The organism is Mycolicibacterium holsaticum DSM 44478 = JCM 12374 (assembly GCF_019645835.1).
GTDB lineage: Bacteria > Actinomycetota > Actinomycetes > Mycobacteriales > Mycobacteriaceae > Mycobacterium > Mycobacterium holsaticum.
The window spans coordinates 5365687-5421828 of the sequence record NZ_CP080998.1 but is presented as its reverse complement, the minus strand read 5'-3'; the positions used below and the strand labels follow the sequence as shown (position 1 = coordinate 5421828).

Sequence of the window (56142 nt, the reverse complement as noted above, 5' to 3'; positions counted from 1 at the left end):
ATCGGCAAGGTGACCGAGGTGGAGCCGACCGAGACCGGTGCGCGGGCCACCATGAGCATCGACAGCCGCTACAAGATCCCCGTCGATGCGACGGCGAACGTGCACTCCGTGTCGGCGATCGGTGAGCAATACCTGGACCTGGTGTCCACCGGTGACCCGGGCCAGTACCTGCAGCCGGGCGCGACGATCACCGAGAGCACAGTGCCCAGCGAGGTCGGACCGGCGTTGGACGCGGCCAACAAGGGCCTGGCGGTGCTGCCGAAGGAGAAGATCGACGGCCTGCTCACCGAGACGTCGAAGGCCGTCGGCGGGCTGGGTCCGGCGCTGCAGCGGTTGGTCGACTCGACGACCAACCTCGCAGAGGGATTCCAGGAGAACCTGCCCCAGGTCAACGACATCATCGTCAACGCCGCCCCGATCCTGGACAGCCAGGTTCAGTCGGGCGACAACATCCAGCGGTGGTCGCGCAACCTCGACGTCATCGCGGCGCAGGCCGCCCAGGAGGATGCGGCGCTGCGCAGTGGCCTGCAGCAGGCACCGCCCACGCTGGACCAGGTGAGCACGGTGTTCAGCGGGGTGCAGGAGTCACTGCCTCAGACGCTGGCCAACTTGTCGGTGGTGATCGACATGCTCAAGCGCTACCACAAGGGGCTGGAGCAGACGCTGGTGATCCTGCCGCAGGGTGGAGCCGCCAGCCAGGCGGGCACGTTGTTCGAGGACCTGGGTCAGCTGCCGCTGGCGTTGTCCATCAACCAGCCGCCGCCGTGTCTGACCGGTTTTCTGCCCGCATCGGAATGGCGCTCGCCTGCCGACACCAGCATGGCGCCGCTGCCCAAGGGCACCTACTGCAAGATCCCGAAGGACTATCAGGGCAACGTCGTTCGCGGTGCACGCAACTATCCGTGTGTCGATGTGCCCGGCAAGCGCGCGGCGACACCGATGGAGTGCCGCAGCGACGAGCCCTATGTTCCGCTGGGCACCAACCCGTGGTACGGCGATCCGAACCAGATCCTGTCCTGCCCGGCTGCCGGTGCGCGCTGCGATCAGGGTGTCAACCCCGGCTTCGTCGTTCCGGCACCGTCGGTCAACAGCGGGCGCAACCCGCTGCCGGCCAGCGAGCTGCCTCCGGCGTTGTCGACGGCGCCGGTCAGCGACCCGCTGAGCCCCCCGGGGCAGGGCAGCGTCAGCTGCAGTGGACAGCAGCCCAACCCCTGCATCTACACTCCGGCACCAGGGCCACCCGGTTCCACGGCGGTGTACAGCCCGACCAGCGGGCAGGTGGTCGGACCCGATGGCGTCAGGTACAACGTCAGCAATTCGAGTAACCCAGGAGACGACGGATGGAAGGAGATGCTGGCTCCCGCCAGCTGAACCCCACCGATGCTGATGAAACGCCCGACGAAGCCCGTCCCGAGCCCGACGAGTCGTTAGCAGTATCCCCAGAAGACCAACCAACAGAACAGGCACCCGATCAGCGCCGCGCGCCCCGGCTGGGCCGCGGCTGGGCCGCCGGGATCTGCGCGGTGCTGTTTCTGCTCGCCGCGGCCGGCGGGGTCGGCGGCTATCTCGCGCTGAACGTGCACCGACAGAACGAGGCGACCGCACGCGCGGAGGCGGCCGCGCTGCAGGCCGCCAAGGATTGTGTGGCGGCCACCCACGCGCCCGACACCGCGGCGATGACGGCCGCGCAGACCAAGATCATCGAATGCTCGACGGGTGACTTCGCCGTGCAGGCGTCGCTGTACAGCGGGGTGCTGGTCGACGCCTACCAGGCCGCCAGCGTCCAGGTGCAGGTGTCCGATATGCGCGCGGCGGTGGAAAAGCACAACGACGACGGATCGTTCGACGTGCTGGTCGCCGTGCGGGTCAAGGTGACCAACTCCGACACCGCCGACCAGGAGCAGGGCTACCGGTTGCGCGTACAGATGGCACCCGACGAAGGCACCTACAAAGTCGCCCGGCTCGTCCAGGTCACGTCGTGACGTCACCGACCATGACGCTCGACACCGCTTCCGACGTGCCTGCCGCCGACGAGGCGGCGCCCTCTCCGCTGGCGTCGTGGCCGGCGCGGGCCGGCGCGTTCGCCGTGGACGTGCTGGTGGGGCTGGCCGTGGTCGCGACGCTGGCCTTGGTGGCGTGGACGGCTCCGCTGCGGGGGTGGTTGTGGTGGGTGTTCACCGCGGCGGCGGCCGTGGTGGTGCTGGTGATGGCGGTGAACCGACTGCTGCTGCCGACGATCAAGGGGTTCAGCCTGGGCCGCGCGCTGGTCGGCATCGCGGTGGTGACCCAGACCGGTGCCCCGGCGGGGCTGTGGCGGCTGTTGCTGCGCGACCTGGCGCATCTGCTGGATACGGCGGCGCTGTTCATCGGATGGTTGTGGCCGCTGTGGGATCGTCGCAAGCGCACGTTCGCCGATCTGCTGGTGCGCACCGAGGTGCACAAGGTGCAGTCCGGTCCGCGCGACGTGCGCCGGGTGACCGCGGTGGTGCTGATCGTGGCCGCGCTGTTGTGCACGGCGGCGGTCGCGGTGAGCTATCTGGTGGTGTACCGCCAGGACCGCGCCATCGAGAACGCGCAGGCGCAGATCACCGAGCAGGGCCCGCGCATCGTCGAACAGATGCTGACCTACAAGAAGGAAACCCTGCAGCAGGACTTCGCCCATGCGCAGTCGCTGACCACCGAGGGGTACCGCAAGCAGCTGATCGCGCAGCAACAGGCCGTGCAGGACGCCGGGGTGACCTCCAATGAGTACTGGGCGGTCAGCAGCGCGGTGGTACCCAACCCGCCGGTCACGCCCACCAGCGCGTCGATGCTGCTGGCGATGCAGGGCCAGCGTGGCGATGACCCCAACAACCTGAAGTTCATCACCGCGACCGTGCGGGTGAACTTCGAGAAGACCGACGGGCAGTGGCGCGTCGCCGATCTGACGGTGCTCAAGAAACCGCTGATGAATCCGCAGGGCCAATGAGTCCACGCCGCCGGATCGAGGGCGACGAGCCCGACTTCTTCGAGACACCCCGAACCCCGCGCCGGTGGGGGGTGCCGGTGATCGCGGTACTGGCGTCGCTGCTGATGGTCGCCGCGATCACGGTCGCCACGCTGATGCTGATCAAACAGGAGACCGAACGCCGGGTGGCGGTGAAAGACGCCATGGCGCTGGGTTATGTGCGCGAGTTCATGACCGAATACACCTCGTTGGACCCGTTCCACGCCAACGACTATGTGGAGCGGATCCTCGGCCAGGGCACCGGTGAATTCGCCTCGATGTTCAACGAGAAGAAGAACGCGATCCTGGTCCAGGTGGCGCGCCAGGAGCCGACCACCGGCACTGTGGTGGAGGCCGGGGTGCAGCGCTGGAACGACGACGGCAGCGCCGACGTGCTGGTCGCGACCACCGTCACCTCGAAGTCCCTGGACGGCAAGCAGACATACGAAAGCGGCAGTCGGTGGATTGCAACCGCTATTCAGGAGGGACAGCAGTGGAAGATCAGCCAGCTGATTCAGGTGATCTGACACCCGACGCGCAGGCCGAGGCGGCGCCGGCCGCGCGTCGGCGGCGCCGGTTCTCCCTGCGCCGGCGCGCCGAAACCGTTGAGCCCCAAGAAGTTTCCATCGTCGCCGACAGCGCTGAGCCGGAGCCTGCCAAGCCGGTGCCGCGGGGCAAGGCCACGCGCGGGACCAAAGCGGAGCCGACAGAGGTCGCAGAGGCTCAGGGGCCCACCGCGGAGGCGGAAACGCCGGAAGCCCCTGAGGCGCCCGAGCAGCCGGCAGACGAGCAGGTGCTCGTCGCGCATCGTCCGGCGGGCAGGCGGTTCGCGATCGCCGCGATCGCCGCCGGTGTGCTGTTCGTCGGCGCGGCGGGGTTCGCGGGCGCGATGGTGCAGCCGTACCTGACCGACCGCGCGAACGTCCAGATCAAGCTCGACGTCGCGCGCACGGCCGCCGAGGCGATCACCACGTTGTGGACGTACACCCCGGACAACATGGACAGCCTGCCGGACCGGTCCGCGGGCTTTTTGGGCGGGGACTTCGAGCACGAGTACCGCAAGTACATCGACGCGATCGTCGCGCCCAACAAGCAGGCCCAGGTCACCAACACCACCCAGGTGATGGGCGCCGCGGTGGAAACGCTCACCCCCGGCGAGGCGACCGCGATCGTCTACACCAACTCCGTGGCCACCAGCCCGGTCACCAAGAACATCCCGTCGCTGCGCTACCTGTCGTATCGGTTGACGATGAAGCGCGAAGACGCAAAATGGTTGATCACCCGCATGTCCACGGTGACGTCCCTGGATCTCACACCACAGCTGTAGCCGGAAGCGACCTCGGGTGGCCGTTCAATCGCCTGTCTCGCAGCGGCTGACGTACGTCGCGCTGTTTCTGCTCACGTTCGCGACCGGGCTGGTCGACGCGGTCAGCGTGCTGGTGCTGGGGCATGTCTTCGTCGCGAACATGACGGGCAACGTGATCTTCCTCGGCTTCTGGTTCGTGCCGGACTCAGGTGTGGACATGACCGCCGCGCTGGTCGCGTTCGTCGCGTTCGTGGCCGGCGCGGTGATCGGCGGTCGGTTGGCCCGACACCTCGACGCCGAGGTCCGCCGCTGGCTGGGCGTCACCCTGAGCCTGGAGGTGGTGACGCTGACGGTGCTGGCGATCCTGGCCGGCGCGGGTGTGCTCGACTACGAAAACGACACCAAGCTCATCCTGATCGCTGGTCTGGCCGTCGTGTTCGGCATCCAGAACGTCACCGCGCGCCAGTTCGGCGTGCAGGAACTGTCGACCACGGTGCTGACGTCGACGATCTCCGGGCTCGGCTTCGACAGCAGGTTGGCTGGCGGCACCGGCGACCGGGAAAAGCTGCGCTACGGCGTGGTTTTCACGATGTGCGGGGGCGCGGTCGTGGGTGCGACGCTGACCCGGGTCACGGTCGCGCCTGTCATCGCGCTGGCCGCGGCGTTCATCGCGGCCGGCGCCGCGGTCTTCTGGTTCGGACCCCGACGCTCGGCAAGCGGTTCGGCGGCGTGAGGAACGCCGTAGTCTGACGACTGCCCCTAGCAGCCGACTGAGGAGAACACATGCCCTCCGTACTGGTCACCGGCGCCTCCCGGGGAATCGGCAAGGCGATCACCGAGCATCTGGCCGCCCGGGGCTGGGACGTGATCGCCGGGGTCCGCAGCCACGCCGACGCCGAGGCGCTCACCGCAGTCGACCCGCAACGCATATCGGCGGTGATGCTCGACGTCACCAACGCCGAGCACATCGACGCGTTGGCGACCTCGCTGCCGGCCCGCCTGGATGCGGTGGTCAACAACGCGGGCATCGTCGTCGCCGGTGCGGCGGAGACCGTTCCCGTTGACGAATGGCGAAAGCAGTTGGAGGTCAACGTTATCGGCCAGGTCGCGGTGACCCAGGAGGTGCTGCCGCGGCTACGGAAGTCGCGGGGCAGGATCGTCTTCATCTCCAGCGTCAACGGGCGTATGTCGATGCCGCTGCTGGGTGCGTATTCGGCGAGCAAGTTCGCCCTGGAAGCCGTCGCCGATGCGTTACGCGTCGAGGTGAGCCCGTGGCATATCCCGGTGATCGTGGTCGAGCCCGCGCAGACCGACACCGACATGTGGCGCACGGCCGACGCCATGGTGGCCGACGTTGAGGCCGGTCTCACCCCGGAGCATCGTGAGCTGTACGCGAAACACCTTGCGGGCTTGAAGAAGCTGGTCCCGATCGCGCAGAAAGGCGCCGTTCCGTCGGCCAAGGTGACCGCCGTCGTCGAACGGGCACTCACCGCACGGCGCCCGCGGCCGCGCTACGTCGTCGGTGTCGGCCCGAAAATCCAGGTGGCAGTGATGACGACGCTCTCGGCGAGGATCCGCGACCGTGCGCAGCGGCGGGTGTTCGGCCTGCGGTAGGCATGTCGGCGTTCGTCAAACAGCACCCGGTGCCCGGGTGGACCGGGCACGGCTACTTCGGGCCGTAGCACCATCCGCTGCCCATGTCGTCGACGCTGTCCACACTTCACGACGGTGATCGACGGATACCGTTGCGGCGACCGCTGCGCGGCGCGTGGCCCGAGCGGATCGGGCTACACCAGCTCTATCCGTTGCTGGCCCACGTCGTGATCTTCGGCGGCGGATACGCGCGTCAGGCGGCCCAGGCTGCCGACGGCGCCCTAGCGCTTTGACACCGCATACCGCCGAGGCTTTGCCAGTTTCGCCGCACGACTCCGATGATCAGGGATAGCAGCCCGAACTGGAAGTTCGCCCTTCTTCACCAGAAACGCCCGTCCGCGAGATACCGTCTGATCGAAACGTGGCCAAGGGGGAGAGGACGGGTCATTGGCTGGCAGCCACCGCGCACACCGTAAGGCCGTTCAAAAGTTCGCTAGGAAGACCGTGGCATTCACTGCCGCCACGGCGACGGCGACCGCGCTGGTCGGGATGGCGCCTTCGCCTGAGTCCGACGGCCCGCGGACGACGGTCCACCACGTCGATACGGAACTGCTGGCGGCCGTCAACCGATGGCCGTCGCCGGGGCAGATCGCCGATGTCACCGCCGGGCTGGGCGCATTCGGATATGACATCACCCAGACCGTGGTCGACTTCGTCGCCCGGGCCGTGGTGGAGAACTTCAACCTCGGGGCGCTCGCCGGGGCCGGCGGCAAGGACTTCGGAAGCCTCGTCGCGGACGCGCTCGGTGACCCCGACGTCGTGCTGAACAACGTGCTGGGCAGGTTGGTGGGAGAGATACCCATCGACCTGTTGCCCGTGCTCAACGAGCTGGTCGGCGAGGATGTCACCGACACGATCCTGCTTCCCGTCCTGCGGGCCCTGGGCGTCACCGACGCGCAGGGCACCACGGACCTCGTGACCCTGCTGCGCCTCGTCGGCCTCGACTTCAGCGACCTGTTCAACCTCGGCGGCCTTGACATCTCGGGGGTGAACCTGGTCACCGCCAGCCCCGTATTCACCATGCTGAAGCTGCTCGGCGCTGATCTCGGGTGGGCGCCGTCGCTGCCGAACTCGGTCGCCCGCGACATCAACCGCACCGACTACCTCAGGGTGCCGTCCGCCGGCCTGTTCCTCACCCTGTTGAACGAACTCGGCAAAAAGCTGCCCGACGACCCATTGATCCCGCTGCTGAAAGTCGTGATCGTCGGCCTGGGTGACCTGTTGCCCGACATCGTAAATCTGCGTGTCCCAACGGCGGTCGGCATCGGGATGGGTGCGTTCGCGATCGCCACCGGCTACGACAAGGTGCTCGCCGACCTGGCCAACCAGCCCGGCGGGGCCAAATACGGCCGGATCGACCCGTTCTTGGGCAGCTTCACGGTGCTGCCGATGCTGCTCCTTTTCAACCCCGCCCGCCCCAACGGTGGGGCGATCGCGCGGTTCTATCCACTGTTTGATGCGCTCGGAATCGACACGGTCAACCCGCGGACAACAGCCACCAGCAGTGGCGGTTTGGCGCAGCTACCGCTCGGATTGTCGCTGGGTGGTGCGAACCTCATCCCGGTGCTGATCGACATCGGCGTGCAGTACCACCCGTTGTCGGACTTCGCGGCGTGGCCGAACCCGTTCTCGCTCGCCAACAACTTGATGGCGGGTCTGCTTCCGACCTACATGCTTCGCGGGCTGACCCTCGACACCGTGGCCGGTCAGATCAGGGGACAGCTGGGCGACACGGTCGACGTCGCCAACGGGGAGCTGGCGCTGAACCTGTACGTCACGCTGTCGTCGGTCACGCAGCCGCTGCTCGAACCCCTGTATCTGATCTCCGACGTCATCAGCATCCTGACGTTCGGGTTGTTGGCGGTTAACCCTGTGCTGGCGCTGGCCAACGCGCTCGCGCCCGCGGTCCAGGCGCTCAACAACTTGGGCTACACCGACGTGGTCCGCAACCCGGACGGCACCTACACCAGGACGCTGTCGGAGGGCGGCGTCCCGACACCGTTCTTGTCGTTCCCGTCGCATATCGATCCGCTGCAGGTGACGTTTGACATCGCGAACCTGTTGATCCGGGGTTTCCACAAGGAATTCTTCAGCGGCCACCCAACGCCGCCCCCTCCGAACGCGATCCTCAACCTGTTCGAAAACCTCACGGGTAAAGACCTTCCGGGTGGCTTGCCGTTGCGCGATCTGGGCGCCCAGTTGGGTGACGCAGTGGGCGACGTCCTAAACGACGTCGTGAGCGCCGCGAACCTGCCCGGCCTGGCGCAGCAGTCGACGTCCACGGACGAACCGACGGAATCGTCGCCCGGGGACGATCGCCTGTCGACATTGTCGACCGATGACGAAACCGATTTCGACACAAGGGATCCGGAGGACCCCGAGCCCGCTGAGGAGCTGGTCGACGAGGATGTCGACGAAGATCCGGAGGAAGGCGTCGAGCAGGAAGAGTCACTCGAGGAAGAAGAGGCTGCCGTGGACGACGAGGAGCCCGTCGACGCAGCCGACGTCGAGGCAGCCGGCGAAGACGAGTCCGACGACAGCACGGATCCGGCTGACAGCGCGGAGGATTCGGGCGTGTCGACCGGTCAAGAGTCGGACACCGCGGCCGCAGCTAGTTGAACGCCAGCCAACTCGGCAGCGCGCGCTCGCGCGAGTCGCACAGCACCTGGCGGGTGTCACACGAGCTCCGCGGGACGCCGGCGCCGGCCCACTCCTGCGTTGCTGAACACGCAGGCGATCTTCGGCAGCTAGCAGCCGCGCCGGCCAGCGGCTGCGGGCTAACAGCGCGCTGCGGCTCCGACACCGGCGTTTCCCCGGTGAATTTGCTCGGTTCGAACTCCTTTGCCATTGCCCACCTTGGATACGAGCTAAAGCATTTGCCCTCCGTTACCCTCAGCGGTCCGATCATGCTACGGTCTGGTCGATACCAAGCTGGGGGCCGAGAGGACAGCTCAATTGCCTGGCAGACATCGAACGCAACGCAGGAAAGCTCAAAAGTTTGCTAGAAAGGCAACCGCCTTCGGCGCCGTGACCGCGACGGCGAGCGCGCTGATCGGTATGACGCCCCCGCCCGACGCCACCGCAGCGACCGTGAACGTCAGGGCCGTCGATGCCGAACTCCTTGCGGCGGTCAACCAATGGCCGTCGCCCGACCAGATCCCCGATGCGACAGCGGGGCTCGGCGCGTTTGGTTACGACCTCACACAAACCGTCGTCGGCTTCGTCGCTCGGGCGGTGGTCGAGAACTTCAACCTGGCCGCGCTTGCCCGGGGCGCGGGCCTGGACCCCGACAGCCTCATCGAGGGGCTGCTGGGTGACCCGAACTTCCTGGTGGACAACGTTCTGGGCGGGCTCCTCGGCGAGATACCCATCGATCTGTCCCCGGTGCTCGATGAACTGGTCGGAGAGCTGGTCACCAACACGATTCTGGTTCCCGTCCTTCGCCTTCTCGGTATCACCGACGCCCAGGGCGTTACGGACCTGCTGAGCCTGCTGGGTTTGGTCGGTCTGGACCTCAGTGACCCGCTCAACCTCGGCAACCTCGATATCCCGGGGCTGAACGTCGTCACCGCCGGCCCAGCCTTCACGATGCTGAAGCTGCTCGGGGCCGACCTCGGCTGGGTGCCGTCGCTGCCCAACTCGGTTGTCCGCGACATCAACGGCACCGAATACCTCGAAGTCGGTGCCGTCGGCCTGCTCACCACGTTGCTCGACGAGCTGACCGAAACACTGCCTGGCAACCCGTTGATTCGACGCCTGGCGAACCTGATCAACGGTCTTGTGGGCGACGTTCTGCCCGACGCAGTGCACCTGCGGGTGCCGGTGTCGGTTGGCATCGGGATGGGAGCGTTCGCGATCGCCACCGGCTACGACAAGATGCTCGCCGACCTGGTCAACCAGCCCGGCGGAGCCGACTACGAGGGGCTGGACCCGGCGCTGGGCAGCATCACCGTGCTGCCGATGCTGCTGCTGCTCAACCCCGCCCGCCCCAACGGCGGGGCGCTTGCGCGGTTCTATCCGCTGTTCGGACTGTTCGGCATCGACACGATCAACCCGCAGACCGAGGTGACTAACAGCGGCGGTTTGGCCCAGCTGCCGCTCGGGCTGTCTCTCGGCGGCGCGAACCTCATCCCGGTCCTGATCGACATCGGTGTGCAGTACCACCCGTCGTCAGATTTCGCGGCGTGGCCGAACCCGTTCTCGCTGGCGAACAACCTGATGGCAGGACTGCTGCCGACGTACATGCTTCGGGGGCTGACGCTCGACACCGTGGCCGACCAGCTCACCGAGCAGGTCGACGATGCGCTGGAGAACGTCGTCGACGGGAAGCTGGCGCTGAACCTGTATGTCACGCTGCCCTCGGCCACGCAGCCGCTGCTCGAACCGCTCTATCTGGTCTCGGACATCATCAGCATCGCCACCTTGGGGCTGTTGGCCGGCAACCCCGTCGGCGCGTTCGCCAATGCCCTTGCCCCGGCGGTCGGGGCGCTCAACAACCTGGGCTACACCGACGTGGTCCGCAACCCGGACGGCACCTACACCAGGACCCTGACCGACGGCGGTGTTGCGACGCCGTTCCTGTCGTTCCCCTCCGGCATCAACCCGCTGCAGGTGCCGTTCGACATCGTCAACCTGCTGATCCGTGGATTCCAGAAGGAGTTCCTCAGCGGCAATCCGACACCGGCCACGCCGAACGCGATCCTCAACCTGCTCGACTACCTCACCGGTAAAGACCTTTTGGGCGACCTGCCGTTGGGTAACGTCGGCGGCCTACTGGAAGGCGTCGTCGGCAACCTGGCCGGCAACGCGAACCTGCCAGGTCTGACGCAGCAGGCGACGACGCAGTCCGCCCCGGCCGACGTGCCGCCCGAAGGTGCCCACAAGCTGGCCTCATCCGCCACCGGTGACGCCGTCGATACTGAAACATCTTCCGAGCCAACAGATTCCGAAGCCACCGAGGATATGGCCGACGACGGGACGGACGCTACTCAGGACGAAGCTGAAGCGCCCGACGGACCCGAGGAACTCGATGAACCCGAGGATGCGGCCTCCGAGGACGAGGAGTCGGTCGACGAGCAGTCCGGCGAGGACGCGGCCGATGAGCAGCAGTCGACGACGACGGGGCGTGCCGGGCCGGGTACCGGCGTTACGGGCAGCGACACCGATTCCACTGACAGCGCGGGTGATTCGGGTGACTCCGGCGGCGGCGCGTCAGACAACGCTGCCTGAGCCCGGTCAGTTGAACGCCAGCCAACTCGGCAGCGCGCGCTCGCGCGAGTCGCACAGCACCTGGCGGGTGTCACACGAGCCCCGCGGGACGCCGGCGCCGGCCCACATGCCGCCGGTGTCGCGGCGCAACACGATCGACGACGAACCGCCGCCGTCGAGCAGGACGGCGGTGTCGCTGCCCAGACCGCGGAACAGATCCTGGATCTGGTCGGGTGTGTAACTGCCACCCTGGAACACGTACATCTCGTCCTTGTCCTTGGAGTACGCGATCGCGGTGCGGGCCGCGCTCGGGCCACCGTCGTTGAGTTGGCTGGTATCGCCGGGCGACAACAGCCCGATGCCGGCGACCGCGACGAACCGGACACCCTTCTCGATCAGGCCTTCGATGACCGGTGATGCGGCGTCGTAGTCGTCGGGGCTCTTGGGTGGCACGACGAACGGCGTCCCGGCGACCGGCAGGATCATCGTGGACAGCGCCTTCCAGTGCTCGTTGCCGCCCGACAGGCCCTGCTTGCCGGCGTATGCGACCCGGCCGGTGACCACGGTGTTGGTCCGGCCGAGCCCGCGGGTGTTGTCGACGTAGGCGCCCAGCGGCGAACTGCACCCGGTGGACTTCCACGAACCGCCCTTCTGGCCGCGCACGTCGAAGAAGTTCGCGTTGATCGCGATCGTGGGTTGGCCCAGCGCCTGCCACGCCTGCAGCGGCGTGAAGATCTCCGATGCCTGCAACAGCCCTTCACCGGTGCGCGCGCGCGGATCCCGCTCGCACCGGGACTGGTATCCGCTGTGGGTATCGGCGAGCAGGCGCGGCGCGAGGCGTCCCGACGCCGCCTTGATGATCATCAGGTGCCCGCCGTTGGTCATCTCGTAGGCGTTGCCTGCGGCGTTGACCATCGGGGCCGGGTGCCCGCCGCCGAAGTTGTAGACGAGGTAGGACCCGCGGGTGTTGGCGATCGCGTCGGCGAGCAGTTCCCGTGCGCTCGCGGCATGTGCGGTGGGCACCCCGGCCATCGTCGACAGCGCGGCGCTCAGCACGCACGCCGCGGCCGTCGCCGCGAATCGCCGAAGGTTTGCCAACGGAGTCGACACAGTTGCCCTTTCTGGGAAAGCCCTACAACAAGACAACCGTAATCACAGAAGAAACACAGTCAACTTGCGTCACAGCTGCATCACAGTTGTGCATCGCCCTGCCGGAACGCATGTTTCAAACCGCAGAAGTGGGTATGGAGAAATGAGTAAGCCGCATGCGGCGGACTACTAGTGAGGAGCGGCAATGATCGGCACCATCATCAGCGCGATAATCGTCGGCGCGATTATCGGTGCGCTGGCCCGACTCGTAATGCCGGGTAAGCAGAACATCGGTGTGCTCATGACAATCGTCCTGGGTATCCTCGGATCGCTGATCGGCTCGTGGCTCTGCTACAGCCTGTTCGGCTACAGCAACGAAAACGGTGGCTGGCAAGTCATCCCGTTCATAGTCGGCGTGGTCGTCGCCGTAGTCCTCATCTGGATATACGTCGCGGTCACCCGAGGTCGGGGCGCAAAAACGCCGCGCGCCTGATCAACTCCCCGGCGGTGCCAGGCGATACACGGCATCCGCGTAGTCATCGGTGATGTACACCGCGCCGTCCGGTCCCGCCACTGCGGCGACCGGACGGCCCCATCGTGAGCCGTCGTCGCCCTGAAACCCGCCGACCAGCGTCTGCTGGTTGCCCAGATTCCCATCGCGCCAAGGAAAGAACGACACCTGCGGTGCCTGCGGTGGCCGCCGGTTCCATGACCCGTGCACGCCGACCAGCGCACCGCGTTCATAGGGCGCGGGCAGCACGCCCTCGGTGAAGCTCATGCCCAGCGGCGCCGCATGCGCGCCGATACTCTGTTCCACGGGCGGCAGCGCGGCGCAGTCGAGCTTGCTGCCGTCGGCGTTGGTCTGCACATCCCGGATGAACGGGAGGTTGGCCGGGCCGCCGTCGGAATTGCAGTACGGCCAACCCAGTTCACGTCCTCGGGTCAGCTTGGCGATCTGCTCGGGCGGGTGGTCGTTGACGTAATCCGGGTCGACCTCACCGGTCCCGGGGTCGGCGACGTTGTCGCGGCCGTTGACCGCCGTCCACAGCGAGCCGTCCGGCGCGACGGCCAGGCCGGTGCCGTTTCGCACGCCGGTCGCGAACGGTTCGGCCGGACCACCGTCGGGCGTGACCCGCATGATCGTGGCGCGCGGCGGGTCGGCATCGCGGTCTTCGGCGGAGATGTTGCCCGTCGATCCGATCGAGAAGTACACGTTGCCGTCGAGGCCCACAGCGACGCTTTTCAGCGCGTGCGCGTACGCCCCGCGTAGGTCGGGGCTTTCGGCGTCGGGCAGGTCGGCGGCGATGGTGCGCGGGTTGCGTGCGGCGCCATCGGCGTAGTCATAGGCGTCGATCTGGTCGCTTTCGGCGACGTAGAGGGCGTCCCCGGCGAAGGCCAGTCCGTGCGGTTGGTCGAGACCGTCGAGCAGCACCGTCTGGACCGGTTGGCCGTCGGTGGGGCGTAGCACCAGCACCTGCCCGGTGCTCGGCAGCGAGATCAGCAGCGCGCCGTCGGGTGTCCACGCCGCCAGCCTGGCCCGCGGAACCCGGGCCCACACCGATAACGTCCACCCCCGGGGGACCAGCGCCTGGCGCGGCTCGTCGAACGGTTCCTGGGCGAGGCCGGGGTCGACCTGGACGGTGGCGGGCACCAGATCGCCGGCGGGTTGGGCGGTCGGCTGCGCTCCGGTCGACTGCGGTGGCGGCGGCGCAGGGGTCGCCGAGCACGCGGCAACCACCGCCACGGCGCTCAGGCATGCGCCGAACCGGTTACGCCGCAGCCAATCCCGCATGCATCTCCCAGACGAGGATCTCGGCCGGTGCGGATGCGGTGACGCGCTGGCCACCTGAAGCGGTGAACCGTACGGCGTCGCCTTCACGGATCGGCCCGGCACCCTCCAGCGTGACCTCGCCGCGCGCGACGAACAGGTGAAGGTATTGCGCCACAGGCAATTCGATGCTCTCGCCGTTCTGCATCCGCGCACCGTGCAAGGCCGCGTGCTGGTTGTGGATCGTGATCGCGGCGTGGTCGGCGTGCTGCGGCACACCGGAGGCGATGGTGACCAGCCCCCCGCGCAACAGCTCGTCATCGATCTCGAGTTGCTGATAACCCGGGTCGATGCCGGATTCATCGGGAACCACCCACATCTGCACGAAATGCACTGGCTCGTTGTGGGTTCCGGAGCCGGTCAACGTCCAGGAGTCGTTCTTCTCGGAGTGCAGGATGCCGCGTCCCGCCGACATCCGTTGGGCCAGGCCGGGGTAGATGACGCCCGAGTTCCCGGTCGAGTCCTGGTGCACCAGCGACCCACGCAGCACCCAGGTCACGATCTCCATGTCGCGATGCGGATGGGTGTCAAAGCCGGTGCCGGGCTTGACGACGTCGTCGTTGTTCACCAGCAGCAGGCCGTGGTGGGTGTTCTCGGGTTCGTAGTGGCTGCCGAATGAGAACGAGTGCCGGGAGTCCAGCCAGTCGATCTTGGTCTGTGCGCGGTCGCCGGCTCGACGGATGTCGACGGTCATAGCCCTCACTCCTCGCCCAGTTGACGCCAGCCTAGGCGCTCGGCGACGCGAGGATCAACATGCCTGATGGACCCGGTATTCCAGGGCCGGCTACCAGTCCGATTCGTCGAACGTGATGACCCCGCGGATGTTCTTACCGTCGAGCATGTCCGCGTAGCCCTGGTTGATGTCCTCCAGGCGGTAGGTGTTGGTGATCATCTCGTCGATCTGGAGCAGCCCCGACTTGTACAACCCGACCAGCTTCGGGGTCTCGATGTGGCTGCTACCACCGCCGAAGATGTTGCCCTTCAACGTCTTCTGCAACATGGTGAACAGGAACAGGTTGAGCTTGACGTCGGCATCCATCATCGAACCCATCCCGGTCACCACGCAGGTACCGGTCTTGGTGGTCAGCGTCAGCGCCTCTTCGATGTACTCACCCTTCATGTCGCCGACGGCGATGATGGTCTTGTCGGCCATGACACCGTGGGTGAGGTCGATCAGCGGCGCGATCGCCTCGGCCATCGACGGGTAGACGTGGGTGGCGCCGAACTTGACGGCCTGATCGCGTTTCCACTCGTTGGGGTCGATCGCGACGACGTTGCGGGCCCCGGAGATCACCGCGCCCTGCAGCGCGCTCATGCCGATGCCACCGACCCCGACGATGACGACGGTCTCGCCCGGCTGCACTTCGGCGACGTTGGTGGCCGAGCCGAAACCCGTCGGCACCGCGCAGCCCATGATCGCGGCCGTCTCGAACGGCACATCCTTGTCGATCTTGACCACCGAGTCCTTGTGCACGGTCATGTACGGAGCGAACGTGCCCAGCAGGTTCATCGGCGACACCTCGGTGCCGCCGGCGTGGACGCGGCTGGTGCCGTCGGCGATGGCCTTGCCGCCGAGCAGCACGGCGCCCCGGTCACACAGTGAGCGGTAGCCCCTGCGGCACGGCGCGCACTCGCCGCAGGCCGGGATGAACGCGAGGATGACGTGGTCGCCTTCCTCGATGCCGGTGACGTTGCGGCCGACCTTGGTGACGACGCCGGCGCCCTCGTGCCCGCCGAGCGCGGGCAGCCCGATCGGGGTGGCGCCGGTCGTCAGGTGGTAGTCCGAGTGGCACATGCCCGCGGCGTGCACGCGGATCTGGACCTCGTCGTCGACGGGATCGCCGATCTCGATCTCATCGATGCGAAACGGCGAGTTGAGCTCCCACAGCAGAGCACCCTTGGTCTTCATGGAGGCTGACTATAGAACAGGTTCCAGAACGCCTGGCAATTGAGTCCGCTGCCTGCGGATATATCCACTCTTAGCAGTCGTCGGGCGGAGCTACCCCAGGTCATTCGCCGGCTGAAGCGACGCGGGCAGGCCCCACTTCTCGAACGTGGTGGCGTGAAACGCGACGACGTGCGTGATGCCGTCGGCGCCGACGGCGAGCACGTGCATCTGAAAGGGCTGGTGCACGCCGGTGTCCCGGTTGACCATGTACAGCGCGGCGGCGGGTTGACCGTTGGCGGTGGTCCGGATGAACCGCATATCGCCGGGCCCGTCGGCAGGGCAGTGCGTCTTCGATAGCAGCACGATCTCGCGGGGGCCCTGGTACCAGCCGTCGAACGGCGGCATCTCCCACACCGCCTCGGCGGTGAACAACTCGACCAGCTTGTCGATGTCGTAGCTCTCGAACGCCGCGATGTAGCGGGTCAGCAGATCCTGGGCCTCCGGCGAGTCCGGCGGCGCCAACACGTCGTCCTCGCTGGGGCCAACGGCGTCGAGTTGCGCGCGGGCCCGCTGCAGCAGGCTGTTGACCGCGGCCGTCGACGCGCCGATGGCCTCGGCGACCTCCGCGGCCCGCCACTGGAGCACCTCACGTAACACCAGCACCGCGCGTTGCCGCGGCGAGAGGTGTTGGAGCGCGGCCACGAACGCCAGCCGGACCGACTCGCGCGACCCCACGATGGTCGACGGGTCGGTGGCATCGTCGGGAAACGGCTCCAGCCACGGCACCTCGTCACGCGCGACGATGTCATCGACCGGATCCGAGCTGGGCGCGCCCAGTCCCGTCGGCAGCGGGCGGCGTTGGCGGCCTTCCAGCGCGGTCAGGCACGTGTTGGTGGCGATGCGGTACAGCCAGGTGCGCACCGACGATTTGCCCTGGAACCCCTGGTAGGACTTCCACGCCCGCAAGTAGGTTTCCTGCACCAGATCCTCGGCGTCGTGCACGGACCCGGTCATCCGGTAGCAGTGCGCGAGAAGTTCCCGGCGGTACTGCTGCGCGTCGGCAAGGAAGACATCCTCGGCGCTGCCGCCCGCACGTTCGTGGGCCAGAACGGTCACCTCCGCGAGCTTAATCACCGTCCCCGACAAGTGACGGCTCGACCGCTACTCTCCGGGGATGGTCACAACCCGCAGCGAACGAAACTTCGAAGGTGTCGGCGGGGTGCGCATCGTGTACGACGTGTGGACCCCCGACGGCCTACCCCGCGGTGTGGTGGTGATCTGCCACGGATACGCCGAGCACGCCCGCCGCTACGACTATGTCGCCCAACGCTTCGGCGAGGCCGGGCTGATCACCTACGCGCTGGATCTGCGCGGGCACGGACGCTCGGCCGGCAAACGTGTCTACCTGCGCAATATCGGCGAGTACACCGCGGATTTCCGCACCTTGGTCGGCATCGCGGCGCGCGATCACCCCGACCTGAGCCGGGTGGTGCTGGGCCACAGCATGGGCGGCGGGGTGGTGTTCGCCTACGGCGCCGAGCACCCCGACGAATACCGCGCGATGGTGCTGTCCGGGCCCGCCGTGTACGCACAGGACGCGGTGTCCTCGGTGATGATCACGGTGGCCAAGGTCCTCGGCGCCGTGCTGCCCGGGCTTCCGGTCGAGCGACTCGAGACCGAAGCGGTGTCCCGCGACCCCGAGGTGGTGGCGGCCTACCTGGCCGATCCGCTCGTGCACCACGGCAAGCTGCCCGCCGGCATCGCCAAGGCGCTGCTCAAGGTCGGCGAAACCATGCCGCAGCGCGCCGCCGCGCTGACCGCGCCGCTGCTGGTCGTGCACGGCGAGCACGACAAGCTGATCACGGTCGAGGGCAGCCGCCGCCTGCTCGAGCGCGTGGCCGCCACCGACGCCCACCTCAAGGTCTACCCCGGGCTCTACCACGAGGTGTTCAACGAGCCCGAACGTGCGCTGGTGCTCGACGACGTCACCGCGTGGATCGAGGCCAAGCTTTGAAAGCCGTTCTCGGCCTGATTCTTTCGCTGGTGCTGGTGTTGGCGGGCTGCTCGTCTGACGAGCCCCACCGGTGGGTCGATGACGAGGTCAGCTTCGCCGACGCGGGGCTGACCATCCACGGCACCTACCGGCACGCCGCCGACGCCGCAGCCGGGCCGGCCGCGCTGTTGATCTCCGAGAGCGGCAACACCGACCGCAACGGCGACAACGCCGTCGCCGGCCCGGTGGGCAACATGCGTCAGCTCGCCGAACTGCTGTCCGAACGGGGGGTGGCCAGCCTGCGCTACGACAAGATCGGCACCGGCCAGACCGGCCTGGGCCCGTACGCGCAACGCCCCACCGACGTCGTCAGCGCCGTCTACACCTCCGGCGCCAAGGCGGCGGTGCGGTACCTGGCCGCGCAGCCGGGCACCGACGAGGACCGCATCTCGGTGTATGCCCTCGGCGAGGGCACCATCCACGCGCTGGCACTGGCCACCGACACCAGCCCGGACGCGCCGAAGATCCACGCGCTCGGGCTGTTCCAGCCGCTGTCCGGGCGGTACCTGGACATCATCACCAACCGGGTACGGGCCAACGGCGACCCGGCCGCGCTCACCTCGTGGCTGGTCGCCGTCGAGCAGGTCCGCGCCACCGGCACCGTGCCGCAGGACCTGCCCGAGGGGCTCGGCGCGCTGCTGAACGCCGGCAACGTCAAGGCCGTCGTCGAGGCCGACAAGATCGATCCCGTGGCGTTGGCCGCGAAGGTGCCGGCGGGCACCCCCGTGCTGCTGACGTGTTCGGACGCCGACGGCCAGGCCCGGTGCGAGGACGAGAAACCGCTCATCGACGCGCTCGGCCACACCGCGCTGACCGTCGTCGAACTCACCGGCGTCAACCACGTGCTGCGCGACGACGCGAGCGACAACGTCGCCAACTACGCCAACCAGGAACCACTTTCTCCACAGGTTGTCGAGGCGCTGGATGGGTTTGTCGGCAAGTAGACCTAGATTTGGCTCATGAGCGACGACAAGATGCTGGCCCGAATCGCCGCCCTGCTGCGCCAGGCCGAGGGCACCGACAACCCGCACGAAGCCGACGCGTTCATGGCCGCGGCGCAGCGGTTGGCCACGGCGACGTCGATCGACCTGGCGGTGGCGCGCTCGCATTCCGACAGCCGCACCAAGGTGCAGACGCCGGTGCAGCGCACCATCACCATCGGCAACGCGGGCACCCGCGGGCTGCGCACCTACGTGCAGTTGTTCACGGTGATCGCCCACGCCAACGACGTCAAGTGCGACATCGCCTCCAACTCGACGTTCGTGTACGCCTACGGCTTTGCCGAGGACATCGACGCCAGCCACGCGCTGTACGCCAGCCTGGTGATGCAGATGGTCAAGGCGTCGCAGGCCTACATCGCCTCGGGTGCGCACCGCCCCACCCCGACCATCACCGCGCGGATCAACTTCCAGTTGGCGTTCGGCGCCCGCATCGGCCAGCGGTTGGCCCAGGCCCGCGAAGAGGCGCGCCGGGAGGCCACCAAGAGCCGCGACAGCCGACCCGGCACCGCTATCGCACTGCGGGACAAGGACATCGAACTCAGGGATTTCTACCGCGAGACGTCCCAGGCGCGGGGCACCTGGCGGGCCACCAGCGCGACGGCGGGTTACTCGTCAGCTGCACGACGCGCCGGTGACCGCGCGGGCAAGCGGGCCCGGCTCGGGCCCAGCCCGGAACTCGCAGGCGCCCGCTCCGCGTTGGCTGGCGGCCGGGGCCAGAGCGCCTCCGGGCAGAAGTGACGCCGCGAGACTCTCAGCGCGCCAAGGTTTATGCCGCAGAGGAATTCGTGCGCACCCTGTTCGACCGGGCCGGCGAGCACGGCAACCAGGTGGTGGAGTTCTTCGGCACCCAGCTGACGCTTCCGCCCGAGGGACGGTTCGCCTCGGTGCCGGCCGTACAGCGCTACATCGACGACGTGCTGGCGATGCCCGCGATCGGGCACCGCTGGCCCGGCACCCCGCCGTTGACGGTGCGTGCGCGACGCGGGTTGTCGGCCGCGCACTACGAACGCACCGCCGACTCCGCCGTCGTCGCGGTGCCCGAGCGGGGCAGCAACTGGGCCTTGCGTGAGCTCGTGGTGCTCCACGAGATCGCCCACCACCTCTGCGATGTCTCCCCGCCGCACGGCCCGCAGTTCGTCGCGACGTTGTGCGAACTCGCCGAGGTCGTGATGGGACCGGAGGTGGCCCATGTGCTGCGGGTGGTCTACGCCAAAGAGGGTGTGCGCTAAGACGTTCCGAACTCCGGCTGGGTCACGGTGAGCTCGGCGACGGCCGTGTCGATCCGCTCGCGGTCGGCCTCGATGGAGACGCTCGCGGCCGCCGCCGCGTTGTGCAAGGCCTCGTTGATCCGCTGCTGGACCTCTTCGACGTCCAGCCGCATCACACCGTCGGCGAGAGACACCGCCTTGAGCTGATGGTGACCGTCCAAGGTCACCTCGACAGTTCCGGATTCGTCTGTGGCCGTGAAGGTTTGGCTGTCCATCCGGCGGAGCTGCTCATCCATGATCGACTGCAACTGCTGCGCCTGCTGCAGCACAGCGGCGACTTGCGGATGCATCTCGTCGGTCACGGGTTGTCCTTGCTCTCCCTGCGTCGACGGTTACCGATGACGCCTTCCGTCCACGGCCGGTCCTCGGTGTACAGGTCCTCGTCGGGGGCCAGGTCGGGGTTGCGGCGCTTCTCCTTGCCGCCGGCGGCGCCCGCGGCGCCGTGCATGGGCGCCATCCCCATGCCCCCGCCGGCCATCGCCCCCGGCGTCGACGGACCCGGAGCCGCGCCGGCCGCAGCAGACGTCACGGGAACCGGTGCGGGAGCGACGGTCTCGGCCGTCACCGCAGGCGACAGCGGTTGCGATCCGACGCCCTTGCCGCCGCCTGCCCCGCCGCCACCGCCGGCTCCGGAGCCGCCGCCCGCGGCCGCGGCCGGTCGCAGGCCCGGGTCGGTCGGACGCTGCGGCGCACCCGTGGACGGGCTGCCGGGTGCGGCACTCGGCGCGCCACCTGCTGCGCCGCCCGACGGCGAGCCGCCCGATGGTGCGCCGCCACCCGAGGGCGCGCCGCCGCCGCGCTCAGCGCCGGGCGCGGACGTCGGCGCTGTGAGCGACTCACCCATCCGCTCGGCCATCGCCGCCGGATCACCGGTGGCCGCGTCGCCGCTGGCCCCCGATGCCCCGGTCGCGCCTCCTGCGCCCCCGGAATTGCCGCCCCGGCTCGCGCCCGGTGGGTCACCGATGCGGACCGGATCCACGGTCGCGTTCTTCGCATAATCCTCACGCACTTCGTCGGACAGGCGCTGCAGGTTCTGCAGTTCCTTGACGATGGCGTCCACGTCGGCGCCCGCGGCGGATCGCTGCGCCAACTGTGCCTCCAGCGCAACGTATCTGGCGAAGATCGGGATGTGCTGGTTGTTGGCGTTGAGGTGTGCGGCCGCTACCTTGGCGGCCGCCTGCGCGAGCCGCTGCCAGCCCGCGGACAGTTCGTGCAGCCAGTCGCTGAACGCGTTCATCCTGGCGTGGGCGGTGTCCGCGGCCTCACCTTCCCAGTCGGTGATGTTGCGCGGTGCCGCGTGGCTCTCCACGAACGTGGCTGCCAGACCCCACTGGACCTCGGCCGTGTGCAGCGAGGCGCCGTGATCACCGGCACTCAAATCGCCGTGGGTTCTCTTGACGTCGCGGTACCCGGCGGCGCTCGGTTGACGCGGCGCCCCAGGGCCGCTGGGCAGCGCGGGCAGCGACGTGGACGGTGCGGACAGCGCGATGTCCTCGATCGCGGCCTGGCGGGCCGGGTCGTCCAGCTTGCCCTGGTACGCCTCGTCGACCCGTTCGTAGGCCGCGGCGGCGTTGTCCAGCATCTCGGCGATGCGCTGGTTCTCTGCTTCGGCCCACGTCTGGTAATCGCCGAGCACCCGGGCGATTTCGTTGAGGTTGTCCACCGCGTCCTTGGCCAGGCCCAGCGCGTCGGGCGGTATCGGCTGCACCGCAGGGGTCGACCAGGTGAGCTGGCGCATCGCCGCCGCCTGCGCCTTGAGCACCGCGGGGTTGACGCGCACTTCTGCTGACATGGCTATCCCTCCGTCCTGGCCACCGGTCAGCCTTCCAGCACCATCTGATAGCGGCTTTCTTCGCGCGGGTTGATCAGCCGGATAGGGAGTTGTTGATGTCGCGGGGTGCCGATAAAGCTGTCACGCAACATAACCCGGCCGACACCGGCGTGCGGTCCGAGGTAGGAGGTGGCGTTCGGCCACGCCACCTTGGCCACGTCGCCGATGCGACCGTTGACCAGCCCGGCGAACTCGCCGAACTGCGGCAGCAGCGTCACCACCGCACCGGCCGCGGCCGACCGCACGATGAACTGGGTGAACAGCCGCGCGTCGCCCAGGTTGATGGCGACGTCGACGTCGTCGAACGGCATGTACACCGGATAGCGGTCCGCGGTCTCGCCGACCAGCACCCCCGCCGAGCCGATCGGCAGCTCGTAATGGCGGTCGGTGACCGGGCTGTCGCCGTGGAACGCGGCCCGCTGGCCGCCGTACAGGCACGAAAACCCGCGCGGCGTCGCGGGATTGGCCAACGTCGTCAACAGCACCGTCGTCGTCGGAGCGGCCCCCGGGCGCACCCGCACCCTGGTGATCGTGTGATCGGCACGCGCCGACCACCACACGTCAGGGCCGCCGGGTGCGCTGTAGGCGGCGGTGAACGTGCTGCGGCCCTTGATCGCCGACCACGTCTCGCGTTCGAAGCTGATCTCCGTCGCATGGTCGAACGCATCGAAGCTGCGCACCACGCGGGCGTCGATTCCATTGCTGGCCAACTGGTCTGCGATGCGGGTGGCCGAGGCCACCAGATACCGTGCCAGCCCGGCAACACCGGCCTCGCGACGCTGTGACGACTTGCGGGTGTGCTCGGGATCGGCGCGAAGCACGATCCAGGTGCGCCGGTTGGCAGGCGCCGGGTACGGCCCGACCACCTGCTCGTAGAGCGACACCAGCGTCGCAGGCGCGGTCTTGCCCACCCGGTAGCCCGCCGATACCACATCGGCCTCCAGGTCGGGGCAGTGCGCGCCCAGCAGTCGTTCGACGAGCAGCGTGTCGACGACGTCGTCGGTGTAGGCCTCGCCGTTGACGATCACCGTCGGGGTGAACGGCCGGGGCACGAGCTCGACCGCCGAGATCAGCCGCCCGTCCTGCCAGCGCACCGCGACGTGGTCACCCGGCATCACCGTCGCGCCGACGGCGGGCTCCGACGGCCGCTCGGGAACGTTGCGGTGCCGTCGCCGCCACGCGAACACCGCCGCCAGCCAGCCGGTGACGCGCCTGCCGCGAATCGTCACCACCGCGCCCAGCGCGATGAGCACCGCCAGCGTGATGCCCAGCCACAGCAGCCCGAACTGGGCGAACAGCACGATGACGGCCGGGGCCAGGGCCGCGGCCCAGACGGTGTGCCCGGTCGTGACGCGCAGCCCGAAGATGGCGCGGAGGTTGTTCATCGGCGCCTCAACGCTCGTCGGGCAAGGGCGCCGAGCCCCAGGGCCAGCGCCATGACCGCGCCGGTGATGACGACCGAGGTGATCGGGCCGCGGTCCGGCGGCGGAATGTGCACGGGCGGCGGAATCTCTTTGACCCGGTAGGGCGCCCGCTCGGGACCGGCGGGCACATCCCACGTCAGCGCGGCCACCGGGTCGATGACGCCTGCGCCGACGTAGTTGTCCACCCCGCCGCCCGGATGGCGGGCGGTGGCGGTGATCCGGTTGATGAGCTGGGCGGGCGTCAGGTCGGGGAACCGTTGTTTGAGCAGCGCGGCCAGCCCGGAGACGTAGGCCGCGGCGAACGAGGTGCCGCTGATCGGGATCAGGCCGTCCTCGCCGTGCAGCGCGTTGACCGGGTTGCCCTCGTAGCCGAGCGCGATCAGGTTCTCGGCCGGCGCCGCCGCACCCAGCCACGGCCCCGACATCGAGAAGCTGCTCGGCTGCCCGTTCTGGGCGATGCCGCCCACCGTGAGCACCAGCGGCGAGTACCAGGCCGGGCTGACCACGGTCTGCACCTGCTCCCAGCCGCGTGGATCTGCGGGCAGCGCCGGATCCGGCGGCGGGTTCTGCGTGCAATCCTGGCCGGTGTTGCCGGCGGCGACGATGACGACCGCGCCCCTGACGTTGACCGCGTAGTTGATCGCCGCGCCCAGGCTGGCTTCGTTGATCGGGCGCGTGACCTTGTAGCAGGCGGCCTCGCTGATGTTGATGACCTGCGCGCCCAGATTGGCGGCATGTACGACGGCGCGGGCCAGGCTGCGCAGCGACCCCGCGGTCTGCGTGGTGTTGGGGTCGTTGGGATCGGTGCGTGCCCCGACCGGCTGAAACGCCGCCGAGGTCTGGCGCAGCGACAGGATCCTGGCGTCCGGGGCCACGCCGATGAACCCGTCGGTGGGAGCCGGCCTGCCTGCGATGATCGACGCGGTGAGGGTGCCGTGGGCGTCGCAGTCCGACATGCCGTTACCCGCCTGGTCGACGAAGTCCCCGCCGGCTTCGGCGGGCACCCGCGGTGAGCCGTTCACCCCGGTGTCGATCACCGCGACGGTTACCCCGGCCCCTGTTGCGAACTTCTGCGCTTCAGCCAGCCTCAGGTAGTCGTTTGCCCACGGCTTGTCGGCGAAGGTGGAGTCGGGGAACACCGCGGGCGCCGTACACGCGCGGCGCAGTTCGGTGGGCTGGTCGGGACCGGTCTCGTCGGGCGGCACGGCCGCCGGGTCGATCGTCGGCGGCTCGAGCGCACCGGCCAACGGTGCGCTGACGAACGCCAACAGCAGTGCTGCCAACAGCGCAGCGAAGCGGTACACGGGCTATGCCCCTCCCGTAGCGGCCCGCCGGGGGACAGTGTGCTGGCGTATCGACAGCAAACACCGTGCCGCTGCCTGGTCAGCACGAAGTCTCACGTCAAGCCGATGGGCCGATAGCACGCAGCCAATCTTAAGGGCCCGCCGAGGTAGCGGGTTCCGCTATCTGGCGGCGCGGACGCTGCCGTGCAGGTGAGGCCCCCTCGTGTCGGCGCGAACGTGGGTTACCCGCACGCGTTCGAGCGGGTTCGCGTGACACGAACCCACACTCGCCGGGTGTTTGGAGAGGCGAAGCGGTCAGGCCTCGTGGCCGGGTTCCAGGTCGCGCACGTCGGCGAAGGTGACCAGCTGATCGAAGCGGTCGGGGGCATCGCCGGCGACCGGCTCCAACAGGTGCCCGACGTGATCGCCGAGGTCGTAGCGGTTGAGCACCTCACCGACGAACCACCCCGTCGCGTCGCTGAGGATCGGCAGGTCGTGCGGGCCCGGCTCCCACGAACAGCGCGCGAACTTGTCGGTGTCGTCGCCGGTCTTGCTGCCGAACAACCGGGCCAGCTCGCGGTGACGCCGTGGGAGCAGGTGCACCGCCAGATGGGTCGCGTCCTGTGCGACCCGGAACGTGTAGTTCTTCTTGGACAGCCCGACCAGGAACCGGGGCGGGCCGATGCTGACCTGGCTGCTGAACCCGATGAGGCAGCCCGCTCGTTGCTCGCCGGCCCGGGTGGTGACGACGAACATCGGGTAGTCCAGCATCGAGACCAGCTTCTCAAAAGCGTCCATCGTGTTCCCGTCGCTACGTTGGAGGTATGGCCCGAAAGTACGCAACCGCCGACGCGGTGGACCTGCCGGCACTGCTCGAGTTCATCCGGCCCCGACATCGTATGGTGCTCACCACGTTTCGCGCGGACGGTTCGCTGCAGAGTTCACCGGTCACCGGGGGCGTCGACGACGCGGGCCGGGTCGTGATCGCCAGCTATCCGCAACGGGCCAAGGCGGCCAACATCCGCCGCGACGGCCGGGCCAGCGTCGTGGTGCTGTCCGACGAGTTCAACGGACCGTACGTCCAGGTCGACGGGGACGCCGAGGTGATCGGCCTGCCCGACGCGGTCGAACCGCTGGTCGACTACTTCCGGGCCGTGGCAGGCGAGCACTCGGACTGGGCCGAATACCGCCAAGCCATGGTCGACCAGGGCAAATGCCTGATCCGGGTCACCCCGCGGCGGTGGGGCCCGGTGGCTACCGGCGGTTTTCCCGCGAACCAGCCGCGATAGCGGTGTCCACACCGTCGAGGTCAAGCGTGATGGCACCGCTTGGATCGGCGCGGAAGCTGCCGGTGCCGGCCGCGTTGGCCAACTCGCCGGTGCCCGACGCGATACGCAGCTCCGCGCTGGCCACCCCGTCGCGGTAGGTGCCGTCGTGCAACAGCACCAGGCCGCCCGTCAACCCGCCGACGGTGCCCGTGAGGTGCTCGACGCCGACGTAGAGCGCCGACTTGTCGGGCGCGTAGGACAGCAGCCACTTGGTGGTCGACGTGCCTTTGATGTCGCCGTCGTAACGCTTGGCCACCAGCGCCTCGGTGAGCTTGGTGCCCTCGTCGCCGTCGCTGAACGGGGTTTCGTCCCAGCTGCCGATCTCGAAGGTGGCCTCGATATGCCTGCTCATGCCCGGCGGGTACCCCGTCGCGGGGGGTCAGAACCAAGAGGCCGGAAATCGCCGCGCCCGACGGCTGTGGTAGTCAGGGCAGTGCGGCCGCTTTGCGTCCGATAGCACGTCAAACTATAGTCTGGACACATGTCCAGAGGGTTCGGAGTTGTTGCGTGACACGTTTCGTCCTGGCCGCCGACCTCGGATTTTTCCGCCGCAGCGCATCGTCGTGAGTTGAGCATGCGCATCGCCTTGTTGTCGTACCGGAGCAAGACCCACTGTGGCGGACAGGGGGTCTACGTCCGCTATCTCAGCCGCGGGCTGGTCGAGTTGGGCCACGACGTGGAGCTGTTCTCCGGCCAGCCCTACCCCGAGGGCCTGGACCCCCGGGTGCGGCTGACCAAAGTGCCCAGCCTGGATCTGTATCGCGAGCCCGATCCGTTCCGCATTCCCTGGCCCAGCGAGATCAAGACGCGGATCGATCTGCTCGAGCTGTTCACCACGTGGACCGCAGGCTTCCCCGAGCCGCGCACGTTCAGCCTGCGCGCGGCGCGGGCGCTGGCTGAGCGCCTCGCGGACTTCGACGTGGTGCACGACAACCAGTGCCTCGGTACGGGCCTGCGGAAGATCGCCGAGATGGGCCTTCCCGTGGTGGCCACGGTGCACCACCCGATCACCCGGGATCAGGTGCTCGATGTCGCGGCCGCGCCGTGGTGGCGCAAGCCGCTGGTGCGCCGGTGGTACGGCTTCGCCGAGATGCAGAAGCAGATCGCCCGTGAGATCCCCGAGATCCTGACCGTGTCGTCGACGTCGGCGGCCGACATCGCCGAAGACTTCGGGGTGGCACCCAGTCAGCTGCACGTGGTGCCGCTGGGGGTGGATACCGCGATGTTCAAGCCCGCGCAGCAGCGGGTCCGCAACCGCATCATCGCGATCGCCAGCGCCGACGTGCCGCTCAAGGGGGTCAGCCACCTGTTGCACGCCGTCGCGCGGCTGCGCGTGGAACGCGACCTCGAGCTGCAACTGGTCGCCAAGCTCGAACCCAACGGGCCGACCGAGAAGTTGATCGCCGAACTGGGCATCTCCGATATCGTGCACAGCTCGAGCGGGCTGTCCGACGCCGAGCTGGCCGATCTGCTGGCATCTGCCGAAGTCGCCTGTATCCCTTCGCTTTACGAAGGCTTCTCGCTGCCCGCCGTGGAAGCGATGGCCAGCGGGACCCCGATCGTGGCCAGCCGCGCCGGCGCGCTGCCCGAGGTGGTCGGCGCCGACGGCGAATGCGCCAGGTTGGTCCGGCCCGCCGACGTCGACGAGCTGACCAAGGTGCTCGGCGAACTGCTGGATTCGCCGCGGGAGCTGAGCCGGCTCGGTGCCGCGGGTCGACGCCGCGCACTCGAGGTGTTCAGCTGGGAATCCGTTGCGGCGCAAACGGTCGCCGTCTACGAGCGGGCGTGTGAGCGGGTCGGCGCATGCTGACGGTCGACTTCGACCGGCTCGGTGTCGGTGCGGGCACCAAGCTGATCGACGTCGGTTGCGGCGCGGGGCGCCACAGCTTCGAGGCGTATCGGCGCGGCGCCCACGTCATCGCGTTCGATCAGAGCGCGTCTGACCTCAACGACGTCGACGAGATCCTGACCGCGATGCGCGAGCAGGGTGAGGCGCCGGCCGCGGCCACGGCCGAGGCCGTCAAGGGCGACGCCCTCGACCTGCCCTATGCCGACGGCACTTTCGACTGTGTCATCGCCTCGGAGATCCTCGAACACGTACCCGAGGACGATCGGGCGATCTCCGAACTGGTGCGGGTGCTGGCGCCTGGCGGCGCACTGGCGATCACCGTGCCGCGCTGGCTGCCCGAGAAGATCTGCTGGATCCTGTCCGACGAATACCACGCCAACGAGGGTGGGCACGTGCGGATCTACCACGCCGACAGGCTGTGCGACAAGGTGCTGTCCCACGGCCTCAAACTCACCCACACCCACCACGCCCACGCGCTGCACTCCCCGTACTGGTGGCTGAAATGCGCTGTGGGCACCGAGAATTCAGACCACCCCGCAGTCTCGGCGTATCACCGCATGCTGGTGTGGGACATGATGAGCCAGCCATGGCTCACACGCACCGCGGAGTCGGTGCTCAACCCGCTGATCGGCAAGAGCGTGGCGTTGTATTTCAGAAAGCCGGTGGTACCTGTTGCAGCGAGATGATCTCGCCGACGTACCCGGCGTATGCGGTGTTCTGACGCCTACGCAGTGTCGACATACCGCGGAGTCGATCGCCGCGATACAGGAACCCTCCGGCGCCATCCCGTGGTTCGACGGCGGTCACACCGATCCGTGGGACCACGTCGAGAATGCGATGGCGCTGACCGCTGCGGGACTGCTGGATGCGGCCCGTGCGGCTTTCGACTGGTGTCGGTTCAACCAGCGCGCCGACGGCTCGTGGCCGCTCCAGGTGCGCAACGGTGTCATCGAAGACGCCAACAGCGACAGCAACTTCTGCGCCTACATCGCCACCGGCGTCTGGCACCACGTGTTGATCACCCAGGACCGCAGGTTCGCCGAGACGATGTGGCCGGTGGTGAGCAGCGCCATCGACTTCGTCATCGACATGCAACTCGACGGTGGCCAGATCGCCTGGGCGAAAGGTCCTTCCGGCCTGGCCACCGATGCGCTGCTGACCGGGTGCGCGAGCATCCACCACAGCATCCGCTGCGCGCTGGCACTGGCGGACTACCTCGACGATCCGCAGCCGGAATGGGAGGTCGCCGTCGGCCGACTCGGCCACGCGATCGCCCACCACCCCGAGTCTTTCGTGCTCAAGGACCGGTGGTCGATGGAGTGGTACTACCCGGTGCTCGGCGGCGCGATGCGGGGTGCTCAGGCCAGCGCCCGCATCGCCGAGCGGTGGGACGACTTCGTCGTACCCGGCCTCGGAATCCGCTGCGTCGATGACCGCCCGTGGGTGACCGGCGCCGAAACCTGTGAGCTGGTAATGGCTTTGGACGGGATGGGTGATTCCGCCCGTGCGCACGAACAGTTCGCAGCCATGCAGCACCTGCGCGAGGACGACGGGTCCTACTGGACGGGGCTGGTCTACGCCGACGGTAAGCGGTGGCCGGTGGAGCGCTCCACCTGGACCGGCGCGGCGGTGATCCTGGCCGCCGACGCGCTGTCGCGAACCACGGCCGGCAGCGGCATCTTCCGCGGCACCCACCTGCCGCGCGGGCTGGAAGGCGAGTACGACTGCGCCTGCGCTACCAGCGACCGGTAGGGGGCACCTCGCCGGGCACTCCGGAGATGCGCTCCAGCACCCGCATCGACCCGGTCGCCGACACCTCGCGGAAGTCGCCGGTATCCAACGCGCGACGGTAGACGTGGTACGGGGCCTGGCCGCCGTCGGCGGGATCGGGGAACACGTCGTGGATGATCAGCGCGCCGCCGACGCCGACCCACTTGGCCCAGCCGTCGAAGTCGCGTTGCGCGGCCTCCTCGGTGTGGCCGCCGTCGATGAACAACAACCGTAGCGGTGTGCGCCAACCCCGAGCGGCCACAGGAGATTTCGCGACGATCGCGACGACATGCTCGTCGAGGCCTGCGGCGTCGAGCGTGTGGCGCAGGGTGGGCAGCGTGTCGAACAGGCCGGTGACCGGGTCGACCATCGACGTGTCGTGGTATTCCCAGCCCGGCTGGTGCTCTTCGGAACCGTGGTGGTGATCGACGGTGTAGAGCAAGCCCCCGCTCTGCTGCGCCGCGGCGCCAAGCAGCACCGTCGACTTGCCGCAGTAGGTGCCGATCTCCACGCCGACACCGGCGCCCAGATACCGCAGCGCGGTGTCGTACAGGGCGCGGCCTTCGTCGGCGGGCATGAAACCGGTGACCTCGTCGGCGAGTGCGAAAAGGCGTGCGGCGGGCGGCGGAAGCGCGGTGTCGGTGTTGCTCATCGCCGTCCAACTTACTGGGTCGATTCGTTGCTGGTGCAGGGGCGTTGTAGTAGCGTCCGGACATGTGTCCGACACGGCTCTTGAGGGGACTCGGCGCCGTCTGACCGCCAAACAAGCCGACACCGTCGACCGTCTGGGTCGGGCCGCCGTCGCGCTGCTGTCCCGCGACGGCTTCGCGGCGCTGACCGTGCGGCGGGTGGCCGCGGCGGCCGGGGTCGGCGCGGCCACCGCCTACACCTACTTCTCGTCGAAGGAACACCTTGTCGCCGAGGTGTTTTGGCGTCGGCTGACCACCTCGCCTGCTGCGACCCACGAATCAGCGGATCCGGCGGCGCGGGTCATCGACGTGTTGCGCCACATCGCCTTGCTGGTCGCCGACGAGCCCGAGTTCGCCGGTGCGGTGACCACGGCCCTGCTCGGCAAGGACCCCGACGTGGAGGTGCTGCGTCAGCGCATCGGCCTCGACATCCGCGAGCGACTGGCGAGCGCGCTTGGATCGGACATCGATCCAGACGTCATCGACTCGCTGGAGATGTTGTATTCGGGAGCGCTGGTGCGCGCTGGAATGGGCTACGCGTCCTACACCGACATCGCCGAGCGGCTGGAGAAGTCCGCGCGGCTGATACTGGGCTGACGCCACGTCTCGACGTCAAGAAGGGGCCCATGAAAGGTTAGGGCCCGAGGATCGCCGTCGACGCGGTGATCGCCGGCTCGACGATGCCGCGCACATCGCGCCCGTCCTCGACGAACAGCGCCGTCAGCTCCCGCAGCCCGCCGAGCAGGATGAGCGCCAGCGGGCGCGACAGCGGCGCCAGCTGCGCCCGCCGGAACCCGGCGCTGTCGCTGAGGTCGACGAGCATGTCGGTCAGATGCTCCATCGCCTGGCGGTGCAGCGGCGTCGCGACGTCGCCGAGCGCGGGCGCTTCGCGGATCCAGCTCAGCGTCACCGCGGGCCGGGCCGCGATGTGCTCGACGTACGCGTTGACCGCGCAGCGGATCTGCTCGTGCCAGTCGTCCTCGGGGTCCACCGCGCCGCGGATGTTGGCGATCAGCATCTCGTTGTTGCGCCGCAGCAACTCGATGAGGCATTCGGCCTTGCTGGAGAACTGCTCGTAGAACGTCCGTTTCGAGGTGTGGGCGTGCCGGACGATGTCGGCGACCGTGGTGTCGCGGTATCCGCGCTCAGTGATCGACTCGGCCATCCCGTCGAGCACGCGGTCGCGGAAGGGGCCGGTGGGACGCGATTCGTCCGCACTCGTGTCGAGCGCTGTCGCCATATCGCCCTCGGAATCTCTTGCGGTCCCTGGTACCAAGCGGTACCGTACTACACACACCTGCGGTACATCGTTGTACCAAAAGAGGGCGTCGTACCTGAGACGCCGGCTGGGAGTGATATGAGCGAATCCTCGACCGTCGAAGCGCCCGCCACACCGTCGCGCGCGGTGAAACTGCCGCCGGGCCCGCGGCTTCCGATGACACTGCAGGGGTTGGCTTTCATCGCCAACCGCCGCTGGACCGTGTACCGCATGGCCCGCCGCTACGGCGAGGCGTTCAGCCTCAACATCCCGATCTTCGGCCCCACGGTCGTGGTCGCCGAACCGCAACTGGCCAAGCAGGTGTTCACCGCCAACACCGACGACTTGGGCAACGTGCAGCCCAACCTGTCGCGGGTGCTGGGCCCGGGTTCGGTGTTCGCGCTCGACGGCGCCGAGCACCGCCGCAGGCGTCGGCTGCTGACCCCGCCCTTCCACGGCAAGAGCGTCAAGAACTACGAGAAGATCTTCGAAGAGGAGACGCTGCGCGAATCGGCGAACTGGCCGGAGGGCCAGGCGTTCGAAACGCTGGAGCCGATGATGCGCATCACGCTCAACGCGATCCTGCGGGCGGTCTTCGGCGCCGACGGGGAACGCCTCGACGATCTGCGCCGCATCATCCCGCCGTGGGTAACCCTGGGTTCGCGCGTGGTCAGCGTGCCGACGCCGAAACGGACCTACGGACGGTACAGCCCGTGGGGGCGGTTGGCGCGATACCGCCGCCAGTACGACGCGGTCATCAACCGGCTCATCGACGATGTGACCGCCGACCCGGGCTTCGACGACCGCAACGACGTCCTGGCGCTGCTGCTGCGCAGCACCTACGAGGACGGTTCGGTGATGACGCGCCAGGAGATCGGCGACGAACTGCTGACGCTGCTGGCCGCCGGCCACGAGACGACGGCGGCCACCCTGGCGTGGGCGTTCGAGCGGATCACCCGCCATCCCGAGGTGCTGGCCAAGCTCGTCGAGGAAGCCCAGACCGACGACAACGACTACCGTCAAGCCACCATCCTCGAGGTCCAGCGCAACCGCACCATCATCGACTTCGCAGGTCGCCACGTGTACTCTCCCACGTTCGAGCTCGGCGAATGGGTTATCCCGCAAGGCCATACGGTGTTGACCAGCATCCTGCTGATGCACGACCGGGCTGACGAGTTCCCCGCACCGCAGCGGTTCGACCCGCAACGGTTCCTCGGCAACCGCCCCTCGACGTTCGCCTGGATCCCGTTCGGCGGCGGCACCCGGCGCTGTGTGGGCGCGGTGTTCGCCAACGTCGAAATGGACGTCGTGCTGCGAACGGTGTTGCGCCACTTCGCGATCGAGACGACGACCGCGCCGGGGGAGAAGTGGCACTCCCGCGGGGTGGCATTCACCCCCAAGCACGGCGGACGCATGGTCGTGCACCGCCGCGGCTGACGAGCAGACGCAAATCCGCGCTGCCACACGCAGATTGATGCGATCGCGCGTCTGCTCGCCGAGTCAGGAGGTTGCCTTCTCCCGCTTCGGCAGCGTCCAGTTCGGCCGGGGGAAGTGGCAGGTGTACCCGTTGGGGTAGTGCTCCAGATAATCCTGGTGCTCGGGCTCGGCCTCCCAGAACTCACTGGCCGGGGTCACCTCGGTGACGACCTTGCCCGGCCACAGCCCCGACGCCTCGACGTCGGCGATGGTGTCCAACGCGGTGCGCTTCTGCTCGTCGTCGAGGTAGAAGATCGCCGAGCGGTAACTGGTCCCGACGTCGTTGCCCTGGCGGTTCTTCGTGGTCGGATCATGGATCTGGAAGAAGAACTCCAGCAGCGCCCGAAAGTCGGTCTGCGCCGGGTCGTAGACGATCTCGATGGCCTCGGCATGGCCGGGATGGTTGCGGTACGTGGGGTTGGCGTTCTCGCCGCCGGTGTAGCCGACCCGGGTCGAGACGACGCCGGGTTGCTTGCGGATCAAGTCCTGCATGCCCCAGAAGCAGCCGCCGGCCAGGATGGCCTTCTGCGTAGTGGTCACGCTTTCTCCTTCGCACAGTCGTATGAGCCTTCAACCATTGTGCTCGCCGAAATCATCCGGCTGCCATCACCGTGACCTTGCTCGCCGTCGGCTTTGCGCCTGCGGTCACGCCCGATCGGGGCGTGTCAGGTGCCCAGCGCCCACTGACGCTCGACAAACGCAATAGAACGTGTTCTAGTTTTGGCGTGACCGGCAAGGTGTTCAGCCGTGACGAACTGGCTGCAGCGTTTCAGACATTCGAGGCGACCGTGGATCGCGCCGCGCAGACCCGCGACTGGGATCCGTGGGTCGCGCAGTACACCCCCGACGTCGAGTACGTCGAGCACGCCGCGGGCACGATGCGCGGGCGCGAGGAGGTGCGCGCCTGGATCTGGAAGACGATGGAGAGCTTCCCGGGCAACCAGATGACGTCGTTCCCCGCGTTGTGGACGGTGATCGACGAGGCGACCGGCCGCGTCATCTGCGAACTCGACAACCCGATGCGTGACCCCGGGGACGGCACGGTCATCAGCGCTACCAACATCTCGATTCTCACCTACGCCGGTGACGGCCTGTGGCGGCGCCAGGAGGACATCTACAACCCGCTGCGGTTCGCCAGGGCGGCGTCGAAGTGGTGTCGCAAGGCCGAGGAACTCGGCACGCTGCCCGACGAGGCGCGAAGCTGGATGGCGCAGTTCGGGGGCGGCCGGTGACGTCGCGGCCCAAGCTGGTCATCGGCGCCAACGGCTTTCTGGGCTCACATGTCACCCGGTTGCTCGTGGCCGACGGCCATCCGGTGCGCGCGATGGTGCGCCCGAGCGCCAACACCGTGGGCATCGACGACCTGCCCGTCGAGAAGTTCCTCGGCGACATCTGGGACAACGACACCCTGCGCGAGGCGATGGCCGGCTGCGACGACGTCTACTACTGCGTCGTGGACACCCGCGGCTGGCTCCGCGATCCCGCGCCGCTGTTTCACACCAACGTCGACGGCACGCGAAACGTGCTGGAGGTAGCCAAGAGCGCCGACCTGCGACGGTTCGTCTACACCAGCAGCTACGCGACGGTCGGGCGGCGCCGCGGCCGTGTCGCCGACGAGAACGACGTCGTCTCCGACCGTGGGCTGACAGCGTATGTGCGCTCGCGGGTGCAGGCCGAGAACATGGTGCTGGCCTACGCGCGCGACCACAAGCTGCCCGCGGTGGCGATGTGCGTGTCGACCACCTACGGCGCCGGCGACTGGGGCCGCACCCCGCACGGCGCGATCATCGCCGGCGCGGTATTCGGCAAGATCCCGTTCGTGCTGCGCGGCATCGAACTCGAAGCCGTCGGCGTGACCGACGCCGCCCGCGCGATGCTGTTGGCCGCCGAGCACGGCCGCGTCGGGGAGCGCTACCTGATCTCGGAGAAGATGATCACCAACGCCGAGGTGATCAACATCGCCGCGGAGGCCGCCGGGATGGCACCGCCCACCAAGTCCATTCCGCTACCGGTGGCCTACCTGCTGGCCACCCTGGGCAGCGTCAAGGCCCGGTTGCGCGGCACCGACGAGAAGCTGTCGCTGAACTCGTTGCGGTTGATGCGCGCGGAGGCGCCGGTCGACTGCAGCAAGGCCAGACGTGAATTGGGTTGGCAGCCAAGGCCGGTCGAGGAGTCCATCCGGGAAGCAGCGAAGTTCTGGGCCGGCCTGCGCGACGCCAGGCGGGCGAGCAGGTCGGGCTGACCCGGGCTAGCTTGCCCTCAGCTCGGCGATCACCTCGGCGTAGAGCCGCTCCTTGATCGTGCCGAACACCGCGCCGGCCTTGGCCGCGCGTTCCTCTGCGCGCGCGACGGCGACGTCGAGCAGCTCGTCTTCCCCCGCGGTGGCGGCGACGATGCCGGCTTCGCGCGCGTCCTCGCCGCCGTAGCGGCGCCCGGTCGTCATCGCCTCGTGGGCGGTGGCGATCGGCAACCGCGCCCGGATCAGCGCGTTCATCCCGGCGGTGAACGGGATGCCCAGATCGACCTCGGGAAGGCAGAAAAACCCGCGATCGCCGCGCATCACGATCAGATCGTGGGCGAGCGCCAGCATCGCCCCGGCCGCGAACGCGTGACCCTGCACCGCGGCGACGATCGGCGCCGGAAACGCCAGCACGCGCGCGAACAACGCGTGCACGTCGCTCAGGTTCGCCTCGGCGGACCCGGGGTTGGCCGCCATGAAGTCCAGATCCAGACCGTTGGAGTAGAACTTGCCGTGGCCGGTGGTGACTATGGCCTTGGGGCCGTCGGCGGCCTCGACCTCGTCGAGCGCGGCGTTGATCTGCGTCAACCGGTCCGGATGGAAGCGGTTCTCGTCGTCGCCCAGCGTCAGCACGAACACCGCGCCGCGGCGCTGCAACCCGGCCATCAGGCGGTCCGCACGCTTTCGGCTTTCTCCTTCAGCCGCTGCAGCGTCACGCGGATGTGCGCCGCGTTGGCCGCGTCGCGGTCCTTGACGCCGGTAGCCATGCTGGCCGGTTTACGAAACCAGCCCGGGCGGTTGTCCCAGGTCCGCTCCGTCACCGTGCAGCCGCGCTCACCGGCGACGATGTCGTAGCGCCAGTGCGCGACGGGCACGGCCAGCGACCGCACATCGAAGGCGAACGTGCGCCCCGGTTCGGCGTCGGTCACGGTGCAGGTCGTGGTCCAGGTCTTGGCGCCGTTGCGGTTCTGACCCTTGAACACCGCGCCGGGCGCCACGCTGTCGCCTTTGGACCACGCCATGGCCTGGGTCTCCTCGGCCAGCGACGCGAGCGTCGGCAGGTCGGTGATCAGCGCGTACACCGCTGCCGGGTCGGCGTCGATGTCGATGGAAGCCTCCGCGGAGGCCGGGTCCTGTTGACTCATGTCGCGATCGTAGCCACCGTGGGAACATGACCGATCGCCCCGTACTGCAACCGACCGCGACGCATCCGATCACGATCGAGCCGACCGGCAAGCACGTCACCGTGCGGGTCAACGGTGAACTCGTCGCCGACACCCAGGACGCGGTGACGCTGCAGGAGTCGACGTATCCGCCCGTGCAGTACATCCCGCAGGGTGACGTCGTCGCCGAGCGGCTCGTGCCCAGCGACACCGAGACGTACTGCCCGTACAAGGGCGAGGCCAGCTACTACCACGTCGTCACCGAAGCCGGCGACACCGTCGACGACGCGATCTGGACCTACCGCGAGCCCTATCCCGCGGTCGCGCGCATCGCCGGCCACGTCGCGTTCTATCCCGACAAGGCCGACGTCACCATCGCCTAACCTGAAGCGGTGCACAGCTCGGTCAGCGTCGTGCGCCGGGTTGTCTTCGACGGGCCGGTGAGCCCCGGGTTCACGTTGTCTCCGCTGCGCCGTGGCCGCGGCGACCCGTGCCATCACGACGCGCCCGACGGCGCGATCTGGCGCACCAGCCTGATGCGCAGCGGGCCGGTCACCGCCCGCCTCACCAAGTCCGCGCCCGACACCGTCTACTGCGAGGCATGGGGAAGCGGCGCAACGGAATTCAGTGAAGCGCTGCCAGCCCTGCTCGGAAGCCACGATGACAGTTCGGATTTCGCGCCCGAGGAACCGACCATCGCCGCGGCGCACCGGCGGGTGCCGCACCTGCGGCTGGGCCGCACCGACCGGGTGCTGGAAGCGCTGATCCCCGCAGTGCTCGAGCAGCGGGTGTACGGCAAGGACGCCCGACGGTCATGGCGTGCGCTGGTCACCAAATACGGTTCGCCCGCACCGGGTCCCGCGCCCGCCCACCTGCGGGTGCCCCCGTCGGCCGAGGTGTGGCGGCGCATCCCGTCGTGGGAGTTCCACAAGGCCAACGTCGATCCGCGCCGGGCCCGCACAGTCGTGGGCTGCGCCGAGCGGGCGGACTCGCTGGAGCGGTTGGGTACCCAGCCCGTCGAGCAGGCGCGCGCGGCGCTGATGTCGCTTCCGGGCGTCGGGGAGTGGACCGCCGCCGAGACCGCCCAGCGGGCGTTCGGTGACGCCGACGCGTTGTCGGTCGGGGACTTCCACCTCGCGAAGATGATCGGCTGGAGCCTGCTCGGGCATCCGATCGACGACCCGGCCATGGTCGAACTTCTCGCCCCGCTGCGGCCTCACCGGCACCGCGCCGTTCGGCTGCTGGAAGTCAGCGGGATGGCGGTCCTTCCGCGGTTCGGCCCGCGCCAGGCGATACCGCGGCTTCGTGCGATCTAGCCGACACCTCGCATACCTGCCACGCCGCGTGGGTATCCGGCGTTCTACACGACGACTTTCGAAGGAGCTTTCGATGCCGAGGAGCGACTACACGATTCCGGGCCTGTCCGAGCGCGACGGCGACAAAGTGGCCGACCTCCTGCAAAAGCAGCTGAGCACCTACAACGACCTGCACTTGACGCTCAAACACGTGCATTGGAACGTCGTGGGACCCAACTTCATCGGCGTGCACGAAATGATCGACCCACAGGTCGAACTCGTGCGCGGCTATGCAGACCAAGCGGCCGAGCGCATTGCGGCGCTGGGAAAGTCGCCGCTGGGCACCCCCGGTGCGATCATCAAGGACCGCACCTGGGACGACTACTCGGTGGCGCGCGACACCGCGCAGGCGCACCTGGCGGCCCTGGACCTCGTCTACACCGGGGTCATCGAAGACACCCGCAAGTGCATCGCCACGCTGGAGGACCTGGACCTGGTGTCCCAGGACATGCTCATCGACCACGCAGGCGAGCTGGAGAAGTTCCAGTGGTTCATCCGGGCGCATCTGGAGAACTCGGGCGGTCAGCTGGCCAACCGCGGGGCGCGCACCGAGAAGGGCGCTGCCAGCAGCGCCAAAAAGAAGTAACCAAGCCGACAAGTTGGCGACCGGGGTCCCCATTCCCCCAAACCCCGGTCGCCAACCGTCTTGAGCGGCTATCGGCCACCGCGGTGCTGGCAATCCCCCAATCAGCCAGCTGATGTACGTCGTAGCAACATACTAAACATGAATAGACCAAGATCAATAGGTGCTACCGGGAACTAATTTCCCATCAGCTTGTGTAGGCAACATGATGCCTCCGCAAACTCAAAGGGCAACATCAGCAACCTCGACGAGGTGTCATTCGGAGCCGCGCTGCGCGGCTGCGGCCTCCCGGTCGAGGCGTTGCGCCTGATAGATCGACACGTCGGTACGCAGAATCAGCAAGTAAGCGATGCCCACGGCGACCATCGCGCACGGGATCACCGAGAAGGAACCGGTCATCTCGGCGACCATGATCATCACCGCCAAGGGAGCGTGCGCGACGCTGCCGAAGCAGGCCATCATGGCGACGACGACGAACACCGCGGGGCTGTCCGGAATGCCCGGAGCGCCCAGGTCGTGGGCCAGCCGCCAGATCGCCGCGCCGACGAACGCGCCGACGACGACGCCGGGCCCGAAGATGCCCCCCGAGCCCCCGGTGCCGATCGACAGCGACGTCGCGACGATCTTGGCCAGCGGCAACAGCAGCACGATCCACAGCGGGATGGCCATCAGCGTGTCAAGGGACCCGGCCTTCTGCGCCCAGCCGTATCCGCTGGACAGGATCTGCGGGAGCAACAGGGCCAGCAGACCGACCGCCAGGCCACCGAGCGCCGGTTTGATCACCTTGTTGCCGGGCAGCCTGGCCGTCAGCGCGACGGTCCCGTAGAACAGCCGGGCATACAGGTATCCGAAGAACGCCGCGACCACGCCGATCACCAGAAACCAGGTGAGATCCAGCGGATGGTCGAACCGGAAATCGGCGGCCATGAACCCGAACAGCGGATCGAACCCGAGGATCGAACCCAGTACGGCGTAAGCCGTTGCCGACGTGATGAAGCCCGGGATCAGCGCTTTGTAGTCGAAGTCCTCGCGGTAGATGATGGACGCGGCCAGCACCGCCCCACCCAGCGGCGCACCGAAGATCGCCCCGATGCCCGACCCGATCCCCAGCGACACCGCGATACGCCCGTCCGCATCGGGCAGGTTCAGCCACCGGGTGAGCAACGAACCGAAGCCCGCCGAGATCTGCGCTGCGGGGCCCTCGCGGCCGCCGGACCCGCCCGACCCGATGGTCAGCGCGCTGGCGATGGTCTTGACCACGATCGCCCGGCCGCGGATCGCGCGCGGATCGGTGTGCACCGCCTCGATCGCGCTGTCGGTGCCGTGCCCCTCGGCCTCGGGCGCGAACTTCGCCACCAGCCACGCCGACACCAGCGCGCCGCCGAAGGCCACCAGCGGAATCGCCCACGGCCGATCGAATCCCGGTGAGCCGGCGTCGCCGCCGTCGCCGATCGGCTTGGGGATGTCGTATCCGGCGAGGTAACCCAGCAGGAAGCGGCCGGCGTAGTCGAGGGCCAGGTAGAACGTCACCGCACCGAGTCCGGCGATGATGCCGATCGCGATTCCCAGGATCAGCCACTTGCGCAGATACCCCGAGCGCCGGATGAATCCGCCTAGTCCACCGCCGGTTTCGGGGGGAGCAGGCATGGTGCGGATGCTAGTGCACCGGCGGCGCCGACCCGGCGGCTTTTCAGCGGTAGGCCGTGACGCGGGCGATGATCGCCGGCAGGCCGTCGGCGCCCACCGCCTGCGCCTCGGCGATACCGGTCCGGCGTCCGACGCGCAAAGCCGTTCCGACATAACGAGATTCGGGACCACTTTGGAACTCGCGCATGAAGTTCACCCGCAGCGACGCGGTGCGCAACGGTTCGTCGGTGCGGCCTGCGTTGATCGCGGCCGCGGCCACCATCTCCAGCGCCATCGCCGAAACACCGCCGTGCACGATGCCGAGGCTGTTGTCGAGAACCGGGTCCTTTGCCTGCAGCAGCACCTGTGCCGCGCCGCCCGCTTCGGCGACGGTGACGGCCATCCGCTCGGCCAACGAGACGGGCGGAGGCGGCCCGGTCGGCCCGTCGGGAAACTTCGCGACCCGGCCCGGGGCGCTGATGAAGAACGAGCGCACGGTGGCGGTGGCCAGGACGACGTCGCGGTGGGTGAACTCGCACAGCCCCAACGCCACCTCGCCCTTGGGTCCGCACGGGACGGCGGTCGCGACCACCGGCACGTCGGGAGCCGTTGCGATGACCTCCACCGCGTCGGGCCGCAACTCCAGGGACAACTCGCTGGTCACGGTCCATTCGTCGGCGTCGCGACGGTGATGGTTGACCAGGCCACCGGCGTGATCCACCAGCATCGCCAGCGGCGCGATCGTCGGTGCGCCGGTCAGCGGGTTGACCTCCCCGCCCGCGGGAATCGAGGCCACGCAGCGGTGCGGTCCGTCTTCGGACGTCACCACGCCGAACCGGCCCAACGGGGTGCACAGCGGATACGCCATAGGGACCGAGCCTGACCGTCATCGGATGGCTTCATACCCCCTAGGGGTATATAGTGGCGCCATGACCGCACACGACACGCACGCCGGACACCGCGCGTCGACCGGTCAGCACGGCCACGACGGCCACGACGGCCACGGTGGGCACGGGGATCACGTCGCGCAATTTCGGCGGCTGTTCTGGATCATGGCCGTGCTCGCAATCCCGACGGCCGGGCTGTCGGGGATGTTCGCGATGATCCTGGGCTACTCCGTGCCCGACGTTGCGGGTGTGCAATGGGTCTCGCCGGTGCTGGGCACGGTGATGTACCTGTGGGGCGGCCGGCCGTTCCTCACCGGAGCGGTCAGTGAAATCCGTTCCCGCGCACCGGGAATGATGCTTCTGATCGGCTTGGCGCTCACCGTGGCGTTCCTGTCGTCGTGGGGTGCGAGCCTGGGCCTGCTGCACCATCAGCTCGACTTCTGGTGGGAGCTGGCGCTGCTGGTCGTCATCATGCTGCTCGGCCACTGGATCGAGATGCGCTCGCTGGCGCAAACCACCTCCGCGCTCGACTCGCTGGCCGCCCTGCTACCCGACGAGGCCGAACGCGTGGCGGGCGATGACGGGGTCGAGGTCGTTTCGCCCGCCGACCTGCGCGCAGGCGATCTCGTGATCGTGCGACCAGGGGGCAGCGTGCCCGCCGACGGCGAGATCACCGACGGCGCCGCAGACGTCGACGAATCAATGGTCACCGGCGAATCGCGACCGGTGCGCCGCGGCGTCGGCGATCACGTGGTCGCCGGCACCGTCGCCACCGACTCGGGGTTACGCGTCAAGGTGACCGCCGTCGGCGACGACACCGCGCTCGCGGGCATCCAGCGGTTGGTGACCGAAGCGCAGAACTCGTCGTCACGCGCGCAGCGGATCGCCGACGTCGCGGCGGGCTGGCTGTTCTGGTTCGCGCTGGGGGCGGCCGCGATCACGGCGGTGGTCTGGGGCTTTGTCGGAGCACCCGAACAAGCGGTGATCCGGACCATCACGGTGCTGGTGATCGCCTGCCCGCACGCCCTGGGGCTGGCCATCCCGCTGGTCGTGTCCATCGCGACCGAACGCGCCGCGCGGGGCGGAGTGCTGCTCAAAGACAGGCTCGCGCTGGAGAGCATGCGCACGGTCGGCGCGGTGCTGTTCGACAAGACAGGCACGCTGACCAAGGGCGAGCCGACGGTGACCGCCGTGGCATCGACGACCGGGCATTCCGATGACGAGGTGGTGGCGCTGGCCGCCGCGGCTGAGGCCGATTCCGAGCATCCGCTGGCCAGGGCGATCGTGGCGGCCGCGCGTCGCCGCGAGCTGACCGTGCCTGCCTGGTCGGACTTCACCTCGTCACCGGCCGTCGGCGTCAGCGCGACGGTAGACGGCAGGACCGTCCAGGTCGGCGGGCCCCGGTTGCTCTCCGAAGCAGGACAACGTGAGCTGCCCGAAACCCAGCGGTGGCGCGCGCAGGGCGCGACCATCCTGCACGTGCTCGTCGACGGGGCCGCGGTGGGCGCGCTGGCGCTGGCCGACGAGATCCGCGCGGAGTCGCAGCAGGCCGTGGATGCCCTGCACCGGCTGGGTATCGAGGTGATGATGATCACCGGTGACGCGCAGGCGGTCGCCGACTCGGTGGCTGCCGAACTGGGAATCGACCGGGTCTTTGCAGGTGTGCGGCCCGAGGACAAGGCCGCCAAGGTGGCGTCGCTGCAATCGGAGGGGCTCAAGGTCGCGATGGTCGGCGACGGCGTCAACGACGCACCTGCGCTGGCACAGGCCGACATCGGTATCGCGATCGGGGCGGGTACCGACGTGGCGATCGCATCGGCAGGCGTCGTCCTGGCCAGTTCCGATCCACGGTCGGTACTTTCGGTGTTCGAGCTGTCCAAGGCGGCGTACCGCAAGATGAAGCAAAACCTTTGGTGGGCAGCGGGATACAACCTGATCGCGGTGCCACTGGCGGCCGGTGTGCTGGCACCGGTCGGCTTCGTGATGCCGATGTCGGTCGGGGCGCTGCTGATGTCGGCCTCGACGGTGGTGGTGGCGGCCAACGCGCAACTTCTGCGAAGGCTGGATTTGTCGCCCGAAGCGAGCGTCCGAGCCGTTCTTTAAGAATCTGACTAGGCTTTGTGCAAAGCCACTGTGATGAAGTTCACGCAGCTCGGATGGGCGTACCAAGTATCACAGCAAATAGCAGGGTCGGCGAAAAGTTAGGGTTATCTAGTCTCACGGCACCGGCTCCATTCCGGTTTGATCGCCAAATCCGAAGAGCCGCAACAGTATTCGGAACTGTCGCCGGCGCGAACCGACGGCCGACCCGGCGCGCGGCCAGCGCTTAGTTAGGGTCCACTAAGTTGGCATGTCAGGCATGGTTTGTCATATCGTTTTCTTCACTAAAGCGAGTTGGGTTTGGACCGTCGTTCGGTGCAGCACGAAGGCGCCCCCTCGCAGGCCGGCCGCAACGCCGCTGTACGGCCGCCGTGAAAACAGTTTCAAGGCGTGCGGATAAAAGGGTAGGTGGGAATGACGCCCCGGATTCAAGGGCTCTACAACCCCGCGTTCGAACACGACGCGTGCGGCGTGGCCATGGTGGCCGACATGCACGGTCGGCGCAGTCGCGACATCGTCGACAAGGCCATCACGGCGCTGCTGAACCTGGAGCACCGCGGTGCCCAGGGCGCCGAGCCGCAGACCGGCGACGGGGCGGGCATCTTGCTGCAGGTGCCCGACGAGTTCTTGCGGGCAGTTGTCGATTTCGAACTGCCCGAGGCCGGCAGCTACGCGACCGGCATCGCGTTCCTGCCGCAGTCTTCCAAGGACGCCGCGACGGCGTCTGAGGCCGTCGAGAAGATCGCCGAGGCCGAAGGGCTTCAGGTGCTGGGCTGGCGGGAGGTGCCCACCGACGAGTCCTCACTGGGTGCGCTGGCCCGTGATGCGATGCCGAGCTTCCGGCAGGTGTTTCTTGGCGGCGCCTCGGGCATGGACCTGGAGCGTCGCGCCTACGTGGTGCGCAAGCGCGCCGAGCACGAGCTCGGCACCAGGGGTCCCGGCCAGGACGGGCCGGGCCGCGAAACCGTCTATTTCCCAAGCCTTTCCGGTCAGACCCTGGTCTACAAGGGGATGTTGACCACGCCGCAGCTCAAGGCGTTCTACCTCGACCTGCAGGACGATCGGCTCACCAGCGCGCTGGGTATCGTGCACTCCCGGTTCTCCACCAACACGTTCCCGTCGTGGCCCTTGGCGCACCCGTTCCGGCGCATCGCCCACAACGGGGAGATCAACACCGTCACCGGCAACGAGAACTGGATGCGCGCCCGCGAGGCGCTGATCCGCACCGATCTGTTCGGGTCCGATTCGGACCTGGAGAAGATCACCCCGGTCTGCACCCCCGGCGCATCGGACACCGCGCGGTTCGACGAGGTGCTCGAGTTGTTGCACCTCGGTGGCCGCAGCCTGCCGCACGCGGTGCTGATGATGATCCCCGAGGCGTGGGAGCGCCACGAGTCGATGGACCCCGCCCGCCGCGCGTTTTATGAGTTCCACGACTCGCTGATGGAGCCGTGGGACGGCCCGGCGTCGGTGTGTTTCACCGACGGCACCGTGATCGGCGCCGTGCTGGACCGCAACGGCCTTCGGCCATCCCGGATCTGGGTGACCGAGGATGGTCTGGTCGTGATGGCCTCCGAAGCCGGTGTGCTCAACCTCGACCCGGCCACGGTGGTGCGCAAGATGCGGCTGCAGCCGGGCCGGATGTTCCTGGTGGACACCGCCCAGGGCCGCATCGTTGACGACGAGGAGATCAAGGCCGAACTCGCCGCCGAGCATCCCTACCAGGAGTGGCTGGATGCCGGCCTGTTCCGCCTCGACGACCTGCCGCAGGGTGACTACGTGCGCATGCCGCACCACCGCGTGGTGTTGCGGCAGCAGGCGTTCGGCTACACCTACGAGGAGCTCAACCTGCTCGTCGCGCCGATGGCCCGCACCGGCGCCGAGCCGATCGGCTCGATGGGCACCGACACGCCGATCGCGGTCCTCTCGGCGCGCCCGCGGATGCTGTTCGACTACTTCCAGCAGATGTTCGCCCAGGTGACGAACCCACCGCTGGACGCGATCCGCGAGGAGGTGGTGACCAGCCTGCAGGGCGCCATGGGACCGGAGGGCGATCTGCTCAACCCCGGACCCGAGTCGTGTCGCCAGATCGTGCTCTCACAGCCGATCATCCGCAACCACGAGCTGGCCAAGCTGGTCAACCTCGACCCCGACCAGGAGATCGACGGTCGCCGACACGGCCTGTCCACCGCGTTGGTGCGATGTTTGTACCCGGTGAACCGGGGTGGGCAGGGCCTCAAGGAAGCGCTGGACAACGTCCGCGCCAAGGTGTCAGCGGCCATCCGGGACGGTGCGCGCATCATCGTGCTGTCCGACCGCGAGTCCAACGAGCAGATGGCGCCGATTCCGTCGCTGCTGGCCGTCGCCGCCGTACACCACCACCTGGTGCGTGACCGCACCCGCACCCAGGTCGGCTTGGTGGTCGAGACCGGTGACGCGCGCGAGGTCCATCACATGGCCTGCCTGGTCGGCTTCGGCGCCGCCGCGATCAACCCGTACATGGCGTTCGAGTCGATCGAAGACATGATCGACCGCGGTGCGCTGAACGGGCTGGACCGCGACAAGGCGCTGGCCAACTACGTCAAGGCCGCGGGCAAGGGCGTGCTGAAGGTGATGTCCAAGATGGGCATCTCGACGCTGGCCTCCTACACCGGTGCGCAGCTGTTCCAGGCCATCGGCATCAGCCAGCAGGTGCTCGACGAGTACTTCACCGGGCTGACGTGTCCGATCGGTGGCATCGGCCTCGACGACATCGCCGAGGACGTCGCCGCCCGCCACCGGCTGGCCTACCTGGACCAGCCCACCGAATGGGCGCACCGCGAACTCGAGGTCGGCGGCGAGTACCAGTGGCGGCGCGAGGGCGAGTACCACCTGTTCAACCCCGACACGGTGTTCAAGCTGCAGCACTCCACGCGCACCGGCCAGTACTCGATCTTCAAGGAGTACACCAAGCTGGTCGACGACCAGAGCGAGCGGATGGCCTCGCTGCGCGGGCTGATCAAGTTCAAAGACTCCAAAGATACCGGGCGTGCGGCCATTTCCCTCGACGAGGTGGAGCCGGCCAGCGAGATCGTCAAGCGCTTCTCGACCGGTGCGATGAGCTACGGGTCGATCTCCGCCGAAGCGCACGAAACCCTCGCGATCGCGATGAACCGCCTTGGCGGCCGGTCGAACTCAGGTGAGGGCGGCGAGCACGTCGGCCGGTTCGACCCCGACGAGAACGGTGACTGGCGGCGCAGCGCGATCAAGCAGGTAGCCTCCGGCCGGTTCGGCGTCACCAGCCACTACCTGACCAACTGCACCGACATCCAGATCAAGATGGCCCAGGGCGCCAAACCCGGTGAGGGCGGCCAGCTTCCGGGCAACAAGGTGTATCCGTGGGTGGCCGAGGTGCGGCACTCCACCCCGGGCGTGGGGCTGATTTCACCGCCGCCACACCACGACATCTACTCGATCGAGGATCTGGCACAGTTGATCCACGACCTCAAGAACGCCAACCCGCAGGCCCGCGTGCACGTCAAACTGGTCAGCGAGGCCGGTGTCGGCACGGTCGCCGCGGGTGTCTCGAAGGCGCACGCCGACGTGGTGCTGATCTCCGGGCACGACGGCGGCACCGGCGCGACACCGCTGACGTCGATGAAGCACGCGGGTGCGCCGTGGGAGCTCGGTCTGGCCGAGACGCAGCAGACGTTGCTGCTCAACGGTCTTCGCGACCGCATCGTGGTCCAGGTCGATGGCCAACTCAAGACCGGCCGCGACGTGGTGGTCGCCGCACTGCTGGGCGCCGAGGAGTTCGGCTTCGCCACCGCACCGTTGGTGGTGTCGGGGTGCATCATGATGCGGGTGTGTCACCTCGACACCTGCCCGGTCGGGGTGGCGACGCAGAACCCCCTGCTGCGCCAGCGCTTCACCGGCAAGCCCGAGTTCGTCGAGAACTTCTTCCTGTTCATCGCCGAGGAAGTGCGCGAGTTGATGGCGCAACTGGGCTTCCGCACCGTCAACGAGATGGTCGGCCAGGTGGAGGCGCTGGACACCACGAAGGCCGCCGAGCACTGGAAGGCCCACAAGCTCGACCTGGACCCGGTGCTTCACCAGCCCGAGTCGGCGTTCATGAACCAGGACCTGTACTGCAGCTCACGTCAGGACCACGGCCTGGACAAGGCGCTGGACCAGCAGCTGATCGTGATGTGCCGGGAGGCCTTAGATGCCGGTTCACCCGTTCGTTTTTCTACTACGATCGCCAACGTCAACCGCACGGTCGGCACCATGCTCGGCCACGAGGTGACCAAAGCCTATGGCGGGCAGGGGCTTCCCGACGGCACCATCGACATCACGTTCGACGGGTCGGCGGGCAACAGCTTCGGTGCGTTCCTGCCGCAAGGCATCACGCTGCGGGTGTACGGCGACGCCAACGACTATGTCGGCAAGGGCCTTTCGGGCGGCCGGATCGTCGTGCGGCCATCCGATGACGCGCCCGCCGACTACGTCGCCGAAGACAACATCATCGCGGGCAACGTGATCCTGTTCGGCGCCACCACCGGGCAGGCGTTTCTGCGCGGGCAGGTGGGGGAGCGGTTCGCGGTGCGTAACTCTGGCGCCCACGCGGTCGTCGAAGGCGTCGGTGACCATGGCTGCGAGTACATGACCGGCGGCAAGATCGCCATCCTCGGCCCGACCGGCCGCAACTTCGCGGCGGGTATGTCCGGTGGCATCGCCTACGTCTACGACCCCGACGGCAGGCTGCCGCAGAATCTCAACGCCGAGATGGTGGAACTCGAGGACCTCGACGACGAGGATCTGGCCTGGCTGCAGGACATGATCGGCGCGCATGTGGACGCAACCGATTCCGCTGTCGGGCAACGAATTCTCGACGACTGGAGCACTAACGTGAAGCACTTCACCAAAGTGATGCCCCGTGATTACCGGCGGGTGCTGGAAGCCATCGCCGACGCCGAACGGACCGGCGCTGACGAGAACGGAATTTCCGAAGCGATCATGGCGGCCGCAGGTGGCTGATCCGCGCGGCTTCCTCAAGTACACCCATCGCGAGACCCCGCCGCGACGGCCGGTCCCGCTGCGCCTGCAAGACTGGAAAGAGGTCTACGAAGACTTCCCCGAAGACACGCTGCGTAAGCAGGCGGCGCGCTGCATGGACTGCGGTATCCCGTTCTGCCACAACGGCTGTCCGCTGGGCAACCTGATCCCCGAGTGGAACGACCTGGTCCGCACCGGCCGCTGGCACGACGCCTACGAGCGGCTGCACGCCACCAACAACTTCCCGGAGTTCACCGGGCGGCTGTGCCCAGCGCCGTGCGAAGGCTCGTGCGTGCTTGGCATCAACCAGGATCCGGTGACCATCAAACAGGTCGAGGTCGAGATCATCGACAGGGCCTTCGAAGAGGGCTGGGTGGTGCCGCTGCCGCCGGTGGTGCGCACCGGCAAGTCCGTCGCCGTCGTCGGCTCCGGCCCGGCCGGTCTGGCCGCCGCCCAGCAGCTCACCCGGGCCGGGCACACCGTGACGGTGTTCGAGCGCGACGACCGCATCGGCGGCCTGCTGCGCTACGGCATCCCCGAATTCAAGATGGAAAAGCGCCACATCGACCGTCGTCTCGAGCAGATGACCGTCGAAGGCACCCAGTTCCGCACCGGCGTCAACGTCGGGGTGGACATCACCGCCCAGCAGCTGCGCAAGGACTTCGACGCGGTCGTACTGGCCGGCGGCGCCACGGTATGGCGGGACCTGCCGATCACCGGCCGTGACCTCGACGGCATCCACCAGGCGATGGAGTACCTGCCGTGGGCCAACCGCGTGCAGCACGGCGACCCCGTGACGGGTCCGGACGGGGAGCCGCCGATCACCGCGAAGGGCAAGAAGGTCGTCATCATCGGCGGCGGTGACACCGGCGCCGACTGCCTGGGCACCGCGCACCGGCAAGGGGCGGCCAGCGTGCACCAGTTCGAGATCATGCCCCGGCCGCCGGACACCCGCGCCGAGTCCACCCCGTGGCCGGTCTACCCGCTGATGTTCCGGGTGTCGTCGGCGCACGAGGAGGGCGGCGAGCGGGTGTACTCGGTCAACACCGAGGAGTTCGTCGGCAGCGACGGCCGGGTGACCGGGCTGCGCGGCCACGAGGTCCGCAACGAGGGCGGCAAGTTCGTCAAGATCGACGGTTCGGAGTTCACGCTGGACGCCGACCTGGTGCTGCTGGCCATGGGCTTCCTCGGGCCGCAGCGCGACGGGCTGCTCAACGACCTGAGCGTGGAGATCACCGACCGCGGAAACGTCGCGCGCGACGCCAACTACGCCACCTCGGTGCCCGGGGTGTTCGTGGCCGGCGACATGGGTCGCGGCCAGTCGTTGATCGTCTGGGCGATCGCCGAGGGCCGCGCCGCCGCGGCCGGGGTCGACCGCTACCTGATGGGGCAGACCGCCCTGCCGGAGCCGATCAAGCCGACCGCCGTTCCGCAGCGCTAGCGGTACAGCCGGCGAACCGTCGCAGAAAGTTGCGACACGCCGCGCAATGAGACGTTTCTGCGCCGGCTCGCGGGACAGTAGTGGCGATGGGCGGCCGCTACCGAATTCCCGGCGCCGGGGCAGAGCTCAACCGGCGTCACTTCATCGCGGCCCTGTCCGTTGCCAGCCTCGGCGCGGTCGGCATCAGTCGGTGTTCGTTCACCGGACGATCGCAGGTGGCCGGCGCCGCCGCCGAGGCGCCCGTCCCTGCGGCGGCCGTACCCGCCGCGTTGCTGCCGCCACCGCCGCCGGCGGCGCGGATCCCGCTGGCGCCCGGGGTGCTCAGCAATCTGCCCGGCGGCGGTGACCTGCTGGCGCTCACCGTCGATGACGGGGTCAGCAGCGACGTGGTGCGGGCATACACCCAGCTGGCCAAGGACACCGGCCTCCGGCTGACGTACTTCGTCAACGGCGTGTACCGGTCGTGGACCGAACACGCCGAACTGCTGCGGCCGCTCGTCGACGACGGCCAGATCCAGTTGGCCAACCACACCTGGCGGCATCCGGACCTGACCAAGATGCCGTTGATCGAAGTCGCAGAGGAGTTCCGGCACAACCACGACTTCTTGTGGAAGACATACGGTATCGACGCGCGACCGTACTTCCGGCCGCCGTACGGCGCGCACAACCCGCACGTCGACACGGTGGCCGCCGACCTCGGCTACACCGTCGACACATTGTGGTCGGGCACGCTGGAGGACCACGTGTGGATACCCGCAAGCGAAGTGGTGAAGATGGCCGACCGCTACTTTCACCCGCAGGCCATCGTGATCGGACACCTCAACCACGAACCCGTCACGCAGGTCTACGGGCAGTTGGTCGACATCATCCGCGCGCGCAAGCTGCGCACCGTGACGCTCAACGACGTCTTCCTCACGCCCTGATGCCGTCGCGCATCGGCTAACGTCGGTCTGGTGGCAGAGCCCGAACCCAAAGCGCTCGACGAACTGTTCACCCGCGTGCTGCACACCGAAGACGCCGCGCTGGCCGCGGCGCGCGAGTCGGCGCCGGCCGCGGGCATGCCCTCCATCGAGGTGTCGGCGCAGCACGGGAAGCTGCTGTACCTGCTCGCGACGGCCACGCGGGCCAGCCGCGTCCTGGAAATCGGCACCCTGGCCGGCTACAGCACCATCAACCTGGCGCGCGGCGTCGGCCCGGGCGGACGCGTCGTCACGCTCGAGTACGAGCCGGCACACGCCGAGGTGGCGCGGGAGAACCTGGCCCGCGCGGGGGTGGCCGACCGGGTCGAGATCGTCGTCGGCGCCGCGCTGGACACGCTGCCCAGCCTGGCTGCCCGCGACGAGACGTTCGACATGGTGTTCATCGACGCCGACAAGGAGAACAACGTCGCCTACGTCGAATGGGCGATCACGCTCAGCCGCCCCGGCGCGATCATCGTGGTGGACAACATCGCCCGGTTCGGCCGCGTGCTCGACCCCGCACCCGACGACGCGCAGGCCAAGGCCGTTCGCGACATGCTCGAGATGATGGGCGAACACCCCCGACTGGACGCCGCGGCGATCCAGACCGTCGGCGCCAAGGGCTGGGACGGCTTCGCGATCGCCGTTGTCACATAGGTCACGTGTGATTCTGCGACCGTGGACGGCGCCGCTGTGCTATCCACCGCATACAAAGCTTCTCGGTCGCCGAGGGCTTTCCCGTCGGAAGGAGCCTGCGATGGTGTCCAAGGTGCTGTCGATCACTGCCACAACCGGATGCGTAGCGCTGCTCTTCGCGCCGACGGCGGCCGCGGACCGCGCGCAGCCCGCACCGATGTACGGGTACTACGACGCGACGCTGGACCATTCGCGCCAGACGTTCAACGGGATGACGACACCCTCGGATCCCGCGGTGCAGCTGGGCCTGTTCACCACGACCTGCGATGTGACCGGCTGCGTCGTGGACTGGATGCGCGAAACCGACCTGGCCGAGAACCCGAATGCGCCAGCGCTTTACACCTATACGTGGAACAACGACCGGTGGGAGTCCAGCGGCGACTACCCGTTCCACTGTGGCGCGGGCGGCGACGGTGAAACGGTGCCGTCGTTCCGGTCGGATTTCTTACGGCCGGTCGGGAACGGAAGCTTCACCGGTGAGCGGACATTCACCGTCGCTGGACCCGGCTGTCCCGGTGAGGGGCCGGGCACCTACTGGCTGCCGATCGCGCTCAACCCGGTCGACCCGCCGCAACCGCGCTGACCCCGGCGGCCGGTTGAATTTGGGGTAGACGCACCGGTGTCAGCCGCAGACCGCCCCGATGGCCGCCGAACCCACCAGCTTGGTGTACTTGGCCAGCACCCCGGTGGTATAGACCGGCGGCAACGGCTCGAAACCGGCCTTGCGCGAATCGAATTCGGCCGGATCCACCAGCACATCCAGCGTGCCGTTGCCGACATCGAGCCGGATCCGGTCACCGTCGCGCAGGAACGCGATAGGCCCGGCGTCGACCGCCTCGGGGGCGACGTGCCCGACGCACAGCCCGGTCGTGCCGCCGGAGAACCGGCCGTCGGTCATCAGCAGCACGTCCTTGCCGAGACCGGCGCCCTTGATCGCACCGGTGATGGCGAGCATCTCGCGCATGCCCGGGCCGCCCTTGGGGCCCTCGTATCGGATGACCACGACGTCGCCCGCGGTGATCGTTCCGTCCTCGAGCGCATCCAGGGCAGCCCGTTCACGTTCGAAAACCCTTGCGGTGCCTTCGAACACATCGGAGTCGAAACCCGCGGACTTCACCACCGCGCCCTCGGGCGCCAGCGAGCCGTGCAGGATCGTGATGCCGCCGGTCGGATGGATCGGATTGTCCATCGCGCGCAACACCTTGCCGTCGGGATCCGGCGGTTCGATGTGGGCCAGGTTCTCGGCCATGGTCTGACCGGTGACGGTCAGGCAGTCACCGTGCAACAGACCGGCGTCCAGTAGCGCCCTCATCACCACCGGCACACCGCCGATCTCGTCGACGTCCTTCATCACGTGCCTGCCGAACGGCTTCACATCGGCCAGGTGGGGCACCTTCTGCCCGACGCGGGTGAAATCGGCCAGCGACAGTTTCACGTCGGCCTCGTGCGCGATCGCCAACAGGTGCAGCACCGCGTTGGTCGACCCGCCGAACGCCATCACCACCGCGATCGCGTTCTCGAAGGCCTCCTTGGTGAGGATGTCGCGAGCGGTGATGCCGCGCCGCAGCATCTCCACGACCGCTTCGCCGGATTTCCGCGCGAACTCGTCGCGGCGCTTGTCGACAGCCACCGGGGAGGCGCTGCCCGGCAGCGACATGCCCAGCGCCTCAGCGGCCGACGCCATGGTGTTGGCGGTGTACATGCCGCCGCAGGCGCCCTCGCCGGGGCAGATCGCGCGCTCGATGATGTCGACGTCCTCACGCGACATCAGCCCACGCGCGCACGCGCCGACCGCCTCGAACGCGTCGATGATCGTCACTTCCTTTTCGGAACCGTCGGTCAACTTGGCCACGCCCGGCATTATCGAGCCGTTGTAGAAGAACACGCTGGCCAGGTCGAGTCGGGCGGCCGCCATGAGCATGCCGGGAATCGACTTGTCGCACCCGGCCAGCAGCACCGTGCCGTCGAGGCGTTCGGCCTGCACGACGGTCTCCACGCTGTCCGCGATCACCTCGCGGGAGACCAGCGAGAAGTGCATGCCTTCATGGCCCATGGAGATGCCGTCGGACACCGAGATGGTGCCGAACTCCAGCGGATATCCGCCGGCCTCGTGCACGCCGGCCTTGACCGCCTGCGCCAGCCGTTGCAGCGACATGTTGCACGGGGTGATCTCGTTCCACGACGAACCAACACCGATCTGGGGTTTCACCCAGTCGTCGTCGCCCATGCCGACCGCGCGCAGCATCCCGCGGGCGGCCGCCTTCTCCAGGCCGTCGGTGACGTCACGGCTGCGGGGCTTGATATCGGGCTCGGTGGGGTCGATCTCGTGGTCAGGACCTGTGGGCATGACGCTCAGTATGCCCCTGGCGGGCATCCCGCCAAAACGAATTTATACCCCGAGGGGGTATCAGGTACCCTGGCCGCATGACGTCTCTCGCCACCCGGATCGTCGCGGTGTTCGCCGCGCTCGCAGCCGCATTGTTGCTGTCCTCGTGCACTTCGTCGGAGTCCGCCGACGGCCAAACCGACCATCAGCATCCCGACGCGCCGGCCATCACCGGTGAGCCGGCCGGCTACAACGCCGATGATGTCGCGTTTGCCACCAACATGATTCCGCACCACCAGCAGGCCGTCGACATGTCGGCGTTGGTGCCCGATCGGACCGCGAACCCCGAACTGATCGCGCTGGCCCAGCAGATCTCGGGCGCGCAGGAACCCGAGATCAAGGCGTTGCGGGTCTTCCTGGTGCAGTGGAACGAGAACCCCGATACGGCCACCGGCGAGGGTCACGCAAATCACGCCGACATGCAGGGCATGGTCGACGAGGCCACCATGGCCAGGCTGGAGTCGCTGCGCGGTGAGGAGTTCGACACGCTGTGGCTGGAGTCGATGATCAGCCACCACGAGGGCGCGGTCGAGATGGCCAAGGCCGAGATCGCCAACGGGGCAAACGTCGACGCGAAGAACATGGCCCAGACCATGATCGACAGCCAGCAGGCCGAGATCACCCAGATGCGCCAGATGCTCGGAGGGCCAAATGGCTGACCAGGCCGCAGAGGTGGCCACGCACGGCTACTCGGCGCAGAAGGACAACTACGCCAAGCGCCTGCGCCGCATCGAGGGCCAGGTCCGCGGCATCGCCAAGATGATCGACGAGGACAAGTACTGCATCGACGTGCTGACCCAGATCAGCGCCGTCAACAGCGCCCTGCAGTCGGTCGCGCTGGGCCTGCTCGACGAGCACCTCGGGCACTGCGTGGCCCAGGCGGTCGCCGAGGGCGGCGGGCAGGCCGATGCCAAGCTGGCCGAGGCGTCGGCGGCCATCGCCCGCCTGGTGCGGTCCTGATCACGCTCGGCCGTAACGTTTCGCGCCGGGAAACGATTAACACTGCAGGTCAGCGCGTTCCATCCGGTTATCGGCGCTGGTCCGACGGCTCCCTGACGCCCGGGGCCATGCCCGGCGCTGTGCCACACTGGATGGAAGTTCTGCGACTTGGAGGTCACGTATGCCGCAGCCGATGTTGAATCGACTGCTCACCGCGATTTGTGCGGCCGGGTTGGTCGGCGGGATGGTGCTTGCCAGCCCGTCCGCCCTGGCCCAGCCGGCTCTTCCGCCGCCACCCCCGGCGCCGATTGACCCGGCGGCCGCCCCGGTGCCGCCGCCCCCACCGGTGGATCCGGTGGCCTTCCCGCCGCCGCCCGGCCCGCCGGCGCCGGTCGCCGCACCGCCCGCGCCGGTCGCCGCACCGCCGGCGCCCAACCCGTTCCTTCCGGCGAACCCGTTCGCCCCACCGCAGCAGATACCCGCGGGCACACCGGCGGGCCAGAACCCGCTGCCCTACACCGGTGAGCCGGTGTTCGCACCGCCGACCTTCAACCCGGTGAACGGGTCCATCGTCGGCGCCGCCAAGCCGATCTACATCAACTTCCAGCGCCCGATCGCCGACCGCCAGATGGCCGAGGACGCGATCCACATCTCGTCCACCCCGCCGGTGCCCGGCCGGTTCTACTGGACCAGCGACACCCAGGTGCGCTGGCGGCCCCAGGACTTCTGGCCGGCAGGCACCATCGTCAACATCGACGCGGGCGGCACCAAGTCCAGCTTCAGCGTCCCCGAGCAGCTGGTCGCCACCATCGACGACTCCACCAAAGAGATGGAGATCATGCGCGACGGCGAGTTGATCAAGACGTTCCCGGTCTCGATGGGCAAGAAGGGCTACGAGACCAGAAACGGCACCTACTACGTGCTGGAGAAGTTCAAGGACATCGTGATGGACTCCTCCACCTACGGGGTGCCCGTCGACGATCCGCAGGGCTACAAGCTCAAGGTCAAGGACGCCGTCCGAATCGACAACCAGGGCATCTTCGTACACAGCGCGCCGTGGTCGGTCGGTGCCCAGGGCAACAGCAACGTCAGCCACGGCTGCATCAACCTCAGCCCCGAAGACGCCGCATGGTTCTACGACAACTTCGGCAGCGGCGACCCGGTCGTCATCAAGAACACCAAGGGCGGGTGGTACAACCAGCCCGACGGCGGGTCCGACTGGCAGATGTTCTAACTGACGAGCAGACGCAAAATCCCCCATTTCCCATGAGAAATGGGGGATTTTGCGTTCCCCAGCTTGCGCGTGGGCCCAGCTCGCGGACCTAGTTCCAGATCCGCACCCGGTGCTCGGGGGACAGGTACAGCGCGTCGTCCTCGCTGACGTCGAACGCCTCGTAGAACGCGTCCATGTTGCGGATCACGCCGTTGCACCGGAACTCCGGCGGTGAGTGCGGGTCGATCGCCAGACGCCGGATCGCCTCGGCGTCACGGGATTTCGTCCGCCACACCTGCGCCCAACCATAGAAGACCCGCTGCTCGCCGGTCA

At 68.2% G+C, this 56142-nt stretch carries 54 protein-coding genes and 2 pseudogenes (2 of these 56 cut by a window edge); 35 read left to right on the top strand and 21 right to left on the bottom strand.

The features are described 5' to 3' along the window. The 9 genes and pseudogenes from K3U96_RS25865 to K3U96_RS25825 form a co-directional block, all read left to right on the top strand. A protein-coding gene (locus K3U96_RS25865) for an MCE family protein (protein ID WP_069403674.1) crosses the window boundary here: on the top strand, positions 1–1371 show its 3' portion. Its footprint begins 192 nt before the window's first position; the window shows 1371 of its 1563 coding nt (coding positions 193–1563); its start codon lies beyond the left edge, outside the window; its stop codon occupies positions 1369–1371. Continuing rightward, the gene (locus tag K3U96_RS25860) at positions 1341–1982 is read left to right on the top strand and encodes an Rv1363c family protein (protein ID WP_220691551.1); all 642 of its coding nucleotides are present in this window, start codon (positions 1341–1343) and stop codon (positions 1980–1982) included. The genes K3U96_RS25865 and K3U96_RS25860 overlap by 31 nt, the downstream gene beginning before the upstream one ends. 11 nt (positions 1983–1993) lie before the next feature. Next, positions 1994–2968, top strand: coding sequence for an RDD family protein (locus tag K3U96_RS25855; protein ID WP_220693699.1), 975 nt, complete (start codon positions 1994–1996; stop codon positions 2966–2968). Further along, positions 2965–3513, top strand: coding sequence for an Rv1363c family protein (locus K3U96_RS25850; RefSeq protein WP_220691550.1), 549 nt, complete (start codon positions 2965–2967; stop codon positions 3511–3513). Before K3U96_RS25855 ends, K3U96_RS25850 begins: the two co-directional genes overlap by 4 nt. Then, positions 3480–4313 carry a mammalian cell entry protein gene (locus K3U96_RS25845; protein ID WP_069403676.1) on the top strand — a complete coding sequence of 278 codons (834 nt, stop codon included), beginning with the start codon at positions 3480–3482 and terminating at the stop codon, positions 4311–4313. The genes K3U96_RS25850 and K3U96_RS25845 overlap by 34 nt, the downstream gene beginning before the upstream one ends. A 16-nt stretch (positions 4314–4329) precedes the next feature. After that, positions 4330–5025: a YoaK family protein gene (locus K3U96_RS25840; RefSeq protein ID WP_220691549.1), complete on the top strand. Its 696-nt coding sequence runs from the start codon at positions 4330–4332 to the stop codon at positions 5023–5025. A gap of 50 nt (positions 5026–5075) precedes the next feature. Beyond that, positions 5076–5906, top strand: coding sequence for an SDR family NAD(P)-dependent oxidoreductase (locus K3U96_RS25835; RefSeq protein WP_220691548.1), 831 nt, complete (start codon positions 5076–5078; stop codon positions 5904–5906). Positions 5907–6002: 96 nt separating this feature from the next. Beyond that, positions 6003–6178, top strand: a pseudogene (locus K3U96_RS25830) (fructosamine kinase family protein); the annotation flags it as partial. Between the two features lie 211 nt (positions 6179–6389). Beyond that, positions 6390–8564, top strand: a complete 2175-nt coding sequence (locus K3U96_RS25825) for an ATPase (RefSeq protein ID WP_220691547.1) — start codon at positions 6390–6392, stop codon at positions 8562–8564. On the opposite strand, the pseudogene K3U96_RS27240 reads toward K3U96_RS25825, so the two are convergent. Continuing rightward, positions 8557–8655: pseudogene (locus tag K3U96_RS27240) on the bottom strand (hypothetical protein); the annotation flags it as partial. The gene K3U96_RS25825 and the pseudogene K3U96_RS27240 overlap by 8 nt on opposite strands. Before the next feature lie 317 nt (positions 8656–8972). Between K3U96_RS27240 and K3U96_RS25820 the strand changes: the two are divergent. Beyond that, positions 8973–11174: an ICP22 family protein gene (locus K3U96_RS25820; RefSeq protein WP_220691546.1), complete on the top strand. Its 2202-nt coding sequence runs from the start codon at positions 8973–8975 to the stop codon at positions 11172–11174. A gap of 6 nt (positions 11175–11180) precedes the next feature. Here K3U96_RS25820 and K3U96_RS25815 read toward each other — a convergent pair whose 3' ends face one another. Then, the gene (locus K3U96_RS25815) at positions 11181–12263 is read right to left on the bottom strand and encodes a phosphodiester glycosidase family protein (protein WP_230982295.1); all 1083 of its coding nucleotides are present in this window, start codon (positions 12261–12263) and stop codon (positions 11181–11183) included. A gap of 184 nt (positions 12264–12447) precedes the next feature. Here K3U96_RS25815 and K3U96_RS25810 point away from each other — a divergent pair, with 184 nt between their 5' ends. Beyond that, positions 12448–12735, top strand: a complete 288-nt coding sequence (locus tag K3U96_RS25810) for a GlsB/YeaQ/YmgE family stress response membrane protein (protein WP_220691544.1) — start codon at positions 12448–12450, stop codon at positions 12733–12735. On the opposite strand, the gene K3U96_RS25805 is transcribed toward K3U96_RS25810, so the two are convergent. The 4 genes from K3U96_RS25805 to K3U96_RS25790 all read right to left on the bottom strand — a co-directional run bounded on the left by K3U96_RS25805 (position 12736) and on the right by K3U96_RS25790 (position 17104). Beyond that, positions 12736–14034, bottom strand: coding sequence for a PQQ-dependent sugar dehydrogenase (locus K3U96_RS25805; RefSeq protein WP_220691543.1), 1299 nt, complete (start codon positions 14032–14034; stop codon positions 12736–12738). Continuing rightward, on the bottom strand, positions 14012–14764 hold the full coding sequence (locus K3U96_RS25800; RefSeq protein ID WP_220691542.1) for a pirin family protein: 753 nt from the start codon (positions 14762–14764) through the stop codon (positions 14012–14014). The genes K3U96_RS25805 and K3U96_RS25800 overlap by 23 nt, the downstream gene beginning before the upstream one ends. A 90-nt stretch (positions 14765–14854) precedes the next feature. Beyond that, complete coding sequence (locus K3U96_RS25795) at positions 14855–15979, bottom strand: NDMA-dependent alcohol dehydrogenase (RefSeq protein ID WP_220691541.1); 1125 nt, start codon at positions 15977–15979, stop codon at positions 14855–14857. Between the two features lie 90 nt (positions 15980–16069). Then, positions 16070–17104, bottom strand: coding sequence for a sigma-70 family RNA polymerase sigma factor (locus tag K3U96_RS25790; protein ID WP_220691540.1), 1035 nt, complete (start codon positions 17102–17104; stop codon positions 16070–16072). Between the two features lie 28 nt (positions 17105–17132). Here K3U96_RS25790 and K3U96_RS25785 point away from each other — a divergent pair, with 28 nt between their 5' ends. Genes K3U96_RS25785 through K3U96_RS25770 form a run of 4 tightly spaced genes read left to right on the top strand, consistent with a single transcriptional unit; the run spans position 17133 to position 20241 of the window. Then, complete coding sequence (locus tag K3U96_RS25785) at positions 17133–17972, top strand: alpha/beta hydrolase (RefSeq protein ID WP_220691539.1); 840 nt, start codon at positions 17133–17135, stop codon at positions 17970–17972. Beyond that, a complete protein-coding gene (locus K3U96_RS25780) occupies positions 17969–18955 on the top strand; it encodes an alpha/beta hydrolase (RefSeq protein ID WP_220691538.1) in 987 nt (328 codons plus the stop codon). The genes K3U96_RS25785 and K3U96_RS25780 overlap by 4 nt, the downstream gene beginning before the upstream one ends. A 15-nt stretch (positions 18956–18970) precedes the next feature. Continuing rightward, positions 18971–19750, top strand: a complete 780-nt coding sequence (locus tag K3U96_RS25775; RefSeq protein ID WP_069403689.1) for a DUF2786 domain-containing protein — start codon at positions 18971–18973, stop codon at positions 19748–19750. Further along, a complete protein-coding gene (locus tag K3U96_RS25770; RefSeq protein WP_220691537.1) occupies positions 19747–20241 on the top strand; it encodes a TIGR04338 family metallohydrolase in 495 nt (164 codons plus the stop codon). Before K3U96_RS25775 ends, K3U96_RS25770 begins: the two co-directional genes overlap by 4 nt. On the opposite strand, the gene K3U96_RS25765 is transcribed toward K3U96_RS25770, so the two are convergent. The 5 genes from K3U96_RS25765 to K3U96_RS25745 form a co-directional block, all read right to left on the bottom strand. Next, entirely contained in the window at positions 20238–20582 is a 345-nt protein-coding gene (locus K3U96_RS25765) for a YbaB/EbfC family nucleoid-associated protein (RefSeq protein WP_230982293.1), read from the bottom strand. The two genes, K3U96_RS25770 and K3U96_RS25765, sit on opposite strands and share 4 nt — an antisense overlap. Then, on the bottom strand, positions 20579–22072 hold the full coding sequence (locus K3U96_RS25760; protein ID WP_220691536.1) for a PPE domain-containing protein: 1494 nt from the start codon (positions 22070–22072) through the stop codon (positions 20579–20581). Before K3U96_RS25760 ends, K3U96_RS25765 begins: the two co-directional genes overlap by 4 nt. Positions 22073–22098: 26 nt before the next feature. Further along, positions 22099–23496, bottom strand: a complete 1398-nt coding sequence (gene eccE, locus K3U96_RS25755) for a type VII secretion protein EccE (RefSeq protein ID WP_069403692.1) — start codon at positions 23494–23496, stop codon at positions 22099–22101. After that, a complete protein-coding gene (mycP, locus tag K3U96_RS25750) occupies positions 23493–24839 on the bottom strand; it encodes a type VII secretion-associated serine protease mycosin (protein WP_220691535.1) in 1347 nt (448 codons plus the stop codon). Before mycP ends, eccE begins: the two co-directional genes overlap by 4 nt. A gap of 294 nt (positions 24840–25133) precedes the next feature. Further along, entirely contained in the window at positions 25134–25616 is a 483-nt protein-coding gene (locus tag K3U96_RS25745; RefSeq protein WP_069403694.1) for a flavin reductase family protein, read from the bottom strand. A 26-nt stretch (positions 25617–25642) separates the two neighbouring features. On the opposite strand from K3U96_RS25745, the gene K3U96_RS25740 reads away from it, so the two are divergent. Beyond that, positions 25643–26107, top strand: coding sequence for a PPOX class F420-dependent oxidoreductase (locus K3U96_RS25740; RefSeq protein WP_069403695.1), 465 nt, complete (start codon positions 25643–25645; stop codon positions 26105–26107). Here the strand turns inward: K3U96_RS25740 and K3U96_RS25735 are convergent. Continuing rightward, positions 26073–26498: a DUF3224 domain-containing protein gene (locus K3U96_RS25735; RefSeq protein ID WP_220691534.1), complete on the bottom strand. Its 426-nt coding sequence runs from the start codon at positions 26496–26498 to the stop codon at positions 26073–26075. The genes K3U96_RS25740 and K3U96_RS25735 overlap by 35 nt on opposite strands. 222 nt (positions 26499–26720) lie before the next feature. Here K3U96_RS25735 and manT point away from each other — a divergent pair, with 222 nt between their 5' ends. Genes manT through mmpH form a run of 3 tightly spaced genes read left to right on the top strand, consistent with a single transcriptional unit; the run spans position 26721 to position 29747 of the window. Next, the gene (gene manT / locus K3U96_RS25730; protein ID WP_069403697.1) at positions 26721–27956 is read left to right on the top strand and encodes an MMP alpha-(1->4)-mannosyltransferase; all 1236 of its coding nucleotides are present in this window, start codon (positions 26721–26723) and stop codon (positions 27954–27956) included. Continuing rightward, on the top strand, positions 27950–28681 hold the full coding sequence (locus K3U96_RS25725) for a class I SAM-dependent methyltransferase (protein WP_220691533.1): 732 nt from the start codon (positions 27950–27952) through the stop codon (positions 28679–28681). Before manT ends, K3U96_RS25725 begins: the two co-directional genes overlap by 7 nt. Then, entirely contained in the window at positions 28668–29747 is a 1080-nt protein-coding gene (mmpH, locus tag K3U96_RS25720; RefSeq protein WP_069403699.1) for an MMP endo-(1,4)-3-O-methyl-alpha-D-mannosidase, read from the top strand. The genes K3U96_RS25725 and mmpH overlap by 14 nt, the downstream gene beginning before the upstream one ends. Here the strand turns inward: mmpH and K3U96_RS25715 are convergent. Continuing rightward, a complete protein-coding gene (locus K3U96_RS25715; RefSeq protein ID WP_220691532.1) occupies positions 29731–30417 on the bottom strand; it encodes a class I SAM-dependent methyltransferase in 687 nt (228 codons plus the stop codon). The genes mmpH and K3U96_RS25715 overlap by 17 nt on opposite strands. A gap of 64 nt (positions 30418–30481) precedes the next feature. On the opposite strand from K3U96_RS25715, the gene K3U96_RS25710 reads away from it, so the two are divergent. Continuing rightward, positions 30482–31051 carry a TetR/AcrR family transcriptional regulator gene (locus tag K3U96_RS25710; RefSeq protein WP_069403701.1) on the top strand — a complete coding sequence of 190 codons (570 nt, stop codon included), beginning with the start codon at positions 30482–30484 and terminating at the stop codon, positions 31049–31051. Between the two features lie 37 nt (positions 31052–31088). Here the strand turns inward: K3U96_RS25710 and K3U96_RS25705 are convergent, their stop codons facing one another. Then, on the bottom strand, positions 31089–31694 hold the full coding sequence (locus K3U96_RS25705) for a TetR/AcrR family transcriptional regulator (RefSeq protein WP_069403702.1): 606 nt from the start codon (positions 31692–31694) through the stop codon (positions 31089–31091). 117 nt (positions 31695–31811) lie between these two features. On the opposite strand from K3U96_RS25705, the gene K3U96_RS25700 reads away from it, so the two are divergent. Continuing rightward, positions 31812–33149: a cytochrome P450 gene (locus K3U96_RS25700; RefSeq protein ID WP_220691531.1), complete on the top strand. Its 1338-nt coding sequence runs from the start codon at positions 31812–31814 to the stop codon at positions 33147–33149. A gap of 63 nt (positions 33150–33212) precedes the next feature. On the opposite strand, the gene msrA is transcribed toward K3U96_RS25700, so the two are convergent. Next, positions 33213–33680, bottom strand: a complete 468-nt coding sequence (gene msrA, locus K3U96_RS25695; protein WP_275085786.1) for a peptide-methionine (S)-S-oxide reductase MsrA — start codon at positions 33678–33680, stop codon at positions 33213–33215. Between the two features lie 233 nt (positions 33681–33913). On the opposite strand from msrA, the gene K3U96_RS25690 reads away from it, so the two are divergent. After that, positions 33914–34420, top strand: coding sequence for a nuclear transport factor 2 family protein (locus K3U96_RS25690; protein WP_069403705.1), 507 nt, complete (start codon positions 33914–33916; stop codon positions 34418–34420). After that, the gene (locus tag K3U96_RS25685) at positions 34417–35430 is read left to right on the top strand and encodes an NAD-dependent epimerase/dehydratase family protein (RefSeq protein WP_220691530.1); all 1014 of its coding nucleotides are present in this window, start codon (positions 34417–34419) and stop codon (positions 35428–35430) included. The genes K3U96_RS25690 and K3U96_RS25685 overlap by 4 nt, the downstream gene beginning before the upstream one ends. Positions 35431–35436: 6 nt before the next feature. On the opposite strand, the gene K3U96_RS25680 is transcribed toward K3U96_RS25685, so the two are convergent. After that, complete coding sequence (locus K3U96_RS25680) at positions 35437–36093, bottom strand: enoyl-CoA hydratase-related protein (protein ID WP_220691529.1); 657 nt, start codon at positions 36091–36093, stop codon at positions 35437–35439. Then, positions 36093–36572 carry an SRPBCC family protein gene (locus tag K3U96_RS25675; RefSeq protein WP_220691528.1) on the bottom strand — a complete coding sequence of 160 codons (480 nt, stop codon included), beginning with the start codon at positions 36570–36572 and terminating at the stop codon, positions 36093–36095. The genes K3U96_RS25680 and K3U96_RS25675 overlap by 1 nt, the downstream gene beginning before the upstream one ends. A 26-nt stretch (positions 36573–36598) precedes the next feature. Between K3U96_RS25675 and K3U96_RS25670 the strand changes: the two genes are divergently transcribed. The 3 genes from K3U96_RS25670 (at position 36599) to K3U96_RS25660 (ending at position 38531) form a co-directional block, all read left to right on the top strand. Then, on the top strand, positions 36599–36973 hold the full coding sequence (locus K3U96_RS25670) for a DUF427 domain-containing protein (RefSeq protein ID WP_220691527.1): 375 nt from the start codon (positions 36599–36601) through the stop codon (positions 36971–36973). A gap of 9 nt (positions 36974–36982) precedes the next feature. Next, positions 36983–37906, top strand: a complete 924-nt coding sequence (locus K3U96_RS25665; RefSeq protein WP_220691526.1) for a DNA-3-methyladenine glycosylase family protein — start codon at positions 36983–36985, stop codon at positions 37904–37906. A gap of 73 nt (positions 37907–37979) precedes the next feature. Further along, positions 37980–38531 carry a Dps family protein gene (locus K3U96_RS25660; RefSeq protein ID WP_220691525.1) on the top strand — a complete coding sequence of 184 codons (552 nt, stop codon included), beginning with the start codon at positions 37980–37982 and terminating at the stop codon, positions 38529–38531. A gap of 252 nt (positions 38532–38783) precedes the next feature. Here K3U96_RS25660 and K3U96_RS25655 read toward each other — a convergent pair whose 3' ends face one another. Together K3U96_RS25655 and K3U96_RS25650 are read right to left on the bottom strand one after the other, a co-directional pair. Beyond that, positions 38784–40175 (bottom strand): chloride channel protein, encoded by a 1392-nt coding sequence (locus K3U96_RS25655; protein WP_220691524.1) that lies wholly within the window; start codon positions 40173–40175, stop codon positions 38784–38786. 43 nt (positions 40176–40218) lie between these two features. After that, positions 40219–41022: a PaaI family thioesterase gene (locus tag K3U96_RS25650; protein WP_220691523.1), complete on the bottom strand. Its 804-nt coding sequence runs from the start codon at positions 41020–41022 to the stop codon at positions 40219–40221. A gap of 61 nt (positions 41023–41083) precedes the next feature. Between K3U96_RS25650 and K3U96_RS25645 the strand changes: the two genes are divergently transcribed. The 6 genes from K3U96_RS25645 (at position 41084) to K3U96_RS25620 (ending at position 51854) form a co-directional block, all read left to right on the top strand. Further along, positions 41084–43144 (top strand): heavy metal translocating P-type ATPase, encoded by a 2061-nt coding sequence (locus tag K3U96_RS25645; protein WP_220691522.1) that lies wholly within the window; start codon positions 41084–41086, stop codon positions 43142–43144. Positions 43145–43555: 411 nt separating this feature from the next. Continuing rightward, positions 43556–48157 (top strand): glutamate synthase large subunit, encoded by a 4602-nt coding sequence (gene gltB / locus K3U96_RS25640; RefSeq protein ID WP_220691521.1) that lies wholly within the window; start codon positions 43556–43558, stop codon positions 48155–48157. Further along, on the top strand, positions 48150–49616 hold the full coding sequence (locus K3U96_RS25635; RefSeq protein ID WP_220691520.1) for a glutamate synthase subunit beta: 1467 nt from the start codon (positions 48150–48152) through the stop codon (positions 49614–49616). The genes gltB and K3U96_RS25635 overlap by 8 nt, the downstream gene beginning before the upstream one ends. Positions 49617–49702: 86 nt before the next feature. Next, positions 49703–50539, top strand: a complete 837-nt coding sequence (locus K3U96_RS25630; protein ID WP_220691519.1) for a polysaccharide deacetylase family protein — start codon at positions 49703–49705, stop codon at positions 50537–50539. A 30-nt stretch (positions 50540–50569) separates the two neighbouring features. After that, the gene (locus tag K3U96_RS25625; protein WP_220691518.1) at positions 50570–51232 is read left to right on the top strand and encodes an O-methyltransferase; all 663 of its coding nucleotides are present in this window, start codon (positions 50570–50572) and stop codon (positions 51230–51232) included. 100 nt (positions 51233–51332) lie between these two features. Beyond that, entirely contained in the window at positions 51333–51854 is a 522-nt protein-coding gene (locus K3U96_RS25620) for an MBOE_33420 family protein (protein WP_452299542.1), read from the top strand. A gap of 39 nt (positions 51855–51893) precedes the next feature. Here K3U96_RS25620 and ilvD read toward each other — a convergent pair whose 3' ends face one another. Then, positions 51894–53618 carry a dihydroxy-acid dehydratase gene (gene ilvD / locus K3U96_RS25615; protein ID WP_220691517.1) on the bottom strand — a complete coding sequence of 575 codons (1725 nt, stop codon included), beginning with the start codon at positions 53616–53618 and terminating at the stop codon, positions 51894–51896. Positions 53619–53695: 77 nt separating this feature from the next. On the opposite strand from ilvD, the gene K3U96_RS25610 reads away from it, so the two are divergent. The 3 genes from K3U96_RS25610 to K3U96_RS25600 all read left to right on the top strand — a co-directional run bounded on the left by K3U96_RS25610 (position 53696) and on the right by K3U96_RS25600 (position 55830). After that, positions 53696–54316 carry a DUF305 domain-containing protein gene (locus K3U96_RS25610; protein ID WP_220691516.1) on the top strand — a complete coding sequence of 207 codons (621 nt, stop codon included), beginning with the start codon at positions 53696–53698 and terminating at the stop codon, positions 54314–54316. Beyond that, positions 54309–54617, top strand: a complete 309-nt coding sequence (gene ricR, locus K3U96_RS25605; protein WP_220691515.1) for a copper-sensing transcriptional repressor RicR — start codon at positions 54309–54311, stop codon at positions 54615–54617. The genes K3U96_RS25610 and ricR overlap by 8 nt, the downstream gene beginning before the upstream one ends. Before the next feature lie 160 nt (positions 54618–54777). After that, on the top strand, positions 54778–55830 hold the full coding sequence (locus K3U96_RS25600; protein ID WP_220691514.1) for a L,D-transpeptidase: 1053 nt from the start codon (positions 54778–54780) through the stop codon (positions 55828–55830). 88 nt (positions 55831–55918) lie between these two features. On the opposite strand, the gene K3U96_RS25595 is transcribed toward K3U96_RS25600, so the two are convergent. Next, a protein-coding gene (locus tag K3U96_RS25595; RefSeq protein WP_220691513.1) for a M13 family metallopeptidase crosses the window boundary here: on the bottom strand, positions 55919–56142 show its end. Its footprint extends 1768 nt past the window's final position; only the last 224 of its 1992 coding nucleotides appear in the window; the start codon falls outside the window, past its right edge; its stop codon occupies positions 55919–55921.

What these genes read in the sequence shown, in the direction of transcription:
- K3U96_RS25860 (WP_220691551.1), top strand. Translation starts at nt 1,341, where the DNA reads ATGGAAGGAGATGCTGGCTCCCGCCAGCTGAACCCCACCGATGCTGAT.
- K3U96_RS25855 (WP_220693699.1), top strand. Translation starts at nt 1,994, where the DNA reads ATGACGCTCGACACCGCTTCCGACGTGCCTGCCGCCGACGAGGCGGCG.
- K3U96_RS25850 (WP_220691550.1), top strand. Translation starts at nt 2,965, where the DNA reads ATGAGTCCACGCCGCCGGATCGAGGGCGACGAGCCCGACTTCTTCGAG.
- K3U96_RS25835 (WP_220691548.1), top strand. Translation starts at nt 5,076, where the DNA reads ATGCCCTCCGTACTGGTCACCGGCGCCTCCCGGGGAATCGGCAAGGCG.
- K3U96_RS25810 (WP_220691544.1), top strand. Translation starts at nt 12,448, where the DNA reads ATGATCGGCACCATCATCAGCGCGATAATCGTCGGCGCGATTATCGGT.
- K3U96_RS25805 (WP_220691543.1), bottom strand. Translation starts at nt 14,034, where the DNA reads ATGCGGGATTGGCTGCGGCGTAACCGGTTCGGCGCATGCCTGAGCGCC.
- K3U96_RS25800 (WP_220691542.1), bottom strand. Translation starts at nt 14,764, where the DNA reads ATGACCGTCGACATCCGTCGAGCCGGCGACCGCGCACAGACCAAGATC.
- K3U96_RS25795 (WP_220691541.1), bottom strand. Translation starts at nt 15,979, where the DNA reads ATGAAGACCAAGGGTGCTCTGCTGTGGGAGCTCAACTCGCCGTTTCGC.
- K3U96_RS25785 (WP_220691539.1), top strand. Translation starts at nt 17,133, where the DNA reads ATGGTCACAACCCGCAGCGAACGAAACTTCGAAGGTGTCGGCGGGGTG.
- K3U96_RS25775 (WP_069403689.1), top strand. Translation starts at nt 18,971, where the DNA reads ATGAGCGACGACAAGATGCTGGCCCGAATCGCCGCCCTGCTGCGCCAG.
- K3U96_RS25760 (WP_220691536.1), bottom strand. Translation starts at nt 22,072, where the DNA reads ATGTCAGCAGAAGTGCGCGTCAACCCCGCGGTGCTCAAGGCGCAGGCG.
- eccE (WP_069403692.1), bottom strand. Translation starts at nt 23,496, where the DNA reads ATGAACAACCTCCGCGCCATCTTCGGGCTGCGCGTCACGACCGGGCAC.
- K3U96_RS25745 (WP_069403694.1), bottom strand. Translation starts at nt 25,616, where the DNA reads ATGGACGCTTTTGAGAAGCTGGTCTCGATGCTGGACTACCCGATGTTC.
- K3U96_RS25740 (WP_069403695.1), top strand. Translation starts at nt 25,643, where the DNA reads ATGGCCCGAAAGTACGCAACCGCCGACGCGGTGGACCTGCCGGCACTG.
- K3U96_RS25735 (WP_220691534.1), bottom strand. Translation starts at nt 26,498, where the DNA reads ATGAGCAGGCATATCGAGGCCACCTTCGAGATCGGCAGCTGGGACGAA.
- manT (WP_069403697.1), top strand. Translation starts at nt 26,721, where the DNA reads ATGCGCATCGCCTTGTTGTCGTACCGGAGCAAGACCCACTGTGGCGGA.
- K3U96_RS25725 (WP_220691533.1), top strand. Translation starts at nt 27,950, where the DNA reads ATGCTGACGGTCGACTTCGACCGGCTCGGTGTCGGTGCGGGCACCAAG.
- K3U96_RS25715 (WP_220691532.1), bottom strand. Translation starts at nt 30,417, where the DNA reads ATGAGCAACACCGACACCGCGCTTCCGCCGCCCGCCGCACGCCTTTTC.
- K3U96_RS25705 (WP_069403702.1), bottom strand. Translation starts at nt 31,694, where the DNA reads ATGGCGACAGCGCTCGACACGAGTGCGGACGAATCGCGTCCCACCGGC.
- K3U96_RS25700 (WP_220691531.1), top strand. Translation starts at nt 31,812, where the DNA reads ATGAGCGAATCCTCGACCGTCGAAGCGCCCGCCACACCGTCGCGCGCG.
- msrA (WP_275085786.1), bottom strand. Translation starts at nt 33,680, where the DNA reads ATGCAGGACTTGATCCGCAAGCAACCCGGCGTCGTCTCGACCCGGGTC.
- K3U96_RS25680 (WP_220691529.1), bottom strand. Translation starts at nt 36,093, where the DNA reads ATGGCCGGGTTGCAGCGCCGCGGCGCGGTGTTCGTGCTGACGCTGGGC.
- K3U96_RS25675 (WP_220691528.1), bottom strand. Translation starts at nt 36,572, where the DNA reads ATGAGTCAACAGGACCCGGCCTCCGCGGAGGCTTCCATCGACATCGAC.
- K3U96_RS25670 (WP_220691527.1), top strand. Translation starts at nt 36,599, where the DNA reads ATGACCGATCGCCCCGTACTGCAACCGACCGCGACGCATCCGATCACG.
- K3U96_RS25660 (WP_220691525.1), top strand. Translation starts at nt 37,980, where the DNA reads ATGCCGAGGAGCGACTACACGATTCCGGGCCTGTCCGAGCGCGACGGC.
- K3U96_RS25655 (WP_220691524.1), bottom strand. Translation starts at nt 40,175, where the DNA reads ATGCCTGCTCCCCCCGAAACCGGCGGTGGACTAGGCGGATTCATCCGG.
- K3U96_RS25650 (WP_220691523.1), bottom strand. Translation starts at nt 41,022, where the DNA reads ATGGCGTATCCGCTGTGCACCCCGTTGGGCCGGTTCGGCGTGGTGACG.
- K3U96_RS25645 (WP_220691522.1), top strand. Translation starts at nt 41,084, where the DNA reads ATGACCGCACACGACACGCACGCCGGACACCGCGCGTCGACCGGTCAG.
- gltB (WP_220691521.1), top strand. Translation starts at nt 43,556, where the DNA reads ATGACGCCCCGGATTCAAGGGCTCTACAACCCCGCGTTCGAACACGAC.
- K3U96_RS25630 (WP_220691519.1), top strand. Translation starts at nt 49,703, where the DNA reads ATGGGCGGCCGCTACCGAATTCCCGGCGCCGGGGCAGAGCTCAACCGG.
- K3U96_RS25620 (WP_452299542.1), top strand. Translation starts at nt 51,333, where the DNA reads ATGGTGTCCAAGGTGCTGTCGATCACTGCCACAACCGGATGCGTAGCG.
- ilvD (WP_220691517.1), bottom strand. Translation starts at nt 53,618, where the DNA reads ATGCCCACAGGTCCTGACCACGAGATCGACCCCACCGAGCCCGATATC.
- K3U96_RS25610 (WP_220691516.1), top strand. Translation starts at nt 53,696, where the DNA reads ATGACGTCTCTCGCCACCCGGATCGTCGCGGTGTTCGCCGCGCTCGCA.
- ricR (WP_220691515.1), top strand. Translation starts at nt 54,309, where the DNA reads ATGGCTGACCAGGCCGCAGAGGTGGCCACGCACGGCTACTCGGCGCAG.
- K3U96_RS25600 (WP_220691514.1), top strand. Translation starts at nt 54,778, where the DNA reads ATGCCGCAGCCGATGTTGAATCGACTGCTCACCGCGATTTGTGCGGCC.